Source organism: Paenibacillus lignilyticus, assembly GCF_017942085.1.
Taxonomy (GTDB): Bacteria; Bacillota; Bacilli; order Paenibacillales; family Paenibacillaceae; genus Paenibacillus_Z; species Paenibacillus_Z lignilyticus.
Genome location: NZ_JAGKSP010000001.1, coordinates 922745 through 980415, shown reverse-complemented (window position 1 = coordinate 980415; position 57671 = coordinate 922745). Strand labels below are relative to the sequence as shown.

General features: G+C 52.2%; 45 protein-coding genes and 1 riboswitch (2 of these 46 running past the window's edge). Of the genes, 33 read left to right on the top strand and 12 right to left on the bottom strand.

Features of this window, described 5'->3' with window-relative positions; translation table 11 throughout:
* From I8J30_RS04205 to I8J30_RS04170, 8 genes are all read left to right on the top strand, one after another.
* Nucleotides 1-399, top strand: partial view of an ABC transporter permease gene (locus I8J30_RS04205; RefSeq protein WP_240547771.1) — the final stretch only. It extends 555 nt beyond the left edge of the window; 399 of the gene's 954 nt are visible here — the last part of the coding sequence; its start codon lies off the left edge, out of view; its stop codon occupies nucleotides 397-399.
* 86 nt (nucleotides 400-485) lie between these two features.
* Nucleotides 486-2234 carry an extracellular solute-binding protein gene (locus I8J30_RS04200; protein ID WP_210655637.1) on the top strand — a complete coding sequence of 583 codons (1749 nt, stop codon included), beginning with the start codon at nucleotides 486-488 and terminating at the stop codon, nucleotides 2232-2234.
* 122 nt (nucleotides 2235-2356) lie between these two features.
* Nucleotides 2357-3265, top strand: a complete 909-nt coding sequence (locus tag I8J30_RS04195) for a carbohydrate ABC transporter permease (protein WP_210655635.1) — start codon at nucleotides 2357-2359, stop codon at nucleotides 3263-3265.
* Between the two features lie 23 nt (nucleotides 3266-3288).
* Nucleotides 3289-4182, top strand: a complete 894-nt coding sequence (locus I8J30_RS04190; RefSeq protein ID WP_210655633.1) for a CehA/McbA family metallohydrolase — start codon at nucleotides 3289-3291, stop codon at nucleotides 4180-4182.
* Between the two features lie 77 nt (nucleotides 4183-4259).
* The gene (locus I8J30_RS04185; RefSeq protein WP_210655631.1) at nucleotides 4260-5270 is read left to right on the top strand and encodes a LacI family DNA-binding transcriptional regulator; all 1011 of its coding nucleotides are present in this window, start codon (nucleotides 4260-4262) and stop codon (nucleotides 5268-5270) included.
* Between the two features lie 47 nt (nucleotides 5271-5317).
* Nucleotides 5318-6271: a carbohydrate kinase family protein gene (locus I8J30_RS04180; protein WP_210655629.1), complete on the top strand. Its 954-nt coding sequence runs from the start codon at nucleotides 5318-5320 to the stop codon at nucleotides 6269-6271.
* Between the two features lie 32 nt (nucleotides 6272-6303).
* Nucleotides 6304-7764, top strand: coding sequence for a leucyl aminopeptidase family protein (locus tag I8J30_RS04175; protein ID WP_210655627.1), 1461 nt, complete (start codon nucleotides 6304-6306; stop codon nucleotides 7762-7764).
* A gap of 28 nt (nucleotides 7765-7792) precedes the next feature.
* Nucleotides 7793-8680 carry a metallophosphoesterase family protein gene (locus I8J30_RS04170; RefSeq protein WP_210655625.1) on the top strand — a complete coding sequence of 296 codons (888 nt, stop codon included), beginning with the start codon at nucleotides 7793-7795 and terminating at the stop codon, nucleotides 8678-8680.
* Nucleotides 8681-8794: 114 nt separating this feature from the next.
* On the opposite strand, the gene I8J30_RS04165 is transcribed toward I8J30_RS04170, so the two are convergent.
* Together I8J30_RS04165 and I8J30_RS04160 are read right to left on the bottom strand one after the other, a co-directional pair.
* Entirely contained in the window at nucleotides 8795-10822 is a 2028-nt protein-coding gene (locus I8J30_RS04165) for an ABC transporter ATP-binding protein (protein WP_210655623.1), read from the bottom strand.
* Nucleotides 10823-10881: 59 nt separating this feature from the next.
* Nucleotides 10882-12633: an ABC transporter ATP-binding protein gene (locus I8J30_RS04160; protein ID WP_210655621.1), complete on the bottom strand. Its 1752-nt coding sequence runs from the start codon at nucleotides 12631-12633 to the stop codon at nucleotides 10882-10884.
* Between the two features lie 502 nt (nucleotides 12634-13135).
* Here I8J30_RS04160 and I8J30_RS04155 point away from each other — a divergent pair.
* From I8J30_RS04155 to I8J30_RS04135, 5 genes are all read left to right on the top strand, one after another.
* Nucleotides 13136-14506: a DUF4832 domain-containing protein gene (locus tag I8J30_RS04155; RefSeq protein WP_210655619.1), complete on the top strand. Its 1371-nt coding sequence runs from the start codon at nucleotides 13136-13138 to the stop codon at nucleotides 14504-14506.
* 65 nt (nucleotides 14507-14571) lie between these two features.
* On the top strand, nucleotides 14572-15123 hold the full coding sequence (locus tag I8J30_RS04150) for a GNAT family N-acetyltransferase (RefSeq protein ID WP_210655617.1): 552 nt from the start codon (nucleotides 14572-14574) through the stop codon (nucleotides 15121-15123).
* Between the two features lie 165 nt (nucleotides 15124-15288).
* Nucleotides 15289-15705 (top strand): hypothetical protein, encoded by a 417-nt coding sequence (locus tag I8J30_RS04145; protein WP_091213561.1) that lies wholly within the window; start codon nucleotides 15289-15291, stop codon nucleotides 15703-15705.
* 222 nt (nucleotides 15706-15927) lie between these two features.
* A complete protein-coding gene (locus I8J30_RS04140) occupies nucleotides 15928-17862 on the top strand; it encodes a glycoside hydrolase 5 family protein (RefSeq protein WP_210655615.1) in 1935 nt (644 codons plus the stop codon).
* Between the two features lie 111 nt (nucleotides 17863-17973).
* Nucleotides 17974-19047 carry a DUF4037 domain-containing protein gene (locus tag I8J30_RS04135; protein WP_210655613.1) on the top strand — a complete coding sequence of 358 codons (1074 nt, stop codon included), beginning with the start codon at nucleotides 17974-17976 and terminating at the stop codon, nucleotides 19045-19047.
* 19 nt (nucleotides 19048-19066) lie between these two features.
* On the opposite strand, the gene I8J30_RS04130 is transcribed toward I8J30_RS04135, so the two are convergent.
* Nucleotides 19067-21943, bottom strand: coding sequence for a family 78 glycoside hydrolase catalytic domain (locus I8J30_RS04130; RefSeq protein ID WP_240547770.1), 2877 nt, complete (start codon nucleotides 21941-21943; stop codon nucleotides 19067-19069).
* A gap of 325 nt (nucleotides 21944-22268) precedes the next feature.
* On the opposite strand from I8J30_RS04130, the gene I8J30_RS04125 reads away from it, so the two are divergent.
* The 3 genes from I8J30_RS04125 (at nucleotide 22269) to I8J30_RS04115 (ending at nucleotide 25901) form a co-directional block, all read left to right on the top strand.
* Nucleotides 22269-23498: an MFS transporter gene (locus I8J30_RS04125; RefSeq protein WP_210655609.1), complete on the top strand. Its 1230-nt coding sequence runs from the start codon at nucleotides 22269-22271 to the stop codon at nucleotides 23496-23498.
* 76 nt (nucleotides 23499-23574) lie between these two features.
* The gene (locus tag I8J30_RS04120) at nucleotides 23575-25329 is read left to right on the top strand and encodes a Rieske (2Fe-2S) protein (RefSeq protein WP_210655607.1); all 1755 of its coding nucleotides are present in this window, start codon (nucleotides 23575-23577) and stop codon (nucleotides 25327-25329) included.
* Between the two features lie 32 nt (nucleotides 25330-25361).
* Nucleotides 25362-25901: a cysteine hydrolase family protein gene (locus tag I8J30_RS04115; RefSeq protein ID WP_210655605.1), complete on the top strand. Its 540-nt coding sequence runs from the start codon at nucleotides 25362-25364 to the stop codon at nucleotides 25899-25901.
* 15 nt (nucleotides 25902-25916) lie between these two features.
* Here I8J30_RS04115 and I8J30_RS04110 read toward each other — a convergent pair whose 3' ends face one another.
* Nucleotides 25917-26120 (bottom strand): hypothetical protein, encoded by a 204-nt coding sequence (locus tag I8J30_RS04110; protein WP_210655603.1) that lies wholly within the window; start codon nucleotides 26118-26120, stop codon nucleotides 25917-25919.
* A gap of 115 nt (nucleotides 26121-26235) precedes the next feature.
* Between I8J30_RS04110 and I8J30_RS04105 the strand changes: the two genes are divergently transcribed.
* The 3 genes from I8J30_RS04105 (at nucleotide 26236) to I8J30_RS04095 (ending at nucleotide 29698) form a co-directional block, all read left to right on the top strand.
* Nucleotides 26236-28047, top strand: coding sequence for an ABC transporter substrate-binding protein (locus tag I8J30_RS04105; protein WP_210655601.1), 1812 nt, complete (start codon nucleotides 26236-26238; stop codon nucleotides 28045-28047).
* 27 nt (nucleotides 28048-28074) lie between these two features.
* Nucleotides 28075-29070 (top strand): phosphotransferase enzyme family protein, encoded by a 996-nt coding sequence (locus I8J30_RS04100; RefSeq protein WP_210655599.1) that lies wholly within the window; start codon nucleotides 28075-28077, stop codon nucleotides 29068-29070.
* A gap of 295 nt (nucleotides 29071-29365) precedes the next feature.
* Complete coding sequence (locus tag I8J30_RS04095; RefSeq protein ID WP_210655597.1) at nucleotides 29366-29698, top strand: HIT family protein; 333 nt, start codon at nucleotides 29366-29368, stop codon at nucleotides 29696-29698.
* A gap of 48 nt (nucleotides 29699-29746) precedes the next feature.
* Here I8J30_RS04095 and I8J30_RS04090 read toward each other — a convergent pair whose 3' ends face one another.
* Both I8J30_RS04090 and yfbR read right to left on the bottom strand, forming a co-directional pair.
* Nucleotides 29747-30139, bottom strand: coding sequence for a cupin domain-containing protein (locus I8J30_RS04090; protein WP_210655595.1), 393 nt, complete (start codon nucleotides 30137-30139; stop codon nucleotides 29747-29749).
* Nucleotides 30140-30243: 104 nt separating this feature from the next.
* Nucleotides 30244-30846 carry a 5'-deoxynucleotidase gene (yfbR, locus tag I8J30_RS04085; RefSeq protein ID WP_210655593.1) on the bottom strand — a complete coding sequence of 201 codons (603 nt, stop codon included), beginning with the start codon at nucleotides 30844-30846 and terminating at the stop codon, nucleotides 30244-30246.
* Between the two features lie 149 nt (nucleotides 30847-30995).
* Here yfbR and I8J30_RS04080 point away from each other — a divergent pair, with 149 nt between their 5' ends.
* The 5 genes from I8J30_RS04080 (at nucleotide 30996) to I8J30_RS04060 (ending at nucleotide 37067) form a co-directional block, all read left to right on the top strand.
* Nucleotides 30996-32540: a fumarate hydratase gene (locus I8J30_RS04080; protein ID WP_210655591.1), complete on the top strand. Its 1545-nt coding sequence runs from the start codon at nucleotides 30996-30998 to the stop codon at nucleotides 32538-32540.
* A gap of 79 nt (nucleotides 32541-32619) precedes the next feature.
* A complete protein-coding gene (locus tag I8J30_RS04075; RefSeq protein ID WP_091213599.1) occupies nucleotides 32620-33537 on the top strand; it encodes a bile acid:sodium symporter family protein in 918 nt (305 codons plus the stop codon).
* A gap of 55 nt (nucleotides 33538-33592) precedes the next feature.
* On the top strand, nucleotides 33593-35374 hold the full coding sequence (pnpS, locus tag I8J30_RS04070) for a two-component system histidine kinase PnpS (protein ID WP_210655589.1): 1782 nt from the start codon (nucleotides 33593-33595) through the stop codon (nucleotides 35372-35374).
* A 119-nt stretch (nucleotides 35375-35493) separates the two neighbouring features.
* Nucleotides 35494-36213: a response regulator transcription factor gene (locus I8J30_RS04065; protein WP_091213605.1), complete on the top strand. Its 720-nt coding sequence runs from the start codon at nucleotides 35494-35496 to the stop codon at nucleotides 36211-36213.
* 80 nt (nucleotides 36214-36293) lie between these two features.
* Nucleotides 36294-37067, top strand: coding sequence for a sugar phosphate isomerase/epimerase family protein (locus I8J30_RS04060; RefSeq protein ID WP_210655587.1), 774 nt, complete (start codon nucleotides 36294-36296; stop codon nucleotides 37065-37067).
* A 22-nt stretch (nucleotides 37068-37089) separates the two neighbouring features.
* On the opposite strand, the gene I8J30_RS04055 is transcribed toward I8J30_RS04060, so the two are convergent.
* Nucleotides 37090-37959 (bottom strand): AraC family transcriptional regulator, encoded by an 870-nt coding sequence (locus I8J30_RS04055; RefSeq protein WP_091213610.1) that lies wholly within the window; start codon nucleotides 37957-37959, stop codon nucleotides 37090-37092.
* Between the two features lie 165 nt (nucleotides 37960-38124).
* On the opposite strand from I8J30_RS04055, the gene I8J30_RS04050 reads away from it, so the two are divergent.
* From I8J30_RS04050 to I8J30_RS04040, 3 genes are all read left to right on the top strand, one after another.
* Nucleotides 38125-39204, top strand: coding sequence for a Gfo/Idh/MocA family protein (locus I8J30_RS04050; protein WP_210655585.1), 1080 nt, complete (start codon nucleotides 38125-38127; stop codon nucleotides 39202-39204).
* 186 nt (nucleotides 39205-39390) lie between these two features.
* Nucleotides 39391-39484: riboswitch (cyclic di-GMP riboswitch) on the top strand.
* A gap of 85 nt (nucleotides 39485-39569) precedes the next feature.
* Nucleotides 39570-41342, top strand: coding sequence for an ATP-binding protein (locus tag I8J30_RS04045; RefSeq protein ID WP_210655582.1), 1773 nt, complete (start codon nucleotides 39570-39572; stop codon nucleotides 41340-41342).
* Entirely contained in the window at nucleotides 41332-44139 is a 2808-nt protein-coding gene (locus tag I8J30_RS04040; RefSeq protein ID WP_210655581.1) for a bifunctional diguanylate cyclase/phosphodiesterase, read from the top strand. The genes I8J30_RS04045 and I8J30_RS04040 overlap by 11 nt, the downstream gene beginning before the upstream one ends.
* Nucleotides 44140-44211: 72 nt before the next feature.
* Here I8J30_RS04040 and I8J30_RS04035 read toward each other — a convergent pair whose 3' ends face one another.
* The 5 genes from I8J30_RS04035 to I8J30_RS33530 form a co-directional block, all read right to left on the bottom strand.
* Nucleotides 44212-44364, bottom strand: coding sequence for a DUF6254 family protein (locus tag I8J30_RS04035; RefSeq protein ID WP_177245624.1), 153 nt, complete (start codon nucleotides 44362-44364; stop codon nucleotides 44212-44214).
* 86 nt (nucleotides 44365-44450) lie between these two features.
* Nucleotides 44451-44552 (bottom strand): cytochrome bd oxidase small subunit CydS family protein, encoded by a 102-nt coding sequence (gene cydS / locus I8J30_RS34160; RefSeq protein ID WP_371264700.1) that lies wholly within the window; start codon nucleotides 44550-44552, stop codon nucleotides 44451-44453.
* 25 nt (nucleotides 44553-44577) lie between these two features.
* Nucleotides 44578-45603 carry a cytochrome d ubiquinol oxidase subunit II gene (locus I8J30_RS04030; protein WP_210655579.1) on the bottom strand — a complete coding sequence of 342 codons (1026 nt, stop codon included), beginning with the start codon at nucleotides 45601-45603 and terminating at the stop codon, nucleotides 44578-44580.
* Nucleotides 45600-46955 (bottom strand): cytochrome ubiquinol oxidase subunit I, encoded by a 1356-nt coding sequence (locus tag I8J30_RS04025; protein WP_210655577.1) that lies wholly within the window; start codon nucleotides 46953-46955, stop codon nucleotides 45600-45602. The genes I8J30_RS04030 and I8J30_RS04025 overlap by 4 nt, the downstream gene beginning before the upstream one ends.
* A 46-nt stretch (nucleotides 46956-47001) precedes the next feature.
* Nucleotides 47002-47130, bottom strand: coding sequence for a hypothetical protein (locus I8J30_RS33530; RefSeq protein ID WP_276316068.1), 129 nt, complete (start codon nucleotides 47128-47130; stop codon nucleotides 47002-47004).
* Between the two features lie 744 nt (nucleotides 47131-47874).
* On the opposite strand from I8J30_RS33530, the gene I8J30_RS04020 reads away from it, so the two are divergent.
* The 6 genes from I8J30_RS04020 to I8J30_RS03995 all read left to right on the top strand — a co-directional run.
* Entirely contained in the window at nucleotides 47875-49668 is a 1794-nt protein-coding gene (locus I8J30_RS04020) for an alpha-L-rhamnosidase-related protein (RefSeq protein ID WP_210655574.1), read from the top strand.
* A 176-nt stretch (nucleotides 49669-49844) separates the two neighbouring features.
* Entirely contained in the window at nucleotides 49845-50753 is a 909-nt protein-coding gene (locus I8J30_RS04015; protein WP_210655572.1) for a creatininase family protein, read from the top strand.
* On the top strand, nucleotides 50753-53053 hold the full coding sequence (locus I8J30_RS04010; RefSeq protein WP_210655570.1) for an alpha-L-rhamnosidase-related protein: 2301 nt from the start codon (nucleotides 50753-50755) through the stop codon (nucleotides 53051-53053). The genes I8J30_RS04015 and I8J30_RS04010 overlap by 1 nt, the downstream gene beginning before the upstream one ends.
* Nucleotides 53050-54264 (top strand): amidohydrolase family protein, encoded by a 1215-nt coding sequence (locus I8J30_RS04005; RefSeq protein WP_210655568.1) that lies wholly within the window; start codon nucleotides 53050-53052, stop codon nucleotides 54262-54264. The genes I8J30_RS04010 and I8J30_RS04005 overlap by 4 nt, the downstream gene beginning before the upstream one ends.
* A gap of 74 nt (nucleotides 54265-54338) precedes the next feature.
* On the top strand, nucleotides 54339-56531 hold the full coding sequence (locus I8J30_RS04000) for a glycoside hydrolase family 36 protein (RefSeq protein ID WP_210655566.1): 2193 nt from the start codon (nucleotides 54339-54341) through the stop codon (nucleotides 56529-56531).
* A gap of 107 nt (nucleotides 56532-56638) precedes the next feature.
* Nucleotides 56639-57671 carry the 5' portion of an extracellular solute-binding protein gene (locus I8J30_RS03995; RefSeq protein ID WP_210655564.1) on the top strand. It continues 638 nt past the right edge of the window, so only the first 1033 of its 1671 coding nucleotides appear in the window; its start codon is at nucleotides 56639-56641; its stop codon lies off the right edge, out of view.

Below are 57671 nucleotides of genomic sequence, written 5' to 3'. Positions count from 1 at the left end.
CTATGGAAGTCGATCGGCTGGGATTCGATCATTTATATGGCAGCGATTTCAGGCGTCAACCCCGATATGTACGAAGCCGCCAAGATCGATGGCGCGGGCAAGCTTAGGGAGATCTGGAACATAACGCTCCCGTCTATTATGCCGACTGTCGTGATTCTGTTCATCTTATCGCTTGGAAACATATTATCCGCCGGATTCGATCAGCTTTACCTGCTTCGAACGCCGGGAAACATGCAATTATCCGATATTTTAGATACCTATATCATTCGTGTCGGCTTACAAGGCGGTCAATATGGCTATGCAACCGCCGTTGGGTTACTGCAAGGCGTTATCGGATTGATCTTGGTCGTACTGGCTAATCGTCTGTCTCGCAAAGTATCGGAAACCTCACTATGGTAGCGCTACCATGAATGGCGCAACGTTCTGATGGTGGAAACGTCAACCGACGTATTCATAAAAAAAATCGAAATAAAGGGGAAAAACGCATGAGCAGAAAATGGACGAAGTTTTTAGCGATTCCTGTTATGGTTTCCATGCTACTCGCAGGTTGTTCCAACAATAACGGCGGCAACAACACGAGCAATGAACCTGCTGCAAACAGCAATACCGCTTCAGACAGCAATGCCACTGCTACAAATGCACCTGAAGGAAAGCCGGCAACATGGATTGCAGACCGTAAGATTAAAGGCCTCGTATTCATGGGAACCGACGATTACACCGAGGATATGAACCCTGAGATCAAAGCGCAAATCAAAGAGAAAACCGGCATTGATTTCGAAATCGAAATTATGAAAGCGGAGCACTCCATCGATGGATTGATTGCAGGGCTTGCGGCGAACGACCTGCCGGATTTCGTTGCTTTCTATCTCAATAACAGCGGTCGTCCGGAGATGCCCGTAGTGCTGAAAGCAGCTCGCGAAGGCATGTTCACCGATCTGGCTCCGTTCTTCAAGGATTCGAAAGTGTACAGCAAGTATTTGCAGGATGATTACCTGCCAATGGATACGCAGTTCGGCGTTATGTTCCGTCCGGAATTCAACGGCTCTACATATTTCGCCCATATGAACATTCAACGCGAAGGCGGTCAAGTTTCTTGGAAAGGCGTTGGAGGTCCATACATCCGCAAGGACATTGCAGATGCACTTGGCGTAGATCCACGCACCATTACATCGACCGATCAGCTGTATGATTTGGCTAAGAAGATTAAAGATGGCAATTTCAAAGACAACAATGGCGGTCCCGTTACGCCGATCGGCCCATCCTACTGGGGCGGTAAAGAAGTCGGAGCCTTGTTCAACGATCTGGAATGGGGTGCGGACGACCAGCGGATTAAGCAAACGAAAGACGGTAAAATCCTGCACGAAGCCCAAACTGAGTTTGCTATGAAGAAAGTCGACTATGTTCAGAAGCTGATCAAAGAAAAACTCATTCATCCGGAGTTCTTCACCATTGACGAGAGCCGTGCAACGGAAGGCGCGCTGAACGGTTCATGGGCGATCATCGCCGATACGCACAGCTACCAAGAATTCAACCAAGATATGCATTACATTCCGCTTGGTCCGATTAACCAAGTAGACGGTCCTTATCAAATGCAAATTTCCTATAAGTCCGGTTACTCCGCTTGGGCAATTCCAACAACGACAGAGAATCCGGAAGATGTCGTTAAATTCGCCGATTTCCTTGCAAGCCGTGAAGGCAAGCTGCTGTGGAAATACGGAATCGAAGGCCGCGACTACACATTGGACGACAAAGGCAATCCGCTGGTAAAACAAGAAGTCGTGGATTTGAAAGCAAAAGATCCTAACGAAGCGAAGAAACTCGGCTTTGGCGGCGTAGGCAACAACTGGGGGGACATCCTCGGCAGCACGGATAACGATAATTTGGTTGATTTCGGCGAAGCCAATTATGGCGACAATGCAAGTTCAGGCCTGTTCCCGGCTGTAGAGCAAATCGCGACGTACTGGAACTTCGATGAGAAGGTGAAGAACGGCGTTGTATCCGATGCCTACCAACCGACTTCGTTCATCGGCGAGTTTAGTAACGGTACCGAATTGAAAACCGCATTTGATAACTATAATGACAGCCTGATCCAAGCGTATTACAGCAAAAGCCACGACGAAGCGAAGAAGATTCTGGACAATGCCCTGAAGCAAATGGAAGCATCCGGCTTGGACGATTACTTGAAGCTTCTTGCTGATAAGAACGCGGATCCAAAAACAAAAGTAAAGCTATAACAGCTACCGGCACAAAATGATCACCAGATGGTTTGGCGGTTGTATCCGCGACCCGGATAGAACCGCCTTTCTATTGTAGTTTCGGAGTGTGGTTTCTTCGAGGTGTAGGAGGAGGGAAGACAGTGAATGAATTTTATAAGATCAGCCCAGGCGAAAGAATATTCCGCATCATCAATTACATCCTGATTGTCCTCTTGTGCTTGTCTATCATTCTTCCATTCCTGAACATATTTGCGCTGGCATTTAATCCGGGCAAAGATGCGGAAAGAGGCGGTATCTTCTTCTGGCCTCGCATCTGGTCGTTCGAGAACTTCATGAAGGTATTTGAAGCGTCCAATATCGCATCCGCCTTCGGGATATCGATCTTCCGTACCGTGGTCGGCACGGTTTCCAGCGTGTTTTTGACCGCAATGGCCGCCTATGCGTTAAAGAGCAAAACACTGCCCGGCGGAAAGTTTTTCATGATGCTCATTTTCTTTACGATGCTGTTTGGCGGAGGCATCATTCCCTACTACATGCTGCTCAAGTCGATTCATTTAACGAATAACATTTGGGTGTATGTCATTCCAAGTTTATACAGCGCATGGAATTTGATCATTATTCGGACCTTCTTCCAGCAAATTCATCCGAGTTTGGAAGAATCGGCGCGAATTGACGGATACAACGACTTTGCCATCTTTATGCGCATCATCATGCCGCTTAGCCGGCCCGTAATTGCAGTAATTGGTTTGTTCAATGCCGTAGGGCATTGGAATGATTGGTTTACCGGTGCGTTCTTCGTTCGCAAAGCCAGCCTGCGTCCGTTATCGACCTTGCTGCAGGAAATGCTGACAAGCGCCGAAGCGATGCGCGATACGCTGAATCAGGCTGCGGGCACGACCAAATATGAGCTGCTCGACAAAATCCAGATTACGGGCAATTCACTGAAGATGGCGACAATTATCGTGGTCGTGGCTCCGATTATTATTATCTATCCTTTCGTACAGCGTTATTTTGCTAAAGGCATTATGATCGGTTCGATGAAAGAATAGCGGGAGAGAGGAAGAAATCGCAGATGAAAATCTTGAATAGCTACACGCAGACGGGCAAGTGGTGGAGAGGGAGCTTTCATAACCATACGACGAACAGCGATGGCTGGTTCCCGCTGGAAACGGTCTACAAGATGTATGGCGGCTACGATTTTCTGGGCATTTCCGATCATGATAAAATAACGAAACACGAAGGCGAACGCAGCATTCCCACCGTATTTGACGCCATTGAAGTGAGCAGCCGCCAGACGCACATGCTGCTCGTTAATCCGCCGCATACGATGCTTGATGATTACAGCAACGAATTTACGATCGAGAATTATCAGCGGTTGGCCGATATGGCAGTCGACAACGGCGGGTTTGCCGTATTGGTCCATCCGAACCGTTTCTTCTCCAATTATTGGACGCTCGAAGATATGTTGAAGTTGGAACGTTATATTGGAATCGAAGTGTATAACGGCGACGGCAATCCGGAGTACGATATCGCTTTCGATAAATGGGATGCCTTGTTGTCGAGCGGGCGTAAGGTATGGGGTTTCGGCAACGATGATTCGCATGTATACGGTCAAGAGAAGCGAGCCTGGAATATGGTGCAGGCGGAAGAAAACACGAATGAAGCCATTACGCAAGCGATCAAGAACGGCAATTTCTATGTATCTACGGGGTATGGATTCGATGCCATTCGCACGGAAGGCCATACGATTATCATTGATCTCCGTTCGAACGAGCTGCTCGATAAAATGTATAAGTATGTGACGTTCTTCGGAAAAGACGGCAGGGTGCTGCAGGAAACGACCGGAAGAATCAGCCAGGCAACGTATGAATGCAAAGGCGATGAAGGGTATGTACGCATTGCGGCCTATTTGGAAGGCGGATACGGAGCATTTTCCCAACCTTTATTTGTCGAATCTAGTAAATAGTGCTCAGAAGCGAAAAGGAGTTTGTTTCCTTTACGGCGAACTGTTTTCAAATTGAATCTATAAAGAGGGTGAGTAATGTGCAGCCAAAAATTAAAGACGTGGCACGCCTGGCGGGCGTTTCGGTAACAACCGTATCCCGTGTGTTGAACGGCGAGAAGTATGTCAAGGACGATCTCAAGCACAAAGTCAATCTTGCAATCGAGGAATTGGGGTATGCTCCCAGCCATATTGCCCGTAGTTTGGTGCGTAACAAAACGAACCTGATCGGTGTGATCGTCCCGGATATTACCTCCAGCTTCTATGCGACTATTCTTAGCAGCATTGAAGAAGCAGCAAGCGCAAACGACTACAATTTGCTGGTGTGCAACATCAGCGAGGATATTGATAAGGAATATAAATATTTGAACGTCTTTCAAGAGATGCGGGTTGAAGGCATCATTATTATGCATGAGAAGATCAACGAGGAGATTCGCAATCTCATTCATAAGATGAAGATTCCGGTTATTTTCTCCAGTGTCAAACCGATGGATCAACAATTCGTATCTGTCATCGTCGACGATTATAAGGCAGCTTATGATGCGACGACTTATTTGATCGAGCTTGGGCATGAAGAAATCGGGTTTATCGGCGGCGACATGCGAGACATCACTTCAGGCCAAAACAGGTACAGCGGGTATCGGAATGCGCTCACGAGCAAAGGCATTCGGATCATTCACGAGCATATCCGTTTCGGGGACTACAAGGTGAAAAGCGGTTACGCGCAGATGAAAGAGCTGCTGCGAGTGAGCCAGCGGCCTACGGCGGTATTTGCGGTCAGCGATGATATGGCTGTCGGAGCGATGAATTGTATCCGTGACCACAATCTTCGCGTGCCTGAGGATATTTCGGTCATCGGCTTTGATGGCAGCCAATTAACCGAGCTTACGAGACCCACGTTGACCTCTATGGAACAACCGATTCATGAAATGGGCAAAGAAACGATGCGCCTCCTGCTCCACCAAGTTGAGACCGGTGAGGAGCCAAGCGGGGACCTCGTGCTCGACCATCGCCTGGTGGCGCGAGAGAGTTGTATACCCAGGAAGAAATAGAAGAGCAGAGGCAAGCATATCAGGAGTAGGGCGGAGATGAAGCAACCTTGAAAAAATACGACGCAATTGTAATTGGGGACGCGAACATCGATTTGGTCGTTGCCGGCTGCAACGAGCTGCCGAAGCCCGGACAAGAGGTGCTTGTTCAAAACATGACGATTCATGTGGGCGGCGGAGCCGCATTGTTCAGCTTGGCGTTGGCAAAGCTGGGCTTGAAGATTGCCTTCAACGGCATACTTGGTGAGGATGGTTTCGGACACTTCGTACGAGATCATTTGAACCAGTATGGAATCGATACCAGCTATATCCGCAGCAGCAGCAGCAATACCGGCATTTCCATTGCCATCAATCCGGAGAAGGATCGTTCCTTCATCACCTATATGGGATCAAATGCGGAGCTGAGCATGGGGTTGTTGGATCTGGAAAGCGTTGCCCTGGCAAGACATGTGCATTTGACCGGTTATCGGGGAAGAGAGAATCATGCGGAATATATGAAAGTGGTTCGAAGCATTAAGGCGCTTGGCGTGACGACCTCTATCGATGTAGGCTGGGATGATACCGGCGAATGGTTCTCGGGTATCTTTGAACTAATGAGCGAAGTGAATGTGTTCTTCATGAATGAAGTCGAGGCCGAGCATTATACCGGTTGCTCCGGCATTATGGATATCATCGCGAAGCTGTCCGCTTATAGCAGCCATTTCATAGTCAAGCTGGGTTCGACCGGTGCGGTTGCAACCGTAAACGGGCAGTCCCAGTTCCGTTCCGGTTTCCAAGTCCCCGTTGTCGATACAACAGGTGCCGGGGATTCCTTCAACGCCGGATATATCTACGGGTTTCTTAGCGGGCAGAAGCCGGAGCAGTGTTTATTGTATGGCAATGCATGCGGAGCCCTGTCGGTGACACAATCAGGCGGAAGCACGGGAACACCGGACCGAACGGCTATGGAGCATTTTCTATTCGAGAAAGCCAACTGTACGACGGACATCTGGGAGAGCGCATAAATCGTCCAAGCGAGTGGAGGGCACGAGCAGCCATGCATTTCGAAATAAGCCATGCTAGTGATGGGAATCAGACGGTAATCGTACCTGTCTTTGCAGAAAGCTTGGGGGCGGATTGGCCTCAAAGCCGGGAAGTGCTGCGAACGGCTTCCCTATTGCCGTATATGGGGGCCAGACATGCGATAACATGGTTTTATGGCGCTCACAGCGGTCAAGCAGACCTCATGTTGGTTGGACTTGGCGAAGTGGACAAGTTTAACCCGGCTGTTCTGCGCGAGGCGGCAGGGAATGCGGGGCGCGCTTTACATAAAGAGAAACGCGATTGCGCGGCAGTTTCCTTTGAAGCACTGGTTGCTGCCGGGGTCTCCACGGGCGGCATGTCCGCTTACATGGAGGCCTGGGTGGAAGGCTCGCTGCTGGGCACTTATGTGTTCGATAAGTATAAGTCGACGCCGGCTCAGCAGCATGCGGAGATCAAAGTCCGGCTGTTAGGCGATCTGACGGCGGAGGGGCTTGAAGCGATTCGCCTGGGACAGCTTCGAGCGGAGAGTACCATGTGGGCGCGCGATCTGACGAACGAGCCTCCCAACTACCTTCGTCCCCGCGATTTGGCGCAGAGAACAGCGGAGCGTTTTGCCGGCACCAAGGCGACGGTTTCGGTTTATGAAGGCGAGGAGATTGCACGCCGCGGGTTTACCGGATTAGCGGCTGTGGGGAAAGGCAGCATCCATCCGCCTGTATTTATCGAGCTTCGGTATTGCACGGATGAGACGAAGCCCCTTATCGCTCTAATCGGTAAAGGGATTACCTTCGATACGGGCGGCATCAGCTTGAAACGGGACAATGACATCAGCGATATGCGCATGGACATGGCTGGGGCTGCAGGCGTGCTGGGTGCTCTTGATATGGTCGTGCGCGCGGAGTATCCGGCCAATCTTGTCGTGCTTGTCCCATCGGCGGAGAACAATCCTTCCGATCGCTCGATGCTGCCGGGCGAAGTCATCCGATATGCGAACGGACTCACCGTTCAAGTCGGCAATACCGATTCGGAAGGCAGACTTATTCTGGCGGATGCCTTGGTTTATGCCCATCAGCTCGGCGCAGAGAAGGTCATCGATATGGCGACGCTGACGTATTCGGTCGTCGGCGCGCTGGGTACTGCGGTGGCAGGCGCTTTTGGCGAGAACGAGCTTGTACAAGCGTTGAAGGCGGCAGGCGAGCCTTATGGCGAGAAGATCTGGCAGCTGCCGATCATAGACGAGTATGAAGGCTACCTGTCCAGCGATTATGCGGATACGTCCAATATTAGCAGCGGGAATGGCGGAGGCGCGATTATGGCGGCGTTATTTTTGCGCAAATTCGTGCATCCCACGCTGACTTGGGCTCATCTCGATATGAATGGACCGAAGGACTGCTCTTCAGCCAAAGGCCAGCTTGCCGTTGGCGCGACAGGCTGGGGGACTCGTTTACTGGCAGCGTACGTTATGAGTTTATAGCTTTTAGAGTCCGGAGAGGAGATTTCCCATGGTACAAAATCGACTTCGCTTCCGATCGAACGGCAGCTTTTCAATTCTGCAATTTACCGATATGCATATTCAAGATGGGGGCGAGAAGGACGCCCGAACGCTCGCGCTTGTCGATCGAATGATCGCGGATGAGAAGCCGGATTTAATCGTCATTACCGGTGATGTCATTGCGAGCTACGATATTGAAGATCAAGAAGGCGCATTCCGCCGCGCCATCGCCGGAATTGTGAAGTCGGGCATCCCGTTTGCCGTCATATATGGCAATCATGATTCGGAGAAAGGAATTACGCGTCAGCGGTTGAACCAGATTCTGCGGGAGTACGACAATAACCTGTCCATCGATGGACCTGAGGACATTCACGGTATTGGCAATTACGTGCTTACCGTCGAGGGCTCCGCCAGCGATGAGGCTGGGGCTGCGTTGTATTTCTTTGACTCCGGAGACTATGCACCGGAAACCATTGGCGGTTACGCTTGGATTCAGCCGGATCAAGTGGAATGGTACCGCAATGAATCGATGGCGCTGAGAGAGAAGAGCGGCAATCAAACGCTGCCTGCACTCGCATTCTTCCATATTCCGATCCCGGAATACGAGCAAGCTTGTCAGCTTGGCACAATAGAAGGGATCAAAGGCGAGGCAGTCTGCTGTCCGAAACTGAATAGCGGTTTATTCGCGGCTATGCTTGAGATGGGCGATGTGATGGGGACCTTCGCCGGACATGATCATGATAATGATTATGTCGGCCAATTATTCGGCATTCAGCTATGTTACGGACGCGTCACGGGATACAACACCTACGGCAAGCTTGAGCGAGGCGCGCGCGTGATTACATTAGTGGAAGGTTCGCACGAGTTTGAAACTTCGATAAGACTGCACAAACCATAAACAGTGCAACAATAATAAAAGGGAGAACCCGAGGCGGCATTCACACCGCCAATCGGGTTCTCCCTTATTTATATAGAAACGAATTCGCCTCTGTGGTCGGAGACGGCAGCCTTGTCAGGCTACGATTCCGCTGACGGCTGCACCTTGCTGCAGCTGATACATGGCGTAGTACTTGCCGCCATGCTCCATCAGCTCGTCGTGATTGCCGCGTTCCACGATGCGGCCGCGATCGAGCACGAGGATCTGGTCCGCGGCTCGAATCGTCGACAGACGGTGAGCGATGACGAAGGTTGTGCGTCCCCGCTTGAGGACGTCTAGCGCTTGCTGAATAATCGCTTCCGTCTCGGTATCGATGCTTGCCGTCGCTTCATCAAGAATCAGAATCGCCGGATCGAACGCCAGCGCTCGCGCGAAGGAGATAAGCTGGCGCTGTCCTGCGGAGAGCGTGCTGCCTTTCTCAATCACCGGTTCATCGAGTCCGCCCGGCAGCTGCATGAACATGTCATACGCGCCGACATCGCGAAGCGATTGTTCCACCTTCTCGCGCGTAATCGTCGGATCGTCCAGACTGACGTTGGAAGCGATCGTACCCGTGAAGAGGAAGGGCTCTTGCAGCACGATGCCCATATGCTGGCGCAGCTGCTGCTTCGCCATCTCGCGCACATCGGTACCATCCACCGTGATTGTGCCGCGATCGATGTCATAGAAGCGGAAGAGCAGGTTCAGAATCGAGCTTTTACCTGATCCGGTATGGCCGACAAGCGCAACGGTTTCGCCTTGTTTAGCCGTGAAGTCGATGTTCTTCAGCACGTCTTCGCCTTCTTTGTACCCGAACGTAACATTATTGAATGCAACATGGCCCTTATAACGGTCCAAACGCTGATCCGTCACGGGAATGCCCGGCTCATCCAGAAGGGCAAATACCCGCTCAGCGGATACGCGCGCCACTTCCAGGTTGGACAGCTGATTGACCATACCGACGATCGGCGACATCATCCGGTTCATATAATCGATGAACGCGTAAAGGACGCCGACCGAAACGGCCGCTCCGAGCCAGCCGCCCGCAAACATCCATACCACCGCAATGAAAATGATATTACGGAAGATCGTAAGCAAGTTGTGGCTCGTAAACGAGTTCAAATAGAGCAGCTTGTTCTGGTATTTAAAATATTCGTCGTTCATCTCATGGAATTCCGCCATCGTTTGTTTCTCGCGGCGGAACACTTGAATAATCGGCATCCCTTGAATGGATTCGTTGATCATGCCGTTAATATCGCTCAGTCGCGAACGAATGACATGGTTGTAGCTGGATGCAAATTTGCGGTATACGACGATCCACACGTAGAGGATTGGCAGCAAAGGCAGCGCAATCAGCGCGAGCTTCGCATCGAGCACGAACAAAGCGCCCATAATCGCGGTCATATAGATAATGCCGGAGAAGAAGTTTGCCAGTACCGATACGTACAGCTCGCGAATCGCTTCGGTGTCGTTGGTTACCCGCGAGACGACCTTGCCTGCCGGGAGATTGTCAAAATATTGAACCGGCAGCTCCTGAATATGCCGGAACACGTCGTTACGCATCTTGCGCACAATCCGGTTAGCGGAAACTTGGAGCAAATATTTCTGTCCATACGCCAGAAGCGCTCCGATCAGCAGCAGGCCGACATAACCGGAAGCGAGCGTGATCATACTTCTAATTTCCGGTTTGTAGAAGCCGTAGGTTTCGTTCCTGCTCATCTGCACCGCAGGGAATTGCTGCGTGCTGTCATCCTTCGCCGTGACGGTTAGCTGACCGTCCTTAAATGAGAGCGATCCGGTGCTTGGTACACCAGGTGCATCCACAAAATAATACGTCAGCCCGGACTGCATCACATGCACTTCCCGGCCTTTCACTTCGCCTTCCTCCCAGTGGTCAGCTCTCTTGTACCAGCTGTCCTTGTAGGGGACGGCATAACGCCCGTCTTGCTTGCTTTCATACCACGGTTTCTGTATCCCCATAATGTTCGTATCGATCATTCGTTTAGCCAGGAATGGTCCTACAAGCTCGACGGAGATGGCCAAAGCCAGCAGCAGAAGCGCCAGCAGGATCGGCCTTTTATAATGCCAGGCGTATTGAAACAATCGTTTTCCGTTGTTACCCATTTTAGTTGTCACCTTCATTTCATTTATCCTAGTATGCGTACAATCGAGCCGGCAGCCGATTATTCTTCCACGAGGGAAGCGAGCTGCTGCCGATCATACTGCTCTTTATACCAGCCATTGTTCTGAATCAGCTGATCATGTGTGCCTTCTTCCGTAATGCGGCCCTCATCCAGCACAAGAATCCAATCCGCGTGCTGTACGGCCGATAGGCGGTGGGTCGTAATAAGCGTCGTCTTGCCAGCTCGTTCTCTTCGGATGCCTTCAAGGATTTCCGTCTCTGTCTTCGCATCGACAGCGGATAGCGCATCATCCAGCATCAGTATTTCCGGATTGGCTATAACGGCTCTCGCAATGCTGACCCGCTGCTTCTGTCCGCCTGAGAGCGCAACGCCCTTCTCGCCGACCAGCGTCTCGAGGCCATCCGGGAGGAACGTGACATCCTTGCGGAATGCAGCGAGCTCCAGCGCTTTGCCGAGCAGCTCGTCGTCCATGGTGACACCGGAGGTGCCGTAAGCGATGTTCTCGCGAATGGTCTTACTGAACAGGATCGGCTGCTGCGGCACATAACCGATCCAGCTGCGGATTTGATCGAGCTCGATCTCCGTTATAGGAACGTCGCCTGCTTTCACGCTGCCTTGACCCATCGGATATTCGCGAAGCAATTGCTTGAGCAGCGTCGTCTTGCCGCTTCCCGTTCTGCCGACGATTCCGAGCGTCTCGCCTCTGCGGAGCTTAAAGGAGATATCGACCAGATTGTCGATCGTCGAGGAAGGGTAACGGAACGTCAATTGCTCGTATTCGATGGATTCCGGAACCGCCATGGCTACCGGCGATTGCGCATCCTTCACATTTGGCTTAATGCCCAGCGTCTCATTGATACGGTCGAGAGAGGCATTGCCGCGCTGCATAATATTAATCAGTTCCCCAATGGCGAACATCGGCCAGATGAGCATACCGAGGAACATATTGAACGATACCATTTCCCCGAGCGAAATTTCGCCGCGGAAGACGAGCACGCCGCCATAGCACAGACCGATTAAGTAACTGATCCCGACCAGAATTTTGAGTGCAGGCTCGAACAAAGCATCGATTTTGGCAACAGCAATATTTTTGCTGAACACTTCATCCGTCATGTCGCTAAACCGTTTCCGATCTGCTTCTTCTTGGACGAAAGCGCGAATGACCCGCACGCCCGATACGGATTCAAGCACCTGATCATTCAAGTTACCGAAGGCATCTTGCTGCACCATGAACCGCTCATGAATTTTCTTGCCGAAATGCTGCATGACCAGTGCCAGAATCGGCAGCGGCAGCATGGCCGCAAGCGTCAGCTTCCAACTGATCAACACGGCCATTACGAAGAGAATCGTCGTCATGAACACGGTGGAATCAATCAGCGTGAGAATCCCAAAGCCTGCCGTAGTCGATACGGCGCCGAGATCATTCGTTGCCCGGGCCATTAAGTCTCCGGTACGGTTACGCTCGTAGAACGTAGGCGTCATCTTGAGAAGATGACGCATCAGCTTGGAACGGAGCGTGCGTTCCAGCATGAAGGCAGACCCGAACAGCAGGGACCACCATACACAAGTAATGAGATAAATGGCGATCGTAAGGGCGGCCCAGAACAGCAGAAGTTCGGTCAGCTTCCCCGTCGTCATCGTGCCTTGCCCGATGCTGTCGACGGCATACCCAATTAATTTCGGAGGCGTAACCTCCATAATGCCAACGATTGTCAGCAGAACGCCCGCAACCGTGTAGCGTTTCCAATGCATTTTGAAAAACCAGCTTAGCTTCTTAAGTACAGCAAACACGTCGATCAACAACCTTTCTTAACTTCTGAGGAACAAAAAAAGGCATACCGCCGTAAGCGATACGCCTGACCCGTTTGAGCAGAAACAGTTTGAGAACTGTCGCCACCTGACCCGAGTGCAATAAAAAAGGCGCACGATTACGTCACCGTAACCATGCACCTTCTAACGTTATGATGCGAGAATCTGCCATTCTCCGCCTCTTAACGTCGGTTTGCGCGAGGGTTACGTACATTTCGATTGTATGTTCCGCCTGCAGGCAGAAACGATCCATCCATATGTCGGTTAAACATATCGTAACCCTCCTTTCCGTTCTTCAAAGTATATGTGAGTACTTTATCATCGCCCCCTCAGCGCTGTCAACGGGGGATTTGAACGCTCGTGCTTATTATTTTCTTGTTAAGATCCAGTAGCGTACTAAATTTACATATTATGTTATTCTAGTAGCGATGAGTCTATTAAATAGAGGGTTGGTGTTCGCATGGCCATGGGAAGCCGTATCGCAATGTATCCGAAAGTGATTCGTGACGTGCTCGTCAATCCGGGAATCGGTTTTATGACATTTCAGCGCTTTAACGGAGATCCGCTTAATCCGGGCACCAGGCATTGGACAGAAGGACATCCGATCGAATACCAGACCTATAGCGGGAGCTTGGCAAATGCAGATTACCCCATGACATCGCTCGCGTATTATCGCGTGTACTGGAAGTATCTTGAGCCCGAAGAGGGCGAATATCGCTGGGATTTGATCGATACTGCGCTATCCGTGGCGCGCGAGCGTAAACAGACTCTTCAGCTGCGCATCGCGCCTTATGGCGTAGGGGAATCAGAGGATGTGCCGGCATGGTTTCGCGCCTCAATAGACAGCAGCAGCAGACCGCTGCCGGATGCCAAATGGCAGGTGGACCCAGAAAATCCGCTGTACGCGAAGCATTTTGGCCGGTTTATTCGGCTAATGGGTGAACGGTATAACGGTCATCCGGATTTGGAGACGGTGGATATGTCCATTGTCAGTGCATGGGGAGAGGGCGAATCCTCGCACCTGCTGACCGAACAAACGCGCGCGGCTCTGGTAGACGCCTATACGGACACATTCATAGATACGCCTTTAGTCATGCTGTTAACAGATCCCTATACGAATCAATATGGCCTGACGAAGGCTAATGTGGGCTATAGGATGGATTGTCTTGGCGATATGACCGAAGGAGCGGCTCATATGCTGGACTGCTATCCGCAGCAGATCCTTCAATGCGGGATGCAAAATGCCTGGAAGAAAGGCCACATCTCCTTTGAATCCTGCGGGGTGATGTATTCATGGTTCCACCGCGGTGTCGATATCGACTACGTAATCGATCAATCGCTGAAATGGCATATGTCCTCCTTCAATGCCAAATCATCGCCCGTTCCGCGAGAATGGGAGAGTCAGGTGAATCGCTGGCTGCGCTCGATGGGCTATCGCTTCGCGCTGCGCAAGTGGACTTATCCTGAGGTCGTTAAGCCCGGCGGCAAACTGGATTTCACCTCCTGGTGGGAAAACCTGGGCGTTGCGCCAATCTATCGAGGGTTTCCGTTGGCGGTGCGACTGGTAAATGAACGAAGCTGCAAGGTGTATCTGACAGACGCCGATATCCGGGATTGGCTGCCCGGAGACATCACCTATGAGCGGTCACTCGATATTCCGCCGGATATGCCGCTTGGTCATTACCGGCTGGAAGTCGCGCTAGTCGATAGATCGACCGGTGAACCGGCTGTCCGCCTTGCATCTGAAGGAAGACAGCCGGATGGCTGGTACTCGGCAGGAACCGTCCACGTCCAAACCGAGCTCGATCCACCGCCTTCGCCGCTCGGCGAGATTGTGGTGTCGCCGTGGCAATGAGTTTATTTCATTATTACTTATATCGAGGTTCAAATTTGGGACAAACATGTCATTCAGAGATACAAATGATAGGCAAACGAGACCGATTGAATGAGGTGTATATTTTGATTTATTTTCCGCCGATAACGACAGATAGATTGGTTTTGAGAGTGTTGACGCCGGACGATGCCGAACAGGTGTTCAAACACTTCTCCGACCCGGAAGTCACTGCTTTTATGGATATCGAACCCTGTCGGTCTATCCGAGAAGCTGAGGAAATAATTCAGTTTCATGTTGAAGACAACGGTTGCAGATATGGATTGTTTAGCAAGGATAATGGCTCGCTGATTGGCACCTGCGGTTACCATTGTTGGGTGAGGGATGAAGAGTCCCGTTCTCGAGCGGAAATCGGGTTTGATTTAGCCAAAGCTTACTGGGGTCAAGGGTACATGAAGGAAGTGCTCGCTCCGATGCTCCGAATTGGATTCGACGTGATGAAGCTTGCTTACATTGAGGCTACTGTGGAAGAAGCGAATGTGAGATGCCGGCGATTGCTGGAAGCTTGTCAGTTCGTGAGAGAAGAGGAACTGCGTGAGCGGCTTATTTACTATAAGCTCATTTCGAGACCAACGGAGTAGAACTGTGTGGACATCCTTATCCTTCAAAGTGGGCGCCGCGGGATAACTTTGCCGGTAGGAAAGAGCTTTACCTGCAATCTAGTTTTATTTTAATAGAATGGACTTTACAACTCTCCAGATAAATGATACGATCTGTATCGTAAATAACTCGAGGAGGGTACAAACGTGAAAAAGAGCATCTATTTGATTCTACTTTCCGCATTGTGTCTGACAGCATTCGGCGGGACAGCAGCAGCGGCACCAAAGGGACAAGCAAACTCGGGTTTACCAGGATTAATTGAGGAAAACCAGAGCAGTGTGCAGGGCTGCACCAAATGGAATCTCTGTTACTTCTCAGGTAACGACAAAGATTTGCCGATTTCAAACGCCGGTGCTATCAAATTTGAATCTTCCGGCACGAGCAATGGCATCACAGTAGATTTTAATAGCCTCAAATGGACAAGCAACTTCAATTTTACAGGTTACATCTTTGTTAAGGCAGGCAATGGCGGCTATCTGTACTGGGCGTGTGGATGCGGCGACTTGTTCACCCCGGATAACAAAGATATCAGTCATGTTACGTTCTTTCCTAGTGGTTCGTAGTGGTTGATGCTCAGCATCGTGAATAGGATGTAATTGTAAGCGTTTTCTCGACTACGACGAAGCGCAAATACGCAGTACTTTAGAACGTTCACCCAAAACCACTTCTTAATGAAGTGGTTTTGTTTGTGTCGGCCAGAATAGTCCATTTTTCGTTGTTGCGTCCATTAATTTAAGCGAAAGAAACCGTTATGGTAGTAAAAAAATCCGAAATGGAGCTGCATAATGAGCGCGAATCGCCTATTGGATCAATTAGAAAGTCCTTTCTTTATTGGATGCAATTATTGGGCTTCCCATGCGGGAACGGCCATGTGGTCGGACTGGAAACCGGACATCGTCGAATCGGATTTGAAGAAGCTGGCAAGCGAAGGCATTGAAGTCCTGCGCGTATTTCCGCTCTGGCCGGATTTTCAACCTATCGAGCGTACGTATCGCGAGTTTGGGAATCATTCGTCTTACCGTTTCGGCGAAGAACATTTTCCGGATACAGATGCAGGCCAAGCCGGCGTATCCGAAGTGATGATGCAGCGATTCGAAGCCTTCGCAGCGCTCTCCGGTAAATACGGCATCAAGCTGATTGTTGGATTAATTACGGGCTGGATGAGCGGGAGGCTGTTCGTTCCGCCCGCACTTCGCGGCAAGTCGATTATAACCGATGCGGATTCCATTCGATGGCAGGTCAAATTCGTATCCTATTTTGTCTCGCGAATGAAATCGGATGCCGCCATTATTGCTTGGGACCTTGGCAATGAATGCAATAGTATGGGGAAAGTTGAAAGCCGGGAGCAGGCTTTTGTGTGGACGGCTTCATTGTCGGGCGCGATCAAACGCGCCGATGCCGGCCGTCCGCTAATTTCCGGCATGCATTGTCTATTCCCTAATGGGAATTGGACGATGCAGGATCAAGGGGAGCTGACCGATATTTTGACAACTCACCCGTACCCGTACTGGACGCCTTATATGGACTATGAACCGATGGATACGATGCGAGCGACGCTGCATGCCACGGCTGAAAGCTTGTTTTATGCGGGAATCGGGGGCAAGCCGTGTTTTGCCGAAGAGATGGGCACGATGGGGCCAATGGTTTGCTCGGATGAAGTTGCAGTCGCGTTCGCCCGTGCGAGCATGTTGGCCCAATGGGCTCACGGTTTGCATGGCTTGCAATGGTGGTGCGCAAATGATCAGACGAAGTTGAAGCACGCACCATACGATGAAGTGGCCTGCGAGAGCGAATTGGGTTTGCTGACGAAGGATGGCCGTGTAAAACCCGTACTGACGGAAATGGCGAAGTTAAAACAGGATATTGCTGCTTTTCCGATAAAGGAGCTGCCTCCAAGGCGAAGCGAAGCGGTATGTATCTTGAATTCGGATCAAGACCATTGGGCGGTGGCTTATGGAAGCTTCATGCTGTCCAAGCAAGCGGGATTTGATTTGACATTCCGATTCGAGGATCAGCCTTTGCCCGATGCAGAGCTATATTTGCTGCCTTGCGTAACAGGCGTTCGGGGAATGCCAAAGCGGAGATGGGAGCAGCTGCTGCAGCGTGTCCAGGAGGGGGCGAGCCTGTACGTGTCAGTCGATGACGGCTACATGCTTCAGTTTTCGGAGTTGACCGGACTTTCTGTATTGAACCGGCAGAGGCGAACGCAGCCGGCACAAGTGCTGCTGGGTTCCATAGAAGATCAGATTTCGGTTCCTTCTTCGTTTCGCTGGACATTCGGCAGCGTTCGGGCGGAAGTTTTGGCGACGGAAGAGGACGGCAATCCGGTACTGACGCGAGCAGCATATGGCAAAGGAACAGTCTACTTTATGTCTCTTCCTGTAGAGCTGGCGATAACGCAAGGGAAAGAAACATGCAGCAAGCCGGGCGAGAATCCCTATTGGAAAATTTACCGTGCGATTTCCCGGGAAGCCGTGGGGGGCCGGGTTTTAAGCAAGGAAGATCCGTTAGTCGGAGTGACGGAGCATCCCGTTACGGATGGCAAGCGCGTCGCTGTCCTCATTAACCACACCCCGGAGGTAAAGTCCATTCGTGTGCGGCTGGCGGATGGGTGGCAGCTCGAGGATTGCTGGCGCGGTCAAGCGGAAGATGACGGTGAACAAATAATCGTACGGCTTGCTGCCAATGATGGAGCGGTCATTCTGCTGAAACCTCGTTAAAGCTGCAATTGACGAGGTTATTAAGTAAGCAAGAGATAACGGAGCGGCCATCGTTCGTGATAAAATGGAAGCGGACATATTCAGAAAAAATGACGAAACGGTGGGCTTCGGATGCAAGGGATTGAATTATGCCGGCGATTCTATCATGAAATCGTCCAACCACAGCTAGCAGCATTTACTTCGATAGCCTACTCGGCAGCGCTCATCGGGCCTGGCAGCGAAGTACTCGGTTTCGATACCGAAATGTCGCAGGACCATGATTGGGGTCCGCGAACAATCATCTTTCTTCACGATTCAGACGAGGCATTAGCTGAACGGCTTCGCGTCTATAGGAGTGATAAATTGCCGGAAACGTTCTACGGTTATCCGGTTGAAGCGGAGAAGACCGTTATTACGACGCTCGAGCAATATACTTGGCATTGTCTTGCTCACGACTTTAGCAAGCCGCTGGATTCGATCGATTGGCTGACGTTCTCTTCGCAAACGCTGCTTGAATGGACGAAGGGCGAAGTGTTCCATGACGATCACGGGCGGTTGGCCGAGCTGCGGGAGCAATTGCAATTCTACCCGGATGAAGTGTGGTATTATCTGCTGGCTTCCATATGGCAGCGTATCGGCCAAGAGGAGCATCTGATGCTTCGAGCCGGCTATGCCGGAGACGAGCTCGGTTCGGCCGTTATCGCAACTCGGCTCATCCGTGATGTTATGAACCTCTGTTTCCTAATGGAGCGTCAGTATGCACCGTACCCCAAATGGTTCGGTACAGCGTTTGGGAAGCTGCGATGCGCGGAACAGCTGACGCAGCTCTTATGGAAGGTTCAAACGGCGACCGTGTGGAAAGAGCGGGAGCAAGGGCTGAACAGCATTTACAAGCATCTGGCCCATATGCATAACGGGCTTTGCATCACCGAACCGGTGTCAGACGAGGTGACGAGCTTCTTTACGCGTCCGTTCCTTGTTATGAATGGCGGCGATATCGGCGGACTTTTAGGCGAACGGATTCAAGATGAGAAACTGCAATGGTTGATCCGCAACCGGTTGATCGGCAGCTTGGATCTAATCACGGACAATACGGATTTCCGCATGCTGAACGCGTGGAAGGACGGAGCGGGCAATAGCGCGAGGTCGATCCTGAAGCAGCTTTACAGGTTCGGGGAGACAAATAAAGAAGAGCCTGGCGTGTAATCGCCAGGCTCTTCTTATTCTATCCAATAACAACTTGTTCAACTTCAAGCTCATATCCATCAGGCTTAACGAGCTGGAGCTCGATATGGGACGGCGCCACAACGCGAAGCTGCATCACTTTCGTCTGTTCATCGACCTTCCAGGATACGCTGATGCTGCCGCTGCCGGGAACCGGGACAGAGCCGCGTGCCCAAGCCAGACCAACCGGCTTGGGTGCGATTTCAACCTTCGTCCAACCCGGTGTCAACCCGCGTACACCAAGCACTTCGGTACCGAGGAAGTAGACCGGACCTGCAGACCAAGCGTGACAGTGGCTGCGAGTGAGCATTTTGGAGCTAATCGTAATATTGCTGGTCGGGTACACTTCCCATACGGAAGTGGCGCCTTGGTCTACCATGACGCCATATTGCTCTAGGATGTCGGCAGCCATGTTAGCTTGCATGCCGAGCTTGGCCAGCGCTTCATGGTAGAAGAACGACATGAACGGGCTGCCGATTTGAACGAATGAAGCAGGCGGATCTACGATATAACGTTTCAGCACGTCCAAGCGTTCTTCCGTTGTGATGTCGCACAAGCAAGCCACCACCTGAGTTTGCATACTGGTTGTAGTCGATGGACTGCCGTCCGCATGAATGCAATCCAGATAAGCTTGACGCTCCTCATCCCATAGGACGTTGTTGATGGCCTCGCGGATTTGCACAGCCTGCTTGCGGAATTCCGCCCCGGTAAGCGTATCGCCGGCGGTATCGGCGAGCAGGGCAGCATCGCGAAGCGCCTTGACGAGGAACATGTTTTGCGGAGCTACGACGCCATCCCACGGCTGCTCGAAAGCAGCCCAGTCAAGCAAGTTCCAGCCGCGGATGTTCAGCAAGCCGCGCTCATCGACCTTCTGCAAATAATGCTCCAGCGTAAAACGAACATGCGGCCACATATCGCGCGCGAATGTTTCGTTGCCTGTGTATTGGTAATGCTCAAGGCAAGCCGAAACCCAGAATAACGTCCAGTTCGGAATGACGCTGCTCCAGCCGCTTGGCACCTGATCGCCATAGAGCGGAGATTGGAAGGAGGAGCCGGGCACAAGGCGCAAACAACGCTCCACAATTTCCGCAGAACCAAAGGCATAATAGTTCACCAGCGACGCATTGCGGGCATCCCCAACCCAATAGGTTTGCTCGTAAGCCGGGCAATCCACGAACGTATCCTCCATGCAAAGCCGGGTGGTATCGCGGCTGATCCGCCAAATTTCATTCAGCTTCGCATTGCTGGAATGGAAGGTGCCGACATTGGCGACCGGGAAGTTGCTTTGGAGCATTTTGACTTCAACCAGCTTCACCGGTCTTGTCGCACCACGTACCGTAAGAGCAAGATAACGAAGACCGCGGCGAACGACTGAGACATAGGATTGTCTGCCTTCCCGGCATGTGTAGCGGAACGTATTGTCGAGCTCGTAGGTGTATTGACGCCAGCCATCGCGCATATATTCAAAGCCGTAGCCATCCACGATCGTTCCTTCGGCGGCATCGATCGTAAACGCAACATAGCCGGTCAGCTCACGTCCGAAATCGATCAGGATTTCGGTATCCAGCTCCGCATGCAGCGGAACATTACCCGCATTTGACCCGGCCAGAACGGCTTGCTGCAGCTGAACCGGAACCGGCTGCGGCAAATCTACGACACGCCATGCGGTTTGGGAGTAAACGTCGGTGAAATGAACCAGCTGCGACGGAATTGGACGAATCCATTCGGCAAATTCGCTCAGCTGCTCGGCGGAGTCGATTTGTTTCACAGCTTCATAGAGAGGCTGTTCCGGGTTCATCGAAATACCTGGCTGATGGTCAATATGCGCTGCAGAATCGAAGGCTCCGATCTGGGCAAAAGGCACTTTGCTGAACTGCGCGTGACCGGCAATCGGGGAACGAAGCTCAAACGTTCCTTCACAATGAAGGCCGAGGTGATAGCCATGTCCATGGGAACCGCCACTAAGATCAATCAGAAGGAAATGCTCGCCTGCCGGCAATTGCAGCTCAAGGAACATGTTAGGCCGCTCGCCGGCGAAGTCGTCGTCGCGATACCACTTGCCGCCTACACGAACGCGGAAGGGTACTCTTCCCCCATCCACGGTGCCAATTGTAAATGCAGCCGCTTCGGGAAGCGTGAGCACGGTGGCCATCAGTCCGATAAAAGAAATCGGATTCGCGTGATTTACGCTATCCCGAACGAGCATCGTGCGAACATCGAATACCGCGCTCCAAGCAACCGGCTTGACGAACGACAGCTCTTCCACGCGCGCCGGATAAATCGGCTCTTCGGTCAGATAAGGAATCGATCTCGGCACAAGGCTTGTCCATGGTGCCATGCCAACGCTGCCGATGACGGTTGCCTGTTCCCACGCGGCATCGTCATACTTCGGCTCCACCCAAGCATCATCCCAGTTTCGCGCGTCGTAACGGTCGGTGAAAGGGAGCTGGCAGGAAATACGAGACGAGGTTGCATCATAAGCGGCGTGAACCGCAGTTGTCCAGGATTCGTCGGTACAAAGTAAAGCCGTACCATCTATGTCCTCGACTTGCAGCAGCAAGCCGCCTCTGCCTCTCAAATATTGAAAGGTAGAGATGCCGGAATGCAGCACCAATACCGCGATGGTATTCAAAGCATCCCTATTCAGCAAATAGCCGATTTCATATTCATCATAAGCAAGCTCAAACGGCCAAGAGCGGACCGGTCCGCGGCCAACCTGCGAGCCATTCACATAGAGGACGTAGCGAGAATCCGCCGTTAGCTTCAGCTTAGTTTCGCTGCTGCCCGTTTGCTCGAACGAAAAGGTTTTACGAAAGCAGCGCCATTCATTGCGAGGACTTTCCTCGCCGCTGCCCCAAATCCATGATGCTTGCCACATAATCATTTGCCTCCTCTAACGTCATCATCCCCCTCATTGTAAACGATTACTAGCCGGCTGAAAGGGTTCATTCCGGACATTTATATAGGGCGATTCGGACATGTCCGGAATCAAATGTTGGCAGCAGCGGCAGTCAAGTAGAGCATGACAGCCAGAATCCCCTTTATCTGGGCAAAAAGACCGATTATACGGCGGAATTCAAGCAAGATACCAGCAGAAGCAGTTATTTGGCCGAGAGTGGATGGTTAAAGCGCTTACCCGTCTTGGCTGCTATGTTACAATGACAGCAATTGGTAGCAGTTGAGTCGGAGGTGGCCCCGCGCAGATGAAGGCAAGTTTAGGAATAAGATGGAGTGCGATGAAAGGCAGTCCGGTTCCAAAGGAGCGAGAGCTTGGAAGAGAAGCGCTGGTCGCGCTGATTATCCACGGCTGCTTTCAATTCGGCGCCTCGATGTCGGGGTTGTTTCTGAACTTGTATTTATGGCGGCTGACGCATGATTTGGCCGTTAACGGATTCTATAATATGATCGTGTTCGTATTCACGCCGATTGCGTTCGCGCTGGGCGGTTGGATTACGAAACGCAAAGATCGAATGGTCACCTATCGGCTTGGCATCCTCATGATTGCGATTTTCTATCTGCTGGTTGTTATTGCACAGGAGCAGGTCGCGGCTTGGTACGTACTCTTTGCTATTTTTCACGGCTTGGCTTCGGGCTTGTACTGGACCGGTTATCTTGTCCTTATGTACGATGTCTCGACGGAGAACAATCGTGTTCGATTTCTGGCGATTAATATGGTCGTCTTCAATTTGGCGGGTCTCCTCGGACCTGCGCTGGCCGGCTTTATCATTCAATTTAACGAAGGCTTGAGCGGCTATATCATTACGTTCCTGCTTGCATTCATCATGTTTCTCGTAGCGTCGATCATCAGCTTCCGAATTCCGACGATATCCTCCCATCATCGCGTCTATCATTTGAACTTAATGGGCATCGTCATGCGAAAGAACGCGCAATGGGTGAAAGGCCTGCTGGCGTTTTTTGTACTGGGCTTATTTCAGGGAATCATGCTGTTTCTGCCGAACATTCTGCTCTATCAAACCGTCGGAAGGGAAGACTTCGTCGGCTACTTGGGCGTATGTTTCTCCGCATTAACGGTCGCAACCGGCTATGTCATCTCGCGAAAAGCGAAGAAGGAGCAGGTGCGCAAGCATGTGCTGTATTCCACGAGCGGGATTTTGCTTGGCGCGGCGTTCCTTCTCTATGATGTGTCTGCTTGGACGGTCGTCTTCTATATGGTCGCATTCTCGATTTGCAATCCGCTCGCGGTCAATACGTTAACGTCCTATTATTACAGACTCATTGGCAAGCTGCCGCTGAAGGGACAACTCAAAGTGGAATCGGTTGTCATGCGGGAAGTGTTTCTGAATATGGGCCGAGTGATTTCGATTACGCTGCTGCTCTTTGTTTCGAAAGACTTGGAATCGATTTGGCTTCCTGTCGTCGTCGCAGGGACGGCTGCCATGCAATATGCAATGTTTTGGTTAATGAAGGACTAGACTACGCATCTATCGAAGAAGTAGGGAGTAGGAAGATAGGAAGCAGGAGGCACCATCATTTTGAAGGAGGCTGAATATGAGTCGAACCGCAGAGTGGATTAAGGCCGGTCAAGTCCGCGAATTGAAGGAGAAAGGCTCGGCTGTCATTAAAGGCGGCATTGCCGTCTTCGTGCATGAAGAAGGCATCTTCGCTGTCGATAACCGCTGCCCGCATCTTGGATTTCCGCTTCATATGGGGAGCTTGTGCGATGGCATTCTAACCTGTCACTGGCATCATGCCCGTTTCGACGTGTGCAGCGGCGGGACGCTTGATCCTTGGGCGGATGATGTCCCTTCATACGAAGTCAGTGTTGAGGAAGAGACCGTATGGGTGAACCCGCAGCCGAGGATCGCGAATCATATTCAGAAGTATAAAGATCGCCTCATGGAAGGCTTGGAGCAAAATATTAGCATCGTTATCGCCAAAGCGGTCGTAGGTCTGGTAGAAGCCAATGTGCCGGATGCCGAAATTGCCGGTGTTGGGATCGCCTTCGGAACTCGCAGCGGAAGCGGCTGGAATTCGGGATTGACGATTCTGACGGCCATGGTCCGCGTGATCCCGAAGCTGGACAAGACAGGGCGCATTCTGGCGCTCTATCAAGGCTTGGTGCATGTGGCAAGAGGCAGCTCGGGCCGCGGCATTCATTATTTGCTGGGGGCATTGCCGAGCGCAGACGTTTCCTTCGAGCGGCTCGCGGGCTGGTACCGCGACTGCATCGAAGTACGAGATACGCAGGGCGCCGAGAAGCTGGTTATAACCGCGATTGAGAAAGGAATGAGCCCGGAGCAATTGGCCGATATGATGCTGATTGCCGCGACGGATCATTTCTACTTGGACGGCGGGCATGTGTTTGATTTTCACAATAAAGCGTTCGAGGCGCTTGAGCTTGTTGGCGCCGATCAGTCCAAGCAGGTGCTTACCTCGCTGCTGCATATGATGGGGAATCCTTCGCGGAGCGAAGAGCAGCATCACTGGCAGGCGCCGATTAATCTTGTGGAGCCGATTCAAGAGGCTGTCAAAGCATTGGCGGAGGCGCGGACTGCTGGCGCACATGCGGCTGCGGCTGTGGTTCCCATCGACGAAGAAGCCGTTCTGCAGCAGCTGCTAAGCGAAGAACCGCTTGAAACGATTGCGCTGCTGCGGGACCTGCTCCTGGCAGGCGCAGCACCGGCGCAGCTGGCGCAATTGGTCACGCTTGCCTCTGCCGAGCGCGTAGTCCGCTTCCATACGCAGAACGACCACCGGGACTGGATTGCGGTGCTTCATACGTTCACTTATTCGCATGCGCTGCATGAGCGCTTGCAGCGTTCCGAGGAAGCGCTGCTGATGCGAGCTATATTCCATGGTGCGATGAGTGTGTACTTGGATCGATTCTTGAACGTGCCGTCGGCGAAACGGCCGAAAGCGGCGCCTGGCGAATGGAATGCGGCGACGAATACGGAAGAGCTGCTTCAACTGCTCGATCAGCGGCAGCAGGTAGATCAGGCTGCGAAGTGGGTCTTTAACTACTTGAAGAACGGCGGCGAGATGGATGCCCTGCTGAATACGCTTGGTCACGCGTTGCTGCGCGAGGATGCGGAATTCCATACGTTCCAGATGGTGGAGGCGGCTTTTGCCGAGTATGAGCGCTGGTGTTTACGGACAGATGAGTTTGCGGCGAAGGCGCAAGAAACGATGCTGCTCGCTTGTACAAGGTATCTGGCTGCACATGCGCCGACGGCGCGCGAGCTTCCGCATACCGCGCAAATTGCATGGCGTCTGCATAAGGGCGAACGATTGTTTGAAGAGTAAATTCGAGCTTGTCGAGAGGGGATAATTGAAGGATGGGTGCAAATACGAATTCGAATACGGCATTACTCGTAATTGACGTACAATCGGCGATGTTCGCGGATTCATACCCCGTATATAACGGTGAGGCTCTGCTGGAGCGGATCAACGGATTATTGGCGAAAGCGCGGGCTGCGGACGTTCCTGTCATCTATGTTCAGCATAATGAAGGGGAAGGCGAAGAGCTGGAAACGGGTTCTCCGAACTGGGAAATTCACGCTGCGATTGCTCCGGTTGGCGATGAGCCGCGCATTCAGAAGTATAAGCCGGATTCATTCCATGAAACGGAGCTTCAGCAAATATTGGCGGAGCGCGGAGTTGGCAAGCTTGTGATCGCGGGTCTTCAGACCGACATGTGCGTGAATGCGACGACGACCAGAGCTTCGGAGCTTGGTTATGACATCATCGTGGCGAGCGATGCTCATAGTACATGGGGATCCGGCGGTCTCACCGCGGAGGAAATCATAGCAGAACATAACGCGCGTTTTTCCTCTTTTGCCCAAATCAGTCCTGCAGCAGACATCGAGTTCAAGTAAAAAAAAGGGCGGTCGTCACTTCACTGAAGTGCCGAACCGCCTTTTATTCCACCATCTGTGCAACCATCCGCGTTCCTTATTCGCTTGCTCCGCCTGTGTTTGTACGTCCACGCCTTCCGCTGAATGAATCAGGAATCCTCTGCGAAGGTTCTGTTCCAATTCCGCCTGTTGATATTGTCCCAGCTTCTCTATCGTGTACGTGTTTGTGTGTTGTACCATGTTGTTTCCTCCTCTCGTTTATAGTTCAATTATGCGCTCGCTAAAAGGGGATAAAAAGAGTAGAATCTTCATAAAACACTTCCCCTTTTCACCCGGGTACTGGAGGGATGATGGCATGCAAATGGTTGCCGCTGAACGCTACTTGGATCTGTATGGCCGATTCGCTGATGGGATTGCGGCGACGGGAACACCTGTCGAGGTTTCGCTTGATGAGCTGGCGCAAGCGCTGTTCTGCTCAACGCGTAACGTGAAGCTCGTGCTGCGCAAAATGGAAGAGGAGTGCTGGATACGCTGGCTGCCCGGGCGAGGCAGAGGCAATCGCTCGCAGCTGGTTTTTCTGCAGGAGCGCGACACGATGCTGCTTGAGCTCGCACAGCGAATGGCGCAGCGAGGCGAGTATAAGCCTGCGTTCGAGCTGATTCATACGCACGGAAAAGGTTCGCCGGTGAAGGATCGTTTCTCGGAGTGGCTGGAGCTGCATTTTGGCTACCGGACGGAAGTGCTGGACGGCAAACGCAGCGTGGATATGCTGCGGCTTCCTGTGCAAACCCATATTGTGACGCTGGATCCGGGTGATGTGCTGTATGCGTTTGACGCGCATATGATTCGGCAGCTGTTTAATCAGCTTGTTCATTATGATGGCGTGGCCGGGCGGGTCGTTCCGGCGCTTGCGCATGCTTGGGAGTCCAATAAGGAAGCGACGGTGTGGCAATTTCATCTTCGCAAAGGCGTCTACTTTCATCATGGTCATGAAATGACGGCCGATGATGTCATCTTCTCCTTGGAGAGGCTGCGCTCAGGGAAGGCGCACAGCTGGCTGCTTCGGTCGGTGGTTAAGATCGAAACCGCAGGCCTGCGAACCATTCGGATCGAATTGGCGAAGCCGAACCGTATTTTTCACCGATTCATGAGCTCGCCGGCAACGTCCGTTCTGCCTCGGGATTTAGTCGAAAGTGACGAAGAACAGTTCTGGCGGAAACCATCCGGCACGGGGCCTTTCATGGCCGGGGAGTGGAATGAGGATCGATTCGTGCTTACCGTGAACAAGAATTATTACAATGGCAGAGCGCATTTGGACGGCGTCGTCATCGCGTTTATGCCGCCGGAGCATGGGGATTCCTCGCGCAAATGCTGGGAGAAGCTCATCTGGGATCATGATCTGCAGGATCAGAAGCCGGAAGAGGAATGGGTCACGATGGAGACGTTATGCAAAGGCTGCACGATGCTGACTTGGAACATGGGGAAAGATGGGCCCCAGCAATCGGCCTTATTCCGTAAGGCGATCGATCTGCTGATTGACCGCCATACGATGATTCGAGAGCTTGGCGAAGACCGCATGTATGCGGCTCGCGGTTTCCGTCCCGACGATAATACGCCGCTCAGGAGCATCCGTCACGATTCCGCGATGGCACGTGCGCTTCTGCGCGAGTCGGGCTATGACGGGACGCCGATTACGCTTTATACAACAAGCTTCAATATGCGGGATGCCAGGTGGATTGCGGAGCGCTGCGGGGAGCACGGGGTTGTCGTACATATTGAACAGCATGACAGCAACGAGTTCAAGAGAAGGGATGTAATCAACGAGGCGGACACCATCCTGTACGGCATTTTGTTTGCGCAGGATGAGGTGTGCGAGATTGAGTCCTATGAGCAGCATGGCAGCTTCCTCAAGGAGCATCTGCATCCGGAATTCCGGGCATGGGCCAGAGACAAAATCGATATTGCTTTAGCGTCGAAGACATCCGAAGAACGCCGTCTTATTATGGGCGAGATCGAGGATCGGCTTCGCGAGGAGGGTCATGTGGTGTTCTTGCTGCACAAGAAGACGAACACTTCCTATCATCCGGGGATTAAGGGGATTACGATGTCGTCGCTGGGTTGGATTGATTTTAAGGATGTGTGGGTGCAGAGTGCGTCGGGTTCATAGAGTCGGAGGCGAGGGGGGATTGGCGGCATGAGAGAAGATTCGATGTTTGAGATACTTCGTGGTTATGGCATTCAGGAGCCGCAGCTTCAATTCCTTCGGCATAATGAGAATCGGACGTACGAAGTCATCGATTCGGCAACGGGCGAACACTACTTATTTCGTGTGCATCAACCTCTTACCCGTAATTTCGAAGGACTGCAGCAAACGGATAAGGGGTTGTTGACCGAGCTGCAGCTCCTTGAAGAGTTGGGACAGCGTAGCGAGCTTATAGCGCAAAAGCCTGTCTGGCATGGCTCCGGCAATCTACTGACTCATATCGAGCATGAGGGCAAAAGAATCCCTAGTTCGCTGCTGACCTGGGTAGAGGGAGCGGTATTCCGGAAGGAAACCTGCGAATCCGATCCCGTCATCGCGCGGGAACTTGGCGCTCATATCGCATCGCTGCATCGATTCTTTCGAAGCTATCATCCGCAGTTTGATTTCGATAGCCGGCCTTCGCAAGGGATCGAACGGAATAGCCTGATGATCGCTCAAATTCATCGCGGCGTAGAACAGGGACTTTTTGGCGAGGAGGAGTTTCGTTGTGTGGAGCAAACGATAGGTCTTGTGAACTCGCGACTCGAGAGCTTAGGTAAATCTGAGGAAACGTATGGAATCATCCATGGTGACTTGAACATGAGCAACATCATTTTGACGCCGGAGGGAGAAATTTGTTTCATTGACTTCGGTTTATGCGGAAGCGGCTATTACTTGTTTGATGTGGGGATGGGCACTCTGGTCGTCCCGCCTGAGCAACGACTCGATTTCCTAGCCGGCTATTACGGGGACTCCGGCGACGTGCCGGATACGGTGAGGGTGCTTCTGGAAGGCTGGATGCTGATCGCGGTCCTCGGTTATTACGCGTTCCAGATGGAGAACCAAGCCGTCCACCCGTGGATTCGCGAGCGGATGCCCGGATTTTGTACGAATCTATGCCGGCCTTATTTGTCGGGGGAGCGGGTTATGGAGAGGTTCAAAGTGTGAGGCGTTTTAGCTCCGCTGCAGCAATGGGTTTATTCTAACGAACCACAGAGGTCTTATTTGAGCGAAAAAATGGCTTTGAAATTCTAACGAATCCTACAGGTGCTATTTGGTGCCAAATCGCCGATTTTCGAACCAAATCCCCTGAATAAGGCTTCTACAATTCGTTAGAATTTATAATCCGCTGATTTCGCGGAAATAAGGCTTCTACAATTCGTTAGAATTTATGAACTGTTTATTTCGAGGAAAGTAGCGCATGGTGGCTGTATGCACCATTCCATCAAAGGAGAGAAAATCCATGTCAGAGGATTTCTATTGCGAAGAGGTTTTGAGCGGTCGGACGCCTGTTCGGAAAGTAATCGAGACGGAGAATGTGCTTGCCTATCATCACACGCGTCCGTTCTATCCGGTGCACATCGTGGCGATTCCGAAGAAGCATATTTCCTCCTTACTTACCTTGGAGGCAAGCGACAATGAGCTGCTGCTCGAATTACTGGAGGTCGTGAAGCAAGCGGCATCCCAAGTTACGTCGGAGCACGGAGCATGCCGGGTCATTACGAACCTGGGCCAATACCAGGATTCGAAGCATCTCCATTGGCATGTTATTCACGGTGAGCCGTTGCGCCGCTGAGATCCGGCGCGAATCACAATCCAATCGCAGCGCAACAGCACAGCCCGATTAGTTAGAACGATGAAGGTCGTCAAGCTCCGGCAGCAGCGTTACGCTCTCCTGCTCATTCGGATCGGTGCGGGCGATGACCGCCGAGCAAACTTCCGAATCCGAACGGTTATAAGGCAGATGCGGCACGCCTGCCGGAATATACATGAAATCCCCGGCTTCGACCTCCATATGCTGCTCCAGCCTGTCGCCATACCACATCCCCGCCCGACCCGACAGCACATAAATCGAAGATTCATGATTCTCGTGCAGATGCGCTTTGGCTCGGCCGCCCGGAGGAATGGTCAGCAGATGCATGCAGAGTCCGGTCGAGCCGACACTCTCAGCCGAAATCGCTTCTTGATAGTCAAACCCTTGTTTCCCCTGGTAGTTCCCCTTCGTACGAATTCGCATACAAGTCCGGTTATCTCCCACCTTCGGTCACCTTCTCTTTCATTCGATATAGAGTAGATGTGAAGCTATTCCCGGTAAATAAGGGGCATCCGGAGGACGTGCTCCTAAGTCTCATGCTCAGACAGCTCATCCAGCGTCTTGTTGAAGCTTGGCGCCATATAAGTCAGGAACCAAGAGACCTCTTGCATGTTCAGATCAGCGAGCTTCTGCTCGGTTTGCCCTTTCGCGACGGCGAACTCGCGATTGCCGGAGGACAGCTCGGAGAGGCACTTCATGTAGGCATCCAGCAGATCCGCGGCTTTCACCATCTTGAGCAGTGCTTTATCCTCATCGTCATGTGCCGCTCCGATGACGAGCGGCTCATAGGCAGCCTGCAGCGGCTCCGGCACCATGCCGAGCAGCCGCTCGGCGGCAAGCGCCTCGATCTCGCGGAAGTTCGCGAGCATCTTCGGGTTGTGATGCTTCACCGGCGTCGGGATATCGCCTGTGAATACTTCGCTGGCGTCGTGGAACAACGCCATCGTTACAGCGCGGTCGGCATTCAGCGAGCGGCCGAACAGCTGATTGCCAATCTCGCAAAGCATATGCGAAAGCAGCGCTACATGATAGGAATGCTCGGCAACATTTTCACGGGTGGTATTGCGCATGAGGCTCCATCTCTCGATATAACGAAGCCGGTACATATACGCGATAAATGGACTGTCCATAATGGCAGGATGCTCCTTCTACTCTAGAAATAGGAGACCATATGAGGCTTCGAAAGCGGTATGCCCGCTCGATTAGGATATGGTATGATATAGATTGATTATATAAGGAAAGACGATTAACGAATAGAGAGAGGAGCCATTTAGGCCTTATGCAGCATTTTGAACAGAGTGTTTATAACCTTATTGTTGAAACTTCTACGAATCTACCGGGAGACGTCCGGAAAGTGATTCAAGCCGCACAAGAAGCGGAGGACCGCGCAACGCGCGCCGGACTGTCGCTCTCCACGATTGCAACGAACATTGAGATGGCGGAGTGCAATGTCTCCCCGATCTGTCAGGATACAGGCATGCCGACCTTTGTCGTCCATACGCCGGTTGGCGCCAACCAAATTATTATGAAGCAGCAGATTCGCAGTGCCATCGCGCGCGCAACGAAAGACGGCAAGCTGCGCACGAACTCCGTAGATTCGCTCACCGGCTCCAACACCGGTGACAACCTCGGACCGGGTACGCCGGTAATCCACTTCGAGCAATGGGAGAAGGACGATATCGATGTGCGTCTGATCCTCAAAGGCGGCGGCTGTGAGAACAAGAACATCCAATACAGCCTTCCGATGGAGATTCCGGGTCTAGGCAAAGCCGGCCGCGATCTCGACGGTATCCGCAAATGTATTATGCACTCGATCTATCAAGCACAAGGTCAAGGCTGCAGCGCGGGTTTCATCGGCGTTGGCATCGGCGGCGACCGGACGACAGGCTATGAATTAGCGAAACAGCAATTATTCCGTCATACCGATGATACGAATACGATTCCCGAGCTTGCTCAACTTGAAGAATATGTGATGGAGAACGCCAACAAGCTTGGCATCGGGACAATGGGCTTCGGCGGCCAAGTGACCTTGCTCGGCTGTAAAGTCGGCGTCATGAACCGTCTGCCGGCAAGCTATTTCGTCTCCGTTGCGTACAACTGCTGGGCTTACCGCCGTCAAGGCGTATTGCTCTCTGCGGACAGCGGTGAGATCAAATCCTGGATATATCCGAACGGCTCCGATACACCGATGAAATCGCAGGCGGCTGATGAAGCGGCTGAGGCGGTAACGGAGAACGCGGCACGCCGCGAAGTGGTGCTGAACACGCCGCTTTCCGAAGAAGATGTACGCAGCTTGCAAGTTGGCGACATCGTCATCATTAATGGAGAAATGCACACGGGCCGTGACGCGATTCACCACCACTTGATGGATCATGACGCGCCGATCGATTTGAATGGCTCCGTTATTTACCACTGCGGACCTGTCATGCTGAAGGACGAGAACGGTTGGCATGTGAAAGCAGCCGGACCGACGACAAGCATTCGCGAGGAGCCTTACCAAGGCGATATTATTAAGAAATTCGGCATTCGCGCTGTAATCGGCAAAGGCGGAATGGGACCGAAGACGCTCGCTGCGCTGCAGGAGCACGGTGCGGTTTATCTGAATGCCATCGGCGGAGCGGCGCAGTACTACGCGGAATGCTTCAAGCATGTAAACGGCGTCGACTTTATGGAATTCGGCATTCCGGAGGCGATGTGGCATCTGAAGACAGAAGGCTTCGCGGCTGTCGTAACGATGGATTCCCACGGCAACAGCTTGCATGCGGATGTAGACAAGGACTCTTTTGCTAAGCTTGCCCAATTTAAAGAGCCTGTATTTAAATAATTACCAAAGTAGACAATAGAATGAGGGATGCGGTACGCGCAGCTTCGGACTGGCCTTCAATCGAAGGTATGAGCAATGGATGTTTCTTATTATCCCCGGATCACTTATCCTGGGATTCTTTTTTTCTGCGCACCTGCACAAGTATGTGCAAGCTGTTCCTTACTGCTTCGCCTTCGTCACGCTAACGATGGCGATCGGATGCGGCCTGCAGCAGCTGCGAGCGGTATTGAACCGGCCTGGCGTTATGATTTGGACGTTCCTGCTGGCGCATATCATCTCGCCGTTAGTGGCGTACGCGCTGGGGTATATGCTGTTCGGGCCTGATTCTCCTTACGTCGTCGGACTTGTCCTATTCACGATCATCCCGCTTGGGATTTCAACCGTGCTGTGGGTAGGGATGTCGGCCGGAAGCGTCCCGCTCATGCTGGCTATGGTCGTCATTGATTCGGCGCTCAGTCCGATCGTGGTGCCAACCGGCATTCATCTGCTGTTCCGTACCGACGTTGAAACCAATACGGCGGCTATGATGGGCGATCTGCTCCTCCTGATTGTGGCGCCAACGATTATCGGCGTTGCGTTGCATGAATGGTCCAAAGGACGCATTCAGAAAGCCGTTCAGCCCTATGCTCCGCCATTGTCCAAGCTGTGCTTCACAGCAGTCGTCATGCTGAACGCAGCGGCGATTGCGCCTTCCACAGAAGCGCTTCGCGGCGATCTGCTCAAGGTAGTGCCCGCAGCCTTAGTTATGGTGGGGCTCTGTTATGCGATCGGCTATTTCGGTACGATGCATTACCGCAGCCGCGAGGTGCAGGTTACCGTGTCCTATGCGACCGGTATGCGGAACATCTCGCTTGGCGTAGTGCTTGCAATGGGCTATTTTAGCCCGCTGGCCGCCGTTCCGGTTGTGCTGTCGATTCTGATTCAACAGCCGCTTGCCACGCTGCACCATTATGTTTTACAAAAACTTAACAAACGCAGTGCTGGCGCAGGCGGCTGAGAACAAGGTACGATGGATGGTGCATGGAGCAACCCCGGCATGGAGGTAGGATGAGATGAGCAGCTTTCGCGTGCGGCTGACGATGATTCTGATCGGTATGATCGGACTTGCCGTTCTGGCAGCCGGTTTATTTATGGGCAAGACGTATAAGGAAAATCATCTGGACGCGCTGGAAGACAATATGGTGCGTGAAATGAAGATTATCCTCGATCAAATGGATTGGCGCAGCGGAGAGCCGGCGTCGGTCTACAGCTACTATACCGGCAACGCCAAGCGGCTGAAAGAGATCACGGATACTCGGATCACCTTCATTCGCGGCGATGGCGTCGTGCTTGGCGATTCCGATCATGATCCGCAAACGATGGACAACCATCTGCAGCGAGAAGAAGTGATTGAAGCCAAGGAGGACGGCGTAGGGCGAACAACGCGTTACAGCGATACCATTAATGAAAATTTGCTTTACGTAGCGATGCTTGTTCATCCGAATGATCCGAATTCGGATATTATCCGTATGGCACTTAGCTTGCAGAAGGTCGATGAGAGCGTACAGCGCATTTGGATCACCCTTGTGCTGGGACTGCTCATTCTGTTTATCGCGGCTGCGCTGATCAGCTACCGTGTGGCGCTTGGTTTAACGCGCCCGCTTGAACAAATTACGCGTGTCGCGAAGCGGATCAAGAGCTTGGATTATCGAGCGCGCGTCCATGTGAAGCGTAACGACGAAATTGGCGAGCTTGGCCTTGCCATCAATGCGATGGCGGACTCGCTTCAAGTACAGATGACGCGCATTCATCAGAACGAAAGCCAATTGGCCAGCGTCCTGGACAACATGATCAGCGGCGTTGTCATGATCGATGCGAGCGGTCATATCGTGCTGTTGAATCGGCGGGCAGAGGAAGTGCTTGGCTTCTCGGTGCGTGAGCTGGTCGGTCATCATTTCACGGTAGCTAAGCAGCAGTATGAGCTTTCGCAAATTATTCAAGAGGGCATCGAGCGCAAAGAGCATCTGCGCGAAGAGGTCACCTTCTATTATCCGGAGGAACGGCTGCTGGATCTTAACCTGGTGCCGATCTTCGAGGATGATGACTCCTTCGGCGGCGTCCTGCTGGTCCTTCAAGACGTGACGGCGATTCGCAGGCTGGAGCGGATGCGCAGCGAGTTCGTTGCCAACGTATCGCATGAGCTGAAAACACCGATTACCGCCGTAAAAGGGTTCGCGGAGACGCTGCTTGGCGGCGCCGTGGATGATCCGGAGACGGCACGCTCCTTCCTGCAAATCATTTATGACGAGAGCGACCGCTTGAACCGGCTTATCGGCGACATCTTGGAATTGTCTAAGATTGAGTCACGCCGCGTGCCTCTGCAATTCTCGCCAATCGAGCTGGCGTCCTTCGTGGAGAAGACGGTAGAGCTGATGCGCGCGGAAGGGTTGCAGAAGCAAATTCGGTTATCCTATAAAGCAGATCGGGATGTGTATGTCGAGGCGGATGAAGACCGCTTGCGCCAAATCATCATGAACTTGCTCTCGAACGGAATTAACTACACGCCTGAAGGCGGAAGTGTTTCCATCGTCGTGGAGCCGGTCGGCGGGGAAAATTACGAATCCGTACGTATTCACATATCTGATACGGGTATCGGCATTCCGAAGAAAGATCTGCCGAGAATTTTCGAGCGTTTCTACAGAGTGGACAAGGCCAGATCCCGCAGTTCAGGCGGAACCGGGTTGGGCTTGTCGATCGTGAAGCATCTTGTTGAACTACACAAAGGAACGATCTCCGTAGAGAGCCGAGTGGGCAGCGGCTCGACGTTTACAATTGAGCTGCCGGTCCTTCAATAGCAGCGAACCAGTAATTGGGGTTTCCCCTTCCTCTGAACAATGCTATCATGGGTATGAAAGTAGAACGAGTTACCATGCCGATCACGAGCAGCGGCATGCGTGGAAGCCAGGGGGTCAACATGTCACAGAAAGTGTTGGTCATTGAGGATGAGCCGACGTTAGCCAGATTACTCTCGTATAACCTTTCTCAAGAAGGTTATGACACGACAGTCATTGATCATGGTGCGGAAGGCTTGCAGGTTGCTTTGCAGCGCGCATTTGATCTTATCATTCTAGATATTATGCTGCCGGGCATGAACGGTTTCGAGATCTTATCTCGCTTGCGTCAGAGCGGCAACCGCACGCCGGTTATCGTACTGACGGCCCGCAATGCGGAAGAAGAAGTAGTGCAAGGTCTGAAGCGAGGCGCCGATGACTATATGACCAAGCCATTTGGCGTGGCCGAGCTTCTTGCGCGCGTATCTGCGGTACTTCGCAGAACCGGCCAAGATGACGGCAAGCTGACGGAGTCCACGGACAAAGTCATTACGGCCGGCGATTTATCGATTTATCCGGAACGGTATGAGGTTATCCTTAATGGGGAAACCGTGCCGCTTCGACCGAAGGAATTCGAAGTGCTGCTCTATCTTGTTCAACGTCCCGGCGTTGTCGTTACCCGCGATGATCTTATGAATGTCGTATGGGGATTCGACTATTTCGGCGGACAGCGAACGGTAGATGTGCATGTCAGCTCTTTACGTAAGAAATTAGAGCTGGGTCAACAATCGGTCGAAATTGAATCCATTCGCGGCGTAGGCTATAAACTGGTTATGCCGAAGAAGCTAGGTTCACCTAAATAAGGTGAACTTTTTTTTTGCCGCAAATTCCGAAGCAAATAATGGTAAAATCACGTTAGAAACTAATGGAGGTGTTTTTTCGAATGGTTGCTTACGGTTGGTGCAGAGGGATCGAGGACGCAGAGCTTCTTCACAAATACGGGTTTGATTACATCGAGTGTCCTCTGTCCGCCCTGCAGCTGGAGAATGAGGTTTTGCATCAAGAATTGCTGCGTGCTTACTTGGACAGCCCTCTGCCTGTCTACGCGTTTAACGTATTTTTCCCCGGCGACATTAAAGTGGTCGGTCCCGATGTAGATCCGGAGCGTATCCGGCGATATCTGTACCGCGCTGCGAAAGCGATGAATCAGATCGGTTCGAAAATTTCCGTGCTTGGAAGCGGCAGAGCGCGCGACATACCGGATGGATGGGAACGCAATCGGGCGGAGGACCAGCTGCTCCACTTACTTAGCTGGATTTCGGAGGAATTGAAGGGAAGCGGCGTAACGCTGGCTATTGAACCGCTGAACAAGAAGGAGACCAATCTGATTGGCTCTGTCGCCGAGGCTGTGCATTTTGCGAAACAAATCAATCATCCTGCCATCCGGGTGCTGGCTGATTTCTATCACATGGACGAGGATAGCGAAGCGCTGGACACATTGACTGCACATAAAGACTGGCTTGCGCATATCCACATCGCAGATACAGGCAGATTGTCACCGGGAACCGGGCAATATCCCTATGCGGAGTTTGCCGCGCAGCTGACTGCAGCAGGCTACAAAGGCGGAATTTCCGCGGAATGCAGCCTTCAACGACTGGACGAGGAATTGCCGGCCAGCCTGACATTCATGAAACAAACCTTTCAGCGGATAGGCTGATTCACCGCCGTTCACTGTAGGGCTAAGCGCGGTTCCACTCCAGCATTTTCTTCTGGAATTGCTTCGGTGAGCAATCATTATATTTCTTGAACATTTTATAGAAATGGGCCATATTCGGCATGCCGATCCGGTCGCCGACCTCGGAGACGCTGAGATCCTTCGTGAGCAGAATACGCTCGGCCCATTTGATCTTGCGGTAATTCACATACTCCGTGAAGGACATCCCGATCGCTTTCTTAAAGAATTTGACGAAGTAGTAATAGCTCATATTGGCAAGCTTCGATACTTCTTCAACTTGGATGCGGTCGGTCAGATGTTCCTCTACGTAGTCGATTACCCCTCGGAGACGAGCCCGGTCAAAGTCGTCATGATCAGCAAGCACTTTCCTGGAATCTCCCCGAATGAGCAGAAGGAGCAGCTTCTTTATGTACATGCTGACCGCGAGCTCATACCCGCTTTGCTTCGTCGTGACTTCCTGCAGAACGCCTCGGATACATTCCGACGCCTCTGCCCGTGCCGATTCATTCTCTTGGAAAATATAATTCGCCCGGCTGAGCGGGTTCTTCGTCTCGGAGAAGAATCGCATATAAGGCATGGAGCTTTGGTCAATAAACTGCTCCAAATCAAACTGCAAGACGATATAATTCAGCGGGCTGCTCATGCTGCGATCGCGATGAAGCTGCCTTGCACCGATCAATGCGATGTCGCCCGTTTGTAGTTTTATGCACTCATCTTCTATATTTACGTCAAGCTCGCCGGTGATCACAAGCAGCAATTCGATTTCGCGATGATAATGCCAATTGATAAACAGATCGTTATTCCGCAGGGATTGAAACACTTTTATGGAGAGCAGCGGGTTCTCGTAAACGACCTTTTCATTGTAAAATTCCACGGTACCATCCCTTCGATAACAAAATCACATAAAAGCATACCTATATAGCGCCTATATTTTTGTGGACATGTTCGTCTATACTGTAGTCAGTTGTGTCTCTCTATCTAGCTGACACGCATACTACAAATTATATCATTTCGAGGCTCATGGAGGTAGAAATTTAAAATGTCAAAAGTACGTGTAGGCATTATTGGCTGCGGCGGTATCGCCAACGGTAAACATCTCCCAAGTTTGGCCCAAGTCAAAGACGCTGAAATCGTTGCTTTCTGCGATATCATTGTTGAGAAGGCTGAACAAGCAAAAGCGAAATACGGCACTGAAGAAGCAAAAGTATATTCTGACTATAAACTACTGCTTCAAGACGCGTCGATCGACGTGATCCACGTTTGTACGCCTAACGATTCCCATGCGGTTATCTCCATCGACGCATTGGAAGCCGGCAAACACGTGCTTTGCGAGAAGCCAATGGCTAAAACAGCTGCTGACGCTCGCAAAATGCTTGAAGTTGCAAAACGTACCGGCAAAAAACTCAGCATCGGTTACAACAACCGTTACCGTGCAGACAGCCGTTACCTGAAAGAAGCTTGCGATGCAGGCGAGCTTGGCGAAATTTACTTCGCTAAAGCACATGCAATCCGTCGTCGTGCCGTTCCGACATGGGGCGTATTCTTGGATGAAGAGAAACAAGGCGGCGGCCCGCTTATCGATATCGGTACTCACGCGCTTGACCTTGTATTGTGGATGATGGACAACTACAAGCCGAAAGTCGTTCTTGGCCGCGCTTACCACAAGCTGTCCCAAAACGAGAACGCTGCGAATGCTTGGGGCCCATGGGATCCAAAACAATTCACGGTTGAAGATTCCGCTTTCGCTATGATCACGATGGAGAACGGTGCAACTGTAATCCTCGAATCCAGCTGGGCGCTTAACTCGCTTGAAGTCGATGAGGCTAAAGTATCCCTCAGCGGTACTAAAGCAGGCGCTGACATGAAAGACGGTCTTCGTTTCAATGGCGAGCACAACAGCCGCCTATATGTAAACAAAGTTGAACTGAACAGCGGCGGCGTTGCTTTCTATGAAGGCGCGAGCGAAACCGCAGAAGTTCTTGAAGCAAGCATGTGGATCGATGCCGTTAAAAACGACAAAGAAACGTTCGTTAAACCAGAGCAAGCGCTTGTGGTTTCCGAAATTCTTGAAGCGATCTACGAGTCTTCCCGCACGGGCAAGGCTGTATACTTCGAGTAGAACAAACATTGAAGCCGGGGATGGCCTTGTCATCCCCGGCTTTTTTGCAATAATTAACGCTGTTAGATCTATTTTCGAATTCGACAAAATCAGTCAAAATTCAACGTTATTCGCTCTGTACAGTTCCGGGAAAAAAATTATAATGAGAATTAAACTAATCTTCAGGAAAATTTTACAACTTAATACCTATGATAAAGGCAAACCATAGGAAACTATGGGACGCAAAGCCGTGGCCTAAGGGATCACTCGCCGTGATGCTAAGGTAGACAAGGTTGCCGAGTAGATGGAATCCATCCTATTCGGGTGGTTTTTTTATTGCCATTTTGCACCCTGCAGCTAAGTCAATGAACCGGAGGAAGGTTAGCATGGCATCCGTCGCACTCGTCGCCATTTCATTCGTACTCGTATTCAGTTCCTCTCTAATCCTCTTTCATCTGTACAGGCGTATGAATGCAGCAAGGTATACGACATTCTTTTGGCTTATGAGTGGTGCTTTTGTATTTAGTATCGGGGTTTGGTCCATGCATTTTGTGGCATTGCTCGCGTATCCGTTTCCGGTCAAGGTGATGTATCATTTCGGTTATGTGTTTCTCTCCATGGGTGTTTTAGTCGTCATGTCCGCGATAGCGCTTCTCTTGTTCGAACGTGCTGCGCAGCGACATCGGACAAGCCTGCTCGTTCTCGGTATCTTGGTACAGACCGGCGGTATCGTAGCCATGCACTACATCGGGATGAAAGCCATCAAAGCCCATGCGACACTCCACTATCAGTCATCCACAGGTTTTGTTTCCATTATCGTGCTGGCTCTTGTGCTGGGATTCGTATTCACAAGGCAGCATCGACTCCATAAACTAAGCCGTTTGCGGCAGTTCATCCACGCATTATCGCTATCCGCAGCCGTTGAATTTCTTCATTATAGCAATATGCCCATGATGCATGGCCTTACATCGCAATATGCAAGTGAATCTGTGGCTTTATCGCAAAATCAATTCTTCCTGGCCATTAGCATTAGTTTGATCGTTTCCGTAATCTGCATGTATTCAATCGTCATTCTGATGATTGACAGCCGCTTGAAGCAAAGTGAAGAACGCCTTAAGCGGATGAATGAAGCCTATTCGCATATTCTGGATTCCGTGGCCGAGGGGATCTACCGACTGGACGAGCGGGGCAAGGTGATCTTCTGGAATCAAGCCGCTGCGAACTTAACCGGCTTCGAGGCGAATGAGGTACTCGGTCGTAAAGTTGGGCTGCGGGCGATTAAGCCGGAGGAAGAGGAATGGGATCCCGTAGAGAAGGTGAATCGCTCCGGCAACGCTGACTATGTAGCGGATGATTTGTTTCGCCGTAAGAATGGTTCGACGTTCCCGGTGGAATATCATATTACCCCAATGCGGGTCAAAGGCGAGCAAGCCGGAGTCGTCATCAACTTTACCGATTTAACGCAGCGCAAGGAGCAGGAGTCGTTCCTTGTAGAGTCGGAGAAGCTGTCCATGGCGGGCCAGCTGGCTGCGGGCATCGCGCACGAGATTCGAAATCCGCTTACGGCGATTAAAGGATTTATGAAGCTGTTTCAGAACGGGATGAGCAAAATGGAGTATGTCGCCATTATTACATCCGAGGTTGTTCGGATGGAAGGCATCATCAACGAGCTGCTCCTGCTTGCGAAGCCGCAAATCAGCCGATTTCAAGCGACCAATCTAGGTGAGCTTCTAGCCGGCGTCTATACGCTGCTGGAATCACAGGCTAATCTAAACAATGTAGATATTAAGCTGCAATTCTCGGAGCCGGAGCTGCTTATTTATTGCGATGAAAGCCAGATCAAACAGGTATTTATCAATCTCATTAAGAACGCAATCGAAGCAACGGAGGGCGGCGGTGAAATTCGAATTGTGGTCGAACAGGTCGGCAACCACATCATGACCTCGATTGCAGACTATGGCTGCGGCATTCCTCAGGAGTTGCTGGATCAGGTGGGCAGGCCCTTTTTTACGACGAAGGAGCAGGGGACAGGCCTTGGGCTGATGATCAGCAACAAAATCATTTCCAGCCATGGCGGGACAATTTCTATTTCCAGCAAAATGGGAGAGGGCACGACGTTCCAAGTAACACTCCCCGGGGGGTATCGAAATGGTGCATAATCATATCGAAGGCAGCTATAACTGGTTCTTGGTCTGTTTGTCTTTTATTATTGCGCTGTTCGCTTCGTATATGGCATTGAATTTAGCCAGACGTGTTCTGTTGTCGGAAGGCTGGAAGAAACGAGGATGGCTGTTCGGCGGAGCAGTCGTCATGGGTGTTGGGATATGGTCGATGCATTTTATCGCGATGCTCGCTGTCCATCTTCCAACGGGTGTGACTTATGATTTTGTAACCGTGCTGGTGTCGATTGGCGTTTCCATTGTAGGCGCTTTTATCGGTTTCGGCATTGCCAGCCACTCCGGTCGCGGTACGCTGAGGCTGATTATCGGCGGGACCATCATGGGACTTGCAATCACCGGCATGCATTACATCGGCATGTATGCCTTGACGGGACTTACGGTTACTTATAATCCCTATATAATCACACTTTCCATTCTGATCGCTGTGTTGGCATCGATTGTTGCATTGCTTTTCTCCTTCCGCAGAAACAATCACTATTGGCTTAGCGGTTTCATTATGGGCATTGCAGTCACAGGGATGCATTATACGGGCATGTCTGCGGCAAATATGTCGATGCCGGTACATATGCTTAGTCGCGCGAGCGATGCGCAGGCGATGGATTTTATCGAAATGGCGGTCTACGTAGCATTTGGTACAATCGTCATTATGGCTGTCAGCTTGATCAGCTCGATGAATGTCGACAAGAAGCTGTCGGAGCAGCTGTCGCTTAAGGGCTCCATCCTGGAGTCGGCAATTGATTGCTTGATCATGTTCGACCATAAAGGAACCATATTCGAGTTTAATCCGGCAGCGGAGACTCTCTTCGGTTACTCGCGAAGCGAGGTGATAGGCAGCTCCATTAAAGAGTTATTGATGCCTGAGCTGCCTCGAGATATGTCGTCGATGAACGGAATGCTGTGCAGCGGTAACAAAACGGTGCTTGGTACGAGAGTCGAGACGATGATGCCGCGTGGGAATCAGAGTACGTTTCCGGCGGAAATTATCGTCACTCGTATTCGCAGCGAGAAATTCCCCGTCTTTACGATGTATCTGCGTGACTTGACGGAGCGGCGGCTTGTAGAAGAAGCGCTGCGCGAGAGCGAGGAGCGCTATCGCAAGCTGATTGATTTCTCGCCGGAGCCGATTCTGGTTCATTATCAAGGCGTAATATCTTTCGTGAACGAATCGGCACTGCGTATATTCGGTGCCGAGCAGGATGGCTTGATCGGGAGAGGTTTCCTGGAGCTGGTTCATTCTGAATGCCTTGCATCCGCGGCGCAGTGGCTGGAGCACATTCAAACCGGGACAGCTAAAGGCGATCCCATCGAGCTGAAGATGCATAAGCTCAACGGCACGACGATCGACATTGAAGCGAAGTCGATCCTGGTGCATTTTTCCGGACAAGCCTTGATTCAAACGATTGCTTGGGATATTACGGACAAGAAACGCTACGAGAATACGATCAGGCAGCTGGCTTATTATGATATGCTGACGGGGCTGCCGAATCGGAACTGGTTCAACCTCTCTTATCCTGAATTGCTGCAAGTCGTGAGCGCGAGAGGGCAGCAGGCGGCGCTGATGTTTCTCGATCTGGATCGTTTCAAGCTGATTAATGATACGATGGGGCATTTAATGGGAGATCGGCTGCTGCAGCATTTTGCAGCCGTGCTTAGCGAGACGATTGGCGACAATCGCATGGTTGCGCGGTTAAGCGGGGATGAGTTTGTGGCGATCATTCAGGATTGCAACCGCTCGCAGCTGGAGCTCATGGCGGAAACGCTGATTCGACGAGTGGCCGAGCCGATTCAAGTGGAAGGCCAGGATATTTTCATTACAACGAGTGTCGGGATTGCCTTATATCCAAAGGATGGCGAGACGCTGGAGATGCTGCTGCAAAATGCGGATACGGCGATGTACGCAGCGAAGGAGAAGGGTAAGAATCAATTCCAATTCTTCGAATGGGCGATGAACCATTGTCAGGCACGTCGTATGAACATCGAGCAGGCATTGCCGGCCGCAATCGAAGAGCAGGCCTTCCATCTTGTCTACCAACCGATGTTTAATGCGGAGCAGGGTCATTTGATCGGTGTAGAGACGTTGGTTCGCTGGGAGCATCCGGTGCTGGGCACGATTTCACCATGCGAGTTCATTCCGATTGCTGAGAGTACCGGTCATATTATCGTGTTGGGTGAATGGATTTTGCATAAAGCCTGCAAGCAAATGAAAGAATGGCATGATGCGGGCCTCCCACGGATTCCGGTCGCCGTTAATTTCTCCGTCATTCAGTTTAATCAAGATCTAATCGTGGATATGATCATTGGCGCGCTGGAGCAGACGGGCTTGGATGCCAAGTATTTGATCGCGGAAATGACCGAAAGCATGGCTATGCAGCATAACGAGGCGATAATCGGCAAGCTCCACGCGCTAAAGCGGCTCGGAGTTTCGATTTCCATCGATGACTTCGGAACGGGCTACTCTTCCTTATGTTATCTGAGACGGTTTCCGATCGATACGCTTAAGATCGATAAATCCTTCGTACAGGATGTTTCCGGTGCAGGCGAAGATACCGCAATTGTTGAAGCGATCATCGCGATGGCGCGCAGTCTGAAGCTGCGGGTATTGGCCGAAGGAGTAGAAACGGAGCAGCAGTCCGAGCGCCTCTGTCAGCTGGGCTGTACGGATATGCAGGGCTACTGGCACAGCAGGCCGTTATCGATACCGCAGTTTGAGCAAACGTACTTGAGCGCGGCCTATCTGGCTCGGGGAGAAGCGGCGGCCGGTTCGGCGGCCGGGTAAACTGTAGCTCCACAATAAGAATCCGCCTAAACCACGGAGAACGTGATTTAGGCGGATTTTGTTCATCGGGGGCTAGTCGCCGTTGTTACGGGCATTTTCATAGCCGGCAACGCCGGAGGTGCCTTCATCGGAGAGCTCGGCCAACGATTTGACCTCGCCATGGGGTTTTTGGTTTTGCTTTCGGCTCTTCCAAGCGTTCTCTCGGCGGTTCTTCGAAGATGTCATAGTCGGTGAATGCTCCTTTATAAATGAGTGTGATCGCTGGATTGTACCCATTTATCGTGCGCGATTAGGCCGATTCTTATGACAAATTAACGTTTCGGTTTCGGCTTCCGGGCACCCCACCAGAACAGAAATCCCACAGATAACGCAACAACGAGCAGCGGTGCGACGAAGATCAGAAATTGCTCCATTTCGGTTCAGCCTCCTCCTGTAGGGTTATTTGCCGCGCTTTCCTTGCACATATTTGGTATCAAACAAGAACAACCGCATAAGCAGGTACAGCGACGGTATGAGCAGCAGCAGTCCGAGGATGAAGACGGAAATCAGCGCAATGGCCATCGGCTCGCTTGTGAAATTATCGTGAATCGTTAAATACGGATATAGAATGTACGGCAAGTGAGCTGCGCCATAACCGAAGAACGCAAAGCCGAACTGCAGCATGACGAAGATAAACGATAGTCCGAGACGTTTGCGCGTCCACACGTGATAGACCGCGATCAGGAAGCAGGCGAAGGATACGACGAACATCCACGCGTGCTCCGTCATCCGCTGGTAATGCTCCGCGTTATGGCCGCGAATGGCGAAGAATACGAGCAGACTGCTAAGAATCGTGGGAGCACTCCAAGCGAGCGCATATTTACGCACGACCTCGAAGGCGCCTCGGTCATTCGCACGGTCTGCGTAATAGCTGAGAAACATGGCCGAGATGTAAAGTACGCTGACAAGCGCCAGCAGCACGACCGTCCACGAGTACGTACTTTGGAACAGCTTGCTGAACAGGAAGCTGACTTTACCGGAGTCGCTCACCTCAATGTAGCCGCCTTCCGAAATCGTCATCACGGTAGACAAGGAAGCGGGAATAAGCAGGCCGCTTGCGCCATAGAGCAGCATGTAGATGCTGTTGTTCTTGTTCGTGCCATATGTGTTAAAGGCGTAGTAGGAACCCCGAATGGCAAGCAGAATGACGGCGATACTCCCCGGAACAAGCAAGGCGGTTCCGTAATAATAAGCGGTGTCCGGGAAGAATCCGACCATTCCCACGAAGAAGAAGACAAGAAAGACGTTCGTCACTTCCCAGACCGGCGAGAGATAACGTTCGATAATATTGTTGATCACGTGGCGTTTGCCCGTAATTGTGCTGTAGTAGCTGAAGAAACCTGCGCCAAAATCAATCGAAGCGACGATTAAGTAACCGAATAGGAAGATCCAGAGGACGGTTATGCCAAGTACTTCGTAGCTCATTCCGCGTCGCCTCCTTTAATGCCTTTAGCCTCGATTTCTTGCTCAGCCGAGTTGCTGCGGAACATGCGGGTCAAGACGGTGACCGACGAGAAGGCGAGTACGATGTAAAGCAGGGCGAACACCCATAGCATCGTGTCCACATGATCGGATACGGTAGCGCCTTCCGATGTGCGCATAATGCCGCGAAGAATCCAAGGCTGACGGCCAACCTCCGAGAAAATCCAACCATGCTCAATGGTCAGCATCGCGAGAGGCGCAGCCAATATGATGCCGCGAAGGATCCACTTGTTGCTGAAGGCGAGCTCGCGCTTGCGCCACAGGAGAAGCATGAAGGCCGAGGCGATCAGGACCATCAACGCAACGAAGCCCATTTTCAAATCGAACAGGTAATGAATATAGAGCGGCGGATGTTCGTCCTCCGGAATGTCATTTAGTCCGGTAACTTCCGCATTAGGCACGCCATGGGCGAGAATACTAAGCGCAAACGGGATTTTGAGACCATATTTGACCTCATTGTCTTCCGTTAAGATCCCGCCAAGCACCAGAGGTGCTTCGCTTGTCGTTTCGAAATGCCACTCCATAGCCGCAAGCTTCTCAGGCTGATATTTAGCCAGATATTTGCCGGATAAGTCGCCAATGATCGCACTTGAGATTAAGAAAATAAAGGCGGAAACCATCGTTAGCTTGAGTGCTTTCTTATAATAGACATGATTGCGGCCTTTGAGCAGCGACCAAGCTGCAATCGCAGCAAGCACGAACGCGCAGGTCAGGTAAGCTGTAACGAGTACATGCGACACTTTTGTCGGCATTGCCGGGCTCAGCATTGCACCGAATGGTGAAATGTCAGTGATTTTACCGTCTTTCACGGTGATGCCGGCTGGTGCATTCATAAATGCATTGACGACTGTAATGAAGAAGGCTGAAGCGGACGAGCCGATAACGACGGGAACGAGCAGCCAGAAATGCGTCATTTTATTCTTGAATCGGTCCCAGGTGTACAGGTAAATACCGAGAAAGATCGCTTCGAAGAAGAACGCGAACGTCTCCATAAAGAGCGGCAATGCGATGGACTGGCCCGCGACTTTCATGAAGCTTGGCCACAACAGACTGAGCTGCAGACCGATCGCAGTCCCGGTCACAACGCCAACCGCCACCGTAATGACGAAGCCCCGCGCCCATCTCCGCGCCATGAGCAAGTAATGCTCATCATTGCGTTTGATCCCGATCCACTCCGCGAGTGCAATCATTAGCGGGACCCCTACACCGATCGTTGCGAAAATAATATGGAAAGCAAGCGTGAGTCCTGTGAGCATCCGACTATACATGACCGGATCGTAACTGCTAAGCAGCATTTGTAATCCCTCCCAAGTGCTTGATGTTGTCGTTCATCGTTACCAATTAATTAAACACATATCGTGACAGAGAGAGCAGCATAATGACCGCAACAATGATGCAAAGCAGGATAAGGCGTTTCTCTTGTTTGGCTACACGGTTTCTGTCTTTCGGGTTTTGCGGTTGACCGGCCAATTGAATCCCTTCTCTCATGTAGATGTGATGTGATTTGATGGTTACACGATTATTATAGCCGATCTATGTGATTATTTTCACATGAATTGTGACGAGGGTTTGAATTCTGGGGAATGGGATGTTTATGAGTGATGAGAAGAAGAAGAACAATGATCCGTAAAGCGATATGCCCAGATAGGAAATGAATAAACCTCCTACAACAAACGAGCCGAACGTGATCCCTAAATTACTTAAGTAGTACAACTACGAGTCAAAAGTGTGGTTTCAAGCAAGAAATGTGTGACCCGGCATGAACGGCAGCCTTTCGTCACTTAACGGGAGGATAACTTGGTGAAAAGTTAATTTCTTTTAAATAAGAGTAAATCAAATGACTTGAGCTGAAAGTAGGTTTAATAATGGGAAATGGAACGTATGAAGAAATTCATGAGAATGATAAAGAATCTGCACTTCAGGAATTGAAATCAAATGACGAGCGGCTTTACGGATTTTATTGATGTAAGGATTGAAATGTACTATTGAAACGGATGGTTTGCAGCCAATCCGTTTTTTACGTTGGTCGGGAATGAAGAATTGGACCGGTGGATTCGCGCAATTCTCTATCTGACAAAAATCTACCCGAATGACAAGAGGATCGTATTTCGCAAGAAGATGCGTTTTTCTAAGATTAGAATAGAAGTAGCTAGCGATTCCTATGCTGCGGTTCATTCGTTCTTACAAAATTGGACGTGGAAGGTGCATCCATTGATGAAAAGATCCTTTACTCCGGCTTCCCGAGAGCTGGTTCCCGACGGTTTCTCGCAGGTCGTGCTGCAGCCTGGGCAAACCATACGGTTTGATTTTAACTTGAAACGCGCGGGCTTGTTGTATGTTCTACTGGGAGAGGCTTCGCCGGGCTGGGAGCGCATTCGGTATGTGTACACAAGCGACGAAAGACTATTCTCCTCGCTCTATAAGGGCTTTGAGGATGAAGCATGGCTGTCCGGCAGGTTCCCCTCGTATGTGCGCATGCGCCCTTTCGGCACGCTGAGCCAATTCGTTGCGCAAGGCGATGGTGTCTATTTACTAGAGGAGGACCTGACGGCTCTGCGCTATCTGGAGATCGAGAATCGTTCAGACGAGCCGCTGGAGATCCGCAAGCTATGGCTGGCCTATACGGCGGCACCTTACAAGACAGTCGGAGGGTTCGAATGCGACGATGAGCTGATTAACGAATGCTGGGCGATGGGAGTCTATACGACGGAAATTTGCAGTCAACCATCCATGTACACGCAGTGCGAGCTCAAAGGACCCTATTCGGACTATGTCATTTGGGACGGGGTGCGGCGTGACAAGGATATTTGGGGCGGCGATCTCAGGCCGGCCTCGCTTACCGCCTTATATGCATTCGATAGGCCTGAAATTGTCAAAAACACGCTTGAGCTGCTGTTAAGCATTCAGCATACAACTGGCGAGGAGAAAGGCATCATCCCGGGCAGCGGCGCCTACGGCCAGATCTTCTATGAGTGGACGATGTGGACAATCGTCAATCTGTGGGAATATGTTCTATTGACGGGGGATATAGGCTATTTGCGCGAAAACAAGAATCGGCTGCTCGAAGTCGTCGCTTGGATGAACAAACGCATGGATACTGATGGCTTGATTAACGGACTCAACAGCTGGATGTATTCCATCGACGCACGCGGGAAAATCAGCGGGCTAGCGCTTGCGCAGAAAGCCGCTTGGGATGCGCTCGTCCGACTGTTCGCGTTAGTCGGCCATCCGATGCAAGCTTATTGCCGCGAGCAGGCTGAACGAACGAAACGTTCGATTCTATCCCAGTTCAGCGTCATAGGCACGTCGCTGCTGACCATGATGCCCGCAGGCACAAAGCATAGGGATCGATTCGCAATTGATGGCAACTTGTGGGCGATATTGCACGATGTAGTGGACTTGTCGCGAGCAGAAGCGATTTTGCATGAGGTGCAGGAGCAGTTCTGGACGGAGCGAGGATCGATTAACGTCGTGCCGGTGTTCGAGGAGCCGCTAGACGGCGCTTGGTGGTGGAATGTCCTGCCGAAGGAGGCGGCCGTATGGCGGCATAACGATACGATATGGCCGTACATGTCGGCTTATGAGGCGCTTGCCAGCTTTCATGCGGGACAAACGGATCGAGGACTCGAGGTGATGCGGCGCGTCGGATCAAGCCATCTGAACCAGGGGCACCGTACGTACTGGGAAATGATGAACCGCGACGGCAGCCTGCCTGTCGGAAGTTTTGGCGACACATTGTCGCTCAGCCACGCTTGGGGAGGCTCCTCGAGTTATGGGCTGCAGGCGTACGTTGCCGGTATTCAGCCGCTGACACCGGGGTTTGCCAGCTTCAGCGCCAAGCCTTCCTTGGGCGGACTGAAGTGGATCAAAGCGGAGGTGCCTACACCGCATGGCATTATAGAAATGGAAGCAGAGCGGAACCGAGGGGGGCAAGTGAAGGGAATTGTGCGCCACACGGGGACCATTCGCTGCAAAGCAGGCGAAGGGATGGAAATCTTCGTCAGATAGCAGCTGTTCAGCGCACAAGAACGTCGACAGTGACGTCTTCGTTCAAGCGGGCAAGATCGTACCTGAAAGTAAAAATGTTGTTCTTACCCTGGCGTCGGGGCTTACCTATCATAAAGGTGAGCCCCTTCTTTGTATATTTAGGGGATAGACTAGTTCGATAAAGGAGTCGATTCAGAGTGAACGATAAGCTGCCCCGTAACCAAATTCAATGGGAACTCATGCTGCCGCAAGAATTCCGCAACGCGCAGGCGAAGCTTCCGATATTGTTTATGCCCCTTGGCACTGTGGAATGGCATGGCGAGCATAACGCGTTGGGACTGGATTCTCTTAAAGCCCACGAGCTGCTAGTTCGTACGGCCGCCCGTGCGGGAGGCGGAGTCGTGCATCCCCCGTTGTATGGCGGAATGGGCGGACTTGATAAGCCCGCGACGGTCATCATGGAGCCGGAGATGGCATGGGAGAACGTATTGCTTCGCACATGGCTCGAGCAGTATTGCTATGAATTCCACCGCAACGGCTTCAAAGCGATCATTCTGCTTACCGGACATTACGGTCATAACCAGCAAATCGTCATTCGCGAGACGGCAGTACGTATGTCAGAGAGGCTGCGGATTCCCGTATTCGGATCGCCGGAATACTGGCTTGCGCTTGATGAAGGGTACCTTGGCGATCATGCGGGCATTGGTGAAACCTCTCTGCTATGGGATTTGCATCCCGATCTCGTGCAAATCGAGCGAATTCGACAGGATCCTGACTACAGCATAGGAGGGATCATTGAGAATGGCTCTTCACCAGAGTTAGGAAGACGATATGCAGACCGCATTGTCGAGCGGTTGTCGCGCTTGGCGCAGGAAATGATGAGCTGGGACGATACGGTGCTGGAGCGCTATATCAGCGGCGAGCGGGCTATCGTGCAAGCGCAGGCCAAGGGCTGGAGGAACGTGGGCGGCTGGGAGTTCTGGACGCATATCGCAGGTTCGGAATTCGTGAATTACGGTCATTACCTCGTGGAAGGCAAGTTCGAGGAGATTGAGCGGATGGCAAAAGAATTCGGAAGCCGGGCACTTCCCAGGGAGCGAACATAATGACGGAAGCGGTATGGATTTGGTATCCCGATCAAACGGCTGTACAGCCGAATATGTATGTGGATTTTAGAAAAAAGATTGCTTTGGGGCATGTGAACGTCATCGTGAAGGTATCGGCATGCCAAGAATATCAACTGTTCGTAAACGGCCAATTGGCTGGCAGAGGACCATCTCCTTGTTCGCCGGAGTGGCAATATTATGACGAAATCAATATCTCGTCCTTCCTGCAAGAGGGAGAGAACGTCCTTAGCGCGGTTGTCTATCATTTCGGAGATAAGGATATCGTCACCAATCAGATGCAAGGTCCCGGAGGCTTCTGGCTGCAGCTGGAGTCGGCGGAGGGCGAGATGCTGCTAGGCTCGGATGCCTCTTGGTCCTGTCGGATTTCACCACGGTGGGAGACGCGTAATCATCGCATCAGCCGGTGGGGCGGGTTTAATGAAATTTATGTGGTTGATCGCGAGGATGGCTGGCAGGAGAAAGAATATGTCGAGGAAGACTGGCTGCAAGCCGGCATCGTGGCGCGCATAGGTGATGCGGAGAACCCTTGGACGCATCTGATCCCTGCCGAGATTGCGCCGCTGCATCGCGAGCAGGTGCATCCGGCGGCTATCATCCGTACAGAAGCAAACTATGGAAGCGTTATTGGCGCCAGTGAGCTGCTTGCGCGATCGCCTGCCGCCGGCATGTCGGTCGATTGCTCAGCGCCGTATTCGCTTCCTGGAGTCGTCTTTGACTATGGGCGCGAGGTCGTCGGCCGGCCTGTCATCATAATCGAAGCGCCGGAGGGCGGCGTCATGAGGCTGGCATACGGCGAATCGCTGGAGCTGCAATATGTCGATACGTTCGTGCTTCGCCGCGGCAACAATGCTGTTTCGACATTTGGCCGAAGGGCCTGCCGGTTTTTGCAGCTTTCCTTCCTTGCGGCGCCAAAGCCGCTGACGGTGAAAGAGCTTGTCTTCGAGCATCAGCACTACGACTTCAAGCAGCAAGGGACATTCGTCACGAACGAAGAACGGTTGAATCGGATCTGGGACGTAAGCTGCTACACAACACTGATGAACAGTCAGGATCATCTCGAGGATTGCCCTTGGCGCGAGAAGGCGCTATGGGTAGCTGATGCCGTCGTGATGGGCAAGGTGATCTATCATGTATACGGCGATACCGCCCTGCTGCGCAAGTCGCTGCTGCAAGGGGCGCGCATCCAGAACGAGGACGGATCCATTCCGGGAACGGGACCGGAACGCAACGCGCAGATGCTGACCGATTTCTGCGGACACTGGCTGCTTGGCGTGCGCGATTATTGGCGCTATTCCGGCGATTGTGCAACAATCGAACAGCTTTGGCCGAATCTGCTCAAGCTGACGGATTGGTTCGGTGCTCAGAAGGACGAGACGGGCTTGTTCGCCCAGGCGGATCGGCCGGGCTGGTGGTGCTTCATCGACTGGACGGTGCATATCGACAAGCGGGATAAGGTGACGTGCATCAATGCGCTATATGTTGCGGTGCTGGAAGCGATGTCCGAGATGTCACTGGCACTGGGTAAATTCGAAGTGAGCGTCGACTACCGTAAACACGCGGATCAGCTGAAGCTCGATATTCGCAGGCAGCTGTGGCTGGCGGACAAAGAAGCGTTCACCGATTGCATAATCGGCAACACGCTGTCGACGAATCTGTCTTTGCAAACGAATTTCTTAGCTGCTTGGTGCGGCATTATGACCGAGGCGGAGACGACTCGCTTCATCGAGCGTTATTACGATACGAATGCGCTTGTTGAAATCAAAGGAGCGTTCTTCCAGCATATCGTTCTGGAGGTATTCGTGCGGATGGGGATGACGGGCCGTGCACTTGAGCTCATTCGAGGTTATTGGGGAGCCATGGTAGATCGTGGAGCAACCACATGGTGGGAAACGTTTGACGCCTCGACGCCTCACGGCGTAACGCCGAGCACCTACGGCGGCAACGTCCCAACTTACCTGTGGGAAGGCCCGCTTGTCAGCCAGTGTCATGCGTGGGGAGCATCTCCTGCTTATATTTTGCATCAACTGATCAGCGGCATTGATGTGCTGCGATTGGGCCAGGGCATCATCCGTCTTCGCAAGCCGGCCGACGAAGGGCCTGACCGCTTATCGGCCGAGCTGCCGACTAGGAACGGCTTGATCCGCGCCGAGTGGAAACGGGAGGACGGCGTCTATTCGGGCACGGTCACCGTGCCTTCTGTTTATCAGGTCGTCCGTGATGAGGATATGCCTAAAGCCATAATCGTTCATTTCGAGAAGGGGGCTGCGGTGCAGCGATGATGCAGACAACGAACAATGATTGGAAAGCGTGGCTGGACGTTCTCAACGCCAAGCCTGTCTATAGCACGCATGAGCATCACCGGGAAGCGTTCAGCCAACAGCAGCTGGATCTGGATCTGCTGTTCCAGTGGTCTTATGTCGGCTGGTGTGGACCTACGCCTGCTGCAACCTATGAAGCGCGGACGGCATGGCTCGATAAAATCCGCTTCAATACGTATTTTCAATGGCTTGAGAAAGCTATCATGCGCATCTATGGCATTGAGGAACTCACTGCAGACAATTGGGACGATGTTTCGCATGCGATACGGCACGCTCATCTGTCGGATGCCGACTGGCATCTGAATCTGATGAAACAGCATGGCGGTTATACGGGATTTCTGGAAGATTGCTTTTGGAATACGGGCAGCGATGTCGGCTACCCCGACTTCATTACGCCGGTTTATCGGCTCGACATGTGGATGATGGGTTACCATCCAGAATCGCTGACCAATGAGCGCACGACGATTCACGACCAATTCGAGCAGCCGCCGACCTTCGCGCAGTACATGGAACGGTTCGAGCATGAGCTGCGCAGCCGCAGGCCTTCTATCGCGGGCTTGAAGTGCGCATCCGCGTATCAGCGTACGATCGCATTCTCGGATGCGTCCCGAGAAGACGCTAAGGCTGTCTTCGGAAAGCAACCGTCCGAGATCTCCGAGGCCGAGCGGAATCGGTTCGGCGATTATATGCTGCAGGTTGCTCTTAGCCTCGCGGCGGAGCTGGAGCTTCCTGTGCAGATCCATACCGGGCTCGCAAGACTCGGCGGGTCCAATCCGCTCCTGCTGGAGCCGCTCATCGCCGCGCATCCGAGCAATCAGTTCGTCCTGTTCCACGGCGGCTTTCCGTGGACCTACGATACGGCGGCGCTTGCGCACAATTACGACAATCTCGTCATTGACATCAACTGGCTGCCGCTCATCTCGACCACTGCTGCGCAAGATGCTCTTCACGTTTACGCCGATGTGCTGCGGGACAGCGGCAAGATCGCATGGGGCGGCGACACGTGGACTGGTGAAGAAGCGGTCGGTGCTTCTATGGCTTTCCGCCATATTTTGGCCCGCGTCTGCGCGGACAAAGTGAACAGCGGCGCATGGCGATCGAAGGATGCGGAACGGTTTGCCGACAAAATCATGTACGAGAACGCCTACAAGCTCTATCAAATCAAACGGTAAATGACGCGAACCTGCAGGTGCTTTGCTGCCTTGTAGGTTTTGCTCTTCCCCGCACCATAAAGGAGATGCAACGCATGATAGAAACGGTAACCGGTATAAGCAAACGGAAGATCGAACATCAAGGCATGAGCATGGAATTTCTGGAGAATGAGACGGCTTGTGCCATGGATGTGCTGAATACGGTGGAAGAACGGTTCGATCGCTTCGCCTCTATCCCGGTCGTGCCTTTCCAGATCGGCATTGAAGGCTTTGGCCGCCTGCTCTTCCCCGTACCGCCAAACGGGAGCACGATTCTGCCCGCGCAGATGATAGCCAAGTCCAAGGAGCAGAGTGAAAAAGGCTTCCGCATTACGTACGTCCATGAGGAACAAGCGATTGAGGTCACCGTTGATTACGAATTCGTGCCGGGCTGCGCGGTCATACGCCAGCATACATCCGTGACGAATACGGGCAGCGAGCCGCGCAAGCTGACTTACTTCTCAGCGGCGCTGCTGAACGGGCTGGCAACGGACGGACTGAAGGATTGGCAGGCAGCGGACAAACTCCGGCTGCATTACGCGCATCAAACCTGGCACGGTGAAGGCCAGTGGCGCAGCCAAAACCTCGAAGAATTGGGGCTGTACCATCATTCTCCTCATCCACCATCCAATACGATCCGCTTCTCTTCCTACGGCTCGTTCAGCACAGGCAAATATTTGCCGATGTTCGTGCTGGAGAACAAGGAGACGGGCAAGGTGTGGTACGTGCAGCTCGAGACGTCCACTTCATGGAACGTGGAGATCGGCTACCGCGGATCATGGGCAGGTCCGGAAGGTTGCTTGTATCTGAGCGCCGACGCGGGAAACGAGCGCTTCGGGAATTGGAGCAGGACACTTGCGCCGGATGAAACCTACACGAGCGTTCCGGTTGCTTTTGGCTGCACGCTGGGAGACTTCAATGAGGCAGTCGGCGAATTGACCCGCTATAGGCGGCAAATATTGAAGCCGGCCAATGCTTGGACGGGAGAATTTCCTGTCGTCTACAATGATTTCATGAACGGCATTTGGGGCCAGCCAACCCGCGAGCGCTTGGAGCCGCTCATCGCATCCGCAGCAGAAGCGGGAGCGGAAGTGTTCTGCATCGATGCCGGCTGGTTCATGGAGCATACCGAAGAGCCCGTGCAAGTGCTGGGGGATTGGGAGCCGGTCGACGAGCGTTTCGGAGAAGGCGGCCTGCAGCAGATGCTTCGTGACATCGAACGCGCAGGCATGACGCCGGGGATTTGGCTCGAAATCGAAATGTGCCATGAGCGATCGAAGTTATTCACCAAGCCGGACACATGGTTCCTGCTGCATAACGGGAGAAGAGTCGGCGGCCCTGATCGGGTATTCCTCAATTTCGCTCACCATGAGGTCAGAGCGTACTTCCATCAGCTGTTTGACCGTTTAGCGGCCATGGGCGTCGGTTATATCAAGAACGATTACAACGATTATATTCCGCATGCCGACAGCGCTGACGGCGTGTCCAAGGATGGCGTCCGCGAGAACTTGGATGCATTCTATTCCTTCATTGACGAAGTGAGAGCCAATCATCCAACGTTGATCCTGGAGAATTGCGGTTCGGGCGCAATGCGCGAGGATTACGCGGCGCTCTCGCATTTCCATGTTCAGAGCACGAGCGATCAGGAATTTTATGAGCGGTATCCGTCGATCCTGATGGGCACGCAGGCGGCAGTCCTGCCGGAGCAATCCGGCATATGGAGCTATCCGTATCCGCTTCCGTTTCTCGAGCAGAAGCAGCCGGAGCTCGTCCATGGTCAGGTGTATCAGGAGAGCATGAAGGACGGCGAGCAGACGATCTTCAATCTTGTGAACGGCATGTGCGGAAACCTGGTGCTGGCCGGACATCTCTATGCCGCGGACGTATTCAACATGGCACTGATTCAGCAAGGACTTGAGATCTATAAGCGTGAACGCGCGCAGATCAGACAATCTGTTCCCGTCTATCCGAGCGGCCTCGCGAGACTTGGCGATACGAAGGAATGGGCTTCATTCGGGCTGAACAATGTCAGCGAGAACCGCATGCTGCTTGCGGTATGGAAGCTGCAGAGCACGGAGGATGTCTGCGAAATCCCGCTTGAACGTTGGTTTGGCCGACATGCCAGGGCAGAGCTGATCTACCCAGCGAGTCCGGCGGAAACGCAGTTCGCCTTCCATCCCCATCTCGCGAAGCTGTCCGTGCGGATTTCAGGCATGAACAGAGCGCGTTTGTTTGTGATTAGCGGGTAGTTCCCGTAGTTCCCCACTGATGGAACGCCTTCCATCTTTTGTTTATGAGCCCTGCCTGAGTAAATGATATGATTCATATATATTGTTTTCTTGGGGGCGAGGGTAAGGTGAAGATTCATAGATTCAGAGGTTCCTATTCATTCGGTTTCCTTTCCCTTCTCGCTATTGCTCAGATGGCCGGCTGCGCTTCGCAAGCCGGGAAATCGCCAAATACCGAGCTGTCTCGGCCAGAGACGGACGGCCCTGTCACTCCTTATGCCGAACCGGTCACGATGACGGTTTGGGCAGGGATGAACGACGTTATGCGATTCGCATCGGGCGAAAGCATAGACGATAATTTGCATACACGCTATATGAAATCTTTTCTGAATCTCGAATTTCATAATAAATGGGTGGCGGACGGCGGAAAGATCGGGGAGAAAATTGATCTCGACATCTCCAGCAACGATCTTCCCGACGCCGTTCAAGTAAACGTGGAGCAAATGTCCCGCCTGATCAAGAACGGTCAGGTCGAGGATTTGACGGATGTATGGAACAAGTACGCACTGCCTGGTCTGAAGGCGAACATGGGCTACCAGAATCGGATCGCGTTTACACCTGCAACGAAGAGTGGACGCATCTTCGGGATTCCGCTTCCCTCGGATATGGGCAATTCCATAGCATTAATGTATATACGCAAAGATTGGCTGCGTAACCTTCATCGCCAAGTGCCGCGTACGACTGCCGAACTGAACGAGCTTGTTCATGCGTTCGCTTCGCAAGATCCTGACGGCAACGGGAAGAAGGATACCTGGGGCGTTGCTTTTGAGCAAGCCGCTGAGGGCGGCTCAGTCGGCTTGCCGGGTGGAATGACAATGGACGCGCTTGCGGCAGGCTTCGGCGTTTACCCGGAGTTATGGGTAAGCTCTCCTGACGGCAAATTATCGTACGGCACTATCAGCGATCGGATGATTCCCGTGCTCTCCATGCTGAAGGACTGGTACGATTCCGGCGCAATCGACCCGGAATTCGCCATTAAGGACTTGAACCGCGTTTCCAAGGATGTCGCGGACGGACGAATTGGCATCGTATTCGGACCGTTTCATTACCCCCTGTGGCCGCTTAAGGATGCGCTCAAGAACAATCCGAATGCGGACTGGA

Coding starts and splice junctions, on each gene's coding strand:
- I8J30_RS04200 (WP_210655637.1), top strand. CDS start 486: ATGAGCAGAAAATGGACGAAGTTTTTAGCGATTCCTGTTATGGTTTCC.
- I8J30_RS04190 (WP_210655633.1), top strand. CDS start 3,289: ATGAAAATCTTGAATAGCTACACGCAGACGGGCAAGTGGTGGAGAGGG.
- I8J30_RS04175 (WP_210655627.1), top strand. CDS start 6,304: ATGCATTTCGAAATAAGCCATGCTAGTGATGGGAATCAGACGGTAATC.
- I8J30_RS04170 (WP_210655625.1), top strand. CDS start 7,793: ATGGTACAAAATCGACTTCGCTTCCGATCGAACGGCAGCTTTTCAATT.
- I8J30_RS04165 (WP_210655623.1), bottom strand. CDS start 10,822: ATGGGTAACAACGGAAAACGATTGTTTCAATACGCCTGGCATTATAAA.
- I8J30_RS04155 (WP_210655619.1), top strand. CDS start 13,136: ATGTATCCGAAAGTGATTCGTGACGTGCTCGTCAATCCGGGAATCGGT.
- I8J30_RS04150 (WP_210655617.1), top strand. CDS start 14,572: ATGATAGGCAAACGAGACCGATTGAATGAGGTGTATATTTTGATTTAT.
- I8J30_RS04140 (WP_210655615.1), top strand. CDS start 15,928: ATGAGCGCGAATCGCCTATTGGATCAATTAGAAAGTCCTTTCTTTATT.
- I8J30_RS04135 (WP_210655613.1), top strand. CDS start 17,974: ATGCAAGGGATTGAATTATGCCGGCGATTCTATCATGAAATCGTCCAA.
- I8J30_RS04130 (WP_240547770.1), bottom strand. CDS start 21,943: ATGTGGCAAGCATCATGGATTTGGGGCAGCGGCGAGGAAAGTCCTCGC.
- I8J30_RS04125 (WP_210655609.1), top strand. CDS start 22,269: ATGAAGGCAAGTTTAGGAATAAGATGGAGTGCGATGAAAGGCAGTCCG.
- I8J30_RS04120 (WP_210655607.1), top strand. CDS start 23,575: ATGAGTCGAACCGCAGAGTGGATTAAGGCCGGTCAAGTCCGCGAATTG.
- I8J30_RS04115 (WP_210655605.1), top strand. CDS start 25,362: ATGGGTGCAAATACGAATTCGAATACGGCATTACTCGTAATTGACGTA.
- I8J30_RS04110 (WP_210655603.1), bottom strand. CDS start 26,120: ATGGTACAACACACAAACACGTACACGATAGAGAAGCTGGGACAATAT.
- I8J30_RS04105 (WP_210655601.1), top strand. CDS start 26,236: ATGCAAATGGTTGCCGCTGAACGCTACTTGGATCTGTATGGCCGATTC.
- I8J30_RS04100 (WP_210655599.1), top strand. CDS start 28,075: ATGAGAGAAGATTCGATGTTTGAGATACTTCGTGGTTATGGCATTCAG.
- I8J30_RS04095 (WP_210655597.1), top strand. CDS start 29,366: ATGTCAGAGGATTTCTATTGCGAAGAGGTTTTGAGCGGTCGGACGCCT.
- I8J30_RS04090 (WP_210655595.1), bottom strand. CDS start 30,139: ATGCGAATTCGTACGAAGGGGAACTACCAGGGGAAACAAGGGTTTGAC.
- yfbR (WP_210655593.1), bottom strand. CDS start 30,846: ATGGACAGTCCATTTATCGCGTATATGTACCGGCTTCGTTATATCGAG.
- I8J30_RS04080 (WP_210655591.1), top strand. CDS start 30,996: ATGCAGCATTTTGAACAGAGTGTTTATAACCTTATTGTTGAAACTTCT.
- I8J30_RS04075 (WP_091213599.1), top strand. CDS start 32,620: ATGTTTCTTATTATCCCCGGATCACTTATCCTGGGATTCTTTTTTTCT.
- pnpS (WP_210655589.1), top strand. CDS start 33,593: ATGAGCAGCTTTCGCGTGCGGCTGACGATGATTCTGATCGGTATGATC.
- I8J30_RS04065 (WP_091213605.1), top strand. CDS start 35,494: ATGTCACAGAAAGTGTTGGTCATTGAGGATGAGCCGACGTTAGCCAGA.
- I8J30_RS04060 (WP_210655587.1), top strand. CDS start 36,294: ATGGTTGCTTACGGTTGGTGCAGAGGGATCGAGGACGCAGAGCTTCTT.
- I8J30_RS04050 (WP_210655585.1), top strand. CDS start 38,125: ATGTCAAAAGTACGTGTAGGCATTATTGGCTGCGGCGGTATCGCCAAC.
- I8J30_RS04045 (WP_210655582.1), top strand. CDS start 39,570: ATGGCATCCGTCGCACTCGTCGCCATTTCATTCGTACTCGTATTCAGT.
- I8J30_RS04040 (WP_210655581.1), top strand. CDS start 41,332: ATGGTGCATAATCATATCGAAGGCAGCTATAACTGGTTCTTGGTCTGT.
- I8J30_RS04035 (WP_177245624.1), bottom strand. CDS start 44,364: ATGACATCTTCGAAGAACCGCCGAGAGAACGCTTGGAAGAGCCGAAAG.
- cydS (WP_371264700.1), bottom strand. CDS start 44,552: ATGGAGCAATTTCTGATCTTCGTCGCACCGCTGCTCGTTGTTGCGTTA.
- I8J30_RS04030 (WP_210655579.1), bottom strand. CDS start 45,603: ATGAGCTACGAAGTACTTGGCATAACCGTCCTCTGGATCTTCCTATTC.
- I8J30_RS04025 (WP_210655577.1), bottom strand. CDS start 46,955: ATGCTGCTTAGCAGTTACGATCCGGTCATGTATAGTCGGATGCTCACA.
- I8J30_RS04020 (WP_210655574.1), top strand. CDS start 47,875: ATGAAAAGATCCTTTACTCCGGCTTCCCGAGAGCTGGTTCCCGACGGT.
- I8J30_RS04010 (WP_210655570.1), top strand. CDS start 50,753: ATGACGGAAGCGGTATGGATTTGGTATCCCGATCAAACGGCTGTACAG.
- I8J30_RS04005 (WP_210655568.1), top strand. CDS start 53,050: ATGATGCAGACAACGAACAATGATTGGAAAGCGTGGCTGGACGTTCTC.
- I8J30_RS04000 (WP_210655566.1), top strand. CDS start 54,339: ATGATAGAAACGGTAACCGGTATAAGCAAACGGAAGATCGAACATCAA.